The organism is Cupriavidus sp. GW823-FHT07A04 (assembly GCF_058794615.1).
In genome coordinates this window covers 389,585-435,457 of the sequence record NZ_JBXAHA010000004.1, presented here as the reverse complement: position 1 = coordinate 435,457, position 45,873 = coordinate 389,585, and the positions used below count along the sequence as shown (strand labels likewise).

The 45,873-nt window shown below is 66.8% G+C and carries 42 protein-coding genes, 1 rRNA gene and 1 pseudogene (1 of these 44 running past the window's edge); 14 read left to right on the top strand and 30 right to left on the bottom strand.

The window, feature by feature from the left end; genetic code table 11:
- Positions 1-65 (bottom strand): 16S ribosomal RNA (locus AC1Q7Q_RS09900); the annotation flags it as partial.
- A 586-nt stretch (positions 66-651) separates the two neighbouring features.
- Here AC1Q7Q_RS09900 and AC1Q7Q_RS09895 point away from each other — a divergent pair.
- On the top strand, positions 652-1,056 hold the full coding sequence (locus tag AC1Q7Q_RS09895) for a ProQ/FinO family protein (RefSeq protein ID WP_174426743.1): 405 nt from the start codon (positions 652-654) through the stop codon (positions 1,054-1,056).
- Between the two features lie 56 nt (positions 1,057-1,112).
- On the opposite strand, the gene AC1Q7Q_RS09890 is transcribed toward AC1Q7Q_RS09895, so the two are convergent.
- On the bottom strand, positions 1,113-2,039 hold the full coding sequence (locus AC1Q7Q_RS09890) for a LysR family transcriptional regulator (RefSeq protein ID WP_492374428.1): 927 nt from the start codon (positions 2,037-2,039) through the stop codon (positions 1,113-1,115).
- 143 nt (positions 2,040-2,182) lie between these two features.
- Here AC1Q7Q_RS09890 and AC1Q7Q_RS09885 point away from each other — a divergent pair, with 143 nt between their 5' ends.
- Entirely contained in the window at positions 2,183-2,875 is a 693-nt protein-coding gene (locus AC1Q7Q_RS09885) for a 3-oxoacid CoA-transferase subunit A (RefSeq protein WP_492374433.1), read from the top strand.
- Positions 2,872-3,507, top strand: coding sequence for a 3-oxoacid CoA-transferase subunit B (locus AC1Q7Q_RS09880; RefSeq protein WP_174426746.1), 636 nt, complete (start codon positions 2,872-2,874; stop codon positions 3,505-3,507). The genes AC1Q7Q_RS09885 and AC1Q7Q_RS09880 overlap by 4 nt, the downstream gene beginning before the upstream one ends.
- Before the next feature lie 29 nt (positions 3,508-3,536).
- On the opposite strand, the gene AC1Q7Q_RS09875 is transcribed toward AC1Q7Q_RS09880, so the two are convergent.
- The 3 genes from AC1Q7Q_RS09875 to msuE all read right to left on the bottom strand — a co-directional run bounded on the left by AC1Q7Q_RS09875 (position 3,537) and on the right by msuE (position 6,339).
- Positions 3,537-4,418: an alpha/beta fold hydrolase gene (locus AC1Q7Q_RS09875; protein ID WP_492374427.1), complete on the bottom strand. Its 882-nt coding sequence runs from the start codon at positions 4,416-4,418 to the stop codon at positions 3,537-3,539.
- Between the two features lie 168 nt (positions 4,419-4,586).
- Positions 4,587-5,618, bottom strand: a complete 1,032-nt coding sequence (locus AC1Q7Q_RS09870) for an isocitrate/isopropylmalate dehydrogenase family protein (protein ID WP_492374426.1) — start codon at positions 5,616-5,618, stop codon at positions 4,587-4,589.
- 157 nt (positions 5,619-5,775) lie between these two features.
- On the bottom strand, positions 5,776-6,339 hold the full coding sequence (gene msuE / locus AC1Q7Q_RS09865; RefSeq protein ID WP_492374425.1) for an FMN reductase: 564 nt from the start codon (positions 6,337-6,339) through the stop codon (positions 5,776-5,778).
- A 210-nt stretch (positions 6,340-6,549) separates the two neighbouring features.
- Here msuE and AC1Q7Q_RS09860 point away from each other — a divergent pair.
- Positions 6,550-6,678, top strand: a pseudogene (locus AC1Q7Q_RS09860) (ABC transporter permease); the annotation flags it as partial.
- Positions 6,679-6,685: 7 nt separating this feature from the next.
- Here the strand turns inward: AC1Q7Q_RS09860 and AC1Q7Q_RS09855 are convergent.
- Positions 6,686-7,543: a D-amino acid aminotransferase gene (locus AC1Q7Q_RS09855; protein WP_492374432.1), complete on the bottom strand. Its 858-nt coding sequence runs from the start codon at positions 7,541-7,543 to the stop codon at positions 6,686-6,688.
- 170 nt (positions 7,544-7,713) lie between these two features.
- The gene (locus AC1Q7Q_RS09850) at positions 7,714-8,742 is read right to left on the bottom strand and encodes an SDR family oxidoreductase (RefSeq protein ID WP_492374424.1); all 1,029 of its coding nucleotides are present in this window, start codon (positions 8,740-8,742) and stop codon (positions 7,714-7,716) included.
- A gap of 119 nt (positions 8,743-8,861) precedes the next feature.
- Here AC1Q7Q_RS09850 and AC1Q7Q_RS09845 point away from each other — a divergent pair, with 119 nt between their 5' ends.
- The gene (locus tag AC1Q7Q_RS09845; RefSeq protein WP_492374423.1) at positions 8,862-9,557 is read left to right on the top strand and encodes a TetR/AcrR family transcriptional regulator; all 696 of its coding nucleotides are present in this window, start codon (positions 8,862-8,864) and stop codon (positions 9,555-9,557) included.
- A gap of 35 nt (positions 9,558-9,592) precedes the next feature.
- On the opposite strand, the gene AC1Q7Q_RS09840 is transcribed toward AC1Q7Q_RS09845, so the two are convergent.
- From AC1Q7Q_RS09840 to AC1Q7Q_RS09800, 9 genes are all read right to left on the bottom strand, one after another.
- On the bottom strand, positions 9,593-10,855 hold the full coding sequence (locus AC1Q7Q_RS09840; protein WP_492374422.1) for a TolC family protein: 1,263 nt from the start codon (positions 10,853-10,855) through the stop codon (positions 9,593-9,595).
- A 20-nt stretch (positions 10,856-10,875) separates the two neighbouring features.
- Positions 10,876-14,013 carry an efflux RND transporter permease subunit gene (locus tag AC1Q7Q_RS09835; RefSeq protein ID WP_492374421.1) on the bottom strand — a complete coding sequence of 1,046 codons (3,138 nt, stop codon included), beginning with the start codon at positions 14,011-14,013 and terminating at the stop codon, positions 10,876-10,878.
- On the bottom strand, positions 14,013-15,086 hold the full coding sequence (locus tag AC1Q7Q_RS09830) for an efflux RND transporter periplasmic adaptor subunit (protein ID WP_492374420.1): 1,074 nt from the start codon (positions 15,084-15,086) through the stop codon (positions 14,013-14,015). The genes AC1Q7Q_RS09835 and AC1Q7Q_RS09830 overlap by 1 nt, the downstream gene beginning before the upstream one ends.
- A gap of 95 nt (positions 15,087-15,181) precedes the next feature.
- Complete coding sequence (locus tag AC1Q7Q_RS09825; RefSeq protein WP_492374419.1) at positions 15,182-15,580, bottom strand: hypothetical protein; 399 nt, start codon at positions 15,578-15,580, stop codon at positions 15,182-15,184.
- A gap of 108 nt (positions 15,581-15,688) precedes the next feature.
- On the bottom strand, positions 15,689-16,528 hold the full coding sequence (locus AC1Q7Q_RS09820; RefSeq protein WP_492374418.1) for an ABC transporter permease: 840 nt from the start codon (positions 16,526-16,528) through the stop codon (positions 15,689-15,691).
- Positions 16,529-16,532: 4 nt separating this feature from the next.
- A complete protein-coding gene (locus AC1Q7Q_RS09815; protein WP_174426758.1) occupies positions 16,533-17,306 on the bottom strand; it encodes an ABC transporter ATP-binding protein in 774 nt (257 codons plus the stop codon).
- Between the two features lie 14 nt (positions 17,307-17,320).
- Positions 17,321-18,325 carry an ABC transporter substrate-binding protein gene (locus AC1Q7Q_RS09810; protein ID WP_492374417.1) on the bottom strand — a complete coding sequence of 335 codons (1,005 nt, stop codon included), beginning with the start codon at positions 18,323-18,325 and terminating at the stop codon, positions 17,321-17,323.
- Positions 18,326-18,390: 65 nt separating this feature from the next.
- Positions 18,391-20,124 (bottom strand): hydantoinase B/oxoprolinase family protein, encoded by a 1,734-nt coding sequence (locus AC1Q7Q_RS09805; protein ID WP_492374416.1) that lies wholly within the window; start codon positions 20,122-20,124, stop codon positions 18,391-18,393.
- The gene (locus AC1Q7Q_RS09800; RefSeq protein WP_492374415.1) at positions 20,121-22,250 is read right to left on the bottom strand and encodes a hydantoinase/oxoprolinase family protein; all 2,130 of its coding nucleotides are present in this window, start codon (positions 22,248-22,250) and stop codon (positions 20,121-20,123) included. The genes AC1Q7Q_RS09805 and AC1Q7Q_RS09800 overlap by 4 nt, the downstream gene beginning before the upstream one ends.
- A 287-nt stretch (positions 22,251-22,537) precedes the next feature.
- Here AC1Q7Q_RS09800 and AC1Q7Q_RS09795 point away from each other — a divergent pair, with 287 nt between their 5' ends.
- Entirely contained in the window at positions 22,538-23,269 is a 732-nt protein-coding gene (locus AC1Q7Q_RS09795; protein ID WP_492374414.1) for a TetR/AcrR family transcriptional regulator, read from the top strand.
- Between the two features lie 129 nt (positions 23,270-23,398).
- On the opposite strand, the gene AC1Q7Q_RS09790 is transcribed toward AC1Q7Q_RS09795, so the two are convergent.
- The 4 genes from AC1Q7Q_RS09790 to AC1Q7Q_RS09775 are packed head-to-tail and all read right to left on the bottom strand — an operon-like array spanning position 23,399 to position 27,711.
- Positions 23,399-24,265, bottom strand: coding sequence for a carbohydrate ABC transporter permease (locus AC1Q7Q_RS09790; RefSeq protein ID WP_492374413.1), 867 nt, complete (start codon positions 24,263-24,265; stop codon positions 23,399-23,401).
- Position 24,266: 1 nt separating this feature from the next.
- On the bottom strand, positions 24,267-25,199 hold the full coding sequence (locus AC1Q7Q_RS09785) for a carbohydrate ABC transporter permease (RefSeq protein WP_492374412.1): 933 nt from the start codon (positions 25,197-25,199) through the stop codon (positions 24,267-24,269).
- Positions 25,196-26,251, bottom strand: a complete 1,056-nt coding sequence (locus tag AC1Q7Q_RS09780) for an ABC transporter ATP-binding protein (RefSeq protein WP_492374411.1) — start codon at positions 26,249-26,251, stop codon at positions 25,196-25,198. The genes AC1Q7Q_RS09785 and AC1Q7Q_RS09780 overlap by 4 nt, the downstream gene beginning before the upstream one ends.
- Before the next feature lie 50 nt (positions 26,252-26,301).
- On the bottom strand, positions 26,302-27,711 hold the full coding sequence (locus tag AC1Q7Q_RS09775; RefSeq protein WP_492374431.1) for an ABC transporter substrate-binding protein: 1,410 nt from the start codon (positions 27,709-27,711) through the stop codon (positions 26,302-26,304).
- A gap of 311 nt (positions 27,712-28,022) precedes the next feature.
- Here AC1Q7Q_RS09775 and AC1Q7Q_RS09770 point away from each other — a divergent pair, with 311 nt between their 5' ends.
- The gene (locus AC1Q7Q_RS09770; RefSeq protein ID WP_441640428.1) at positions 28,023-29,225 is read left to right on the top strand and encodes a glycine C-acetyltransferase; all 1,203 of its coding nucleotides are present in this window, start codon (positions 28,023-28,025) and stop codon (positions 29,223-29,225) included.
- A gap of 57 nt (positions 29,226-29,282) precedes the next feature.
- Complete coding sequence (gene tdh / locus AC1Q7Q_RS09765) at positions 29,283-30,338, top strand: L-threonine 3-dehydrogenase (protein ID WP_492374410.1); 1,056 nt, start codon at positions 29,283-29,285, stop codon at positions 30,336-30,338.
- Between the two features lie 107 nt (positions 30,339-30,445).
- Here tdh and AC1Q7Q_RS09760 read toward each other — a convergent pair whose 3' ends face one another.
- Positions 30,446-30,883: a universal stress protein gene (locus AC1Q7Q_RS09760; protein ID WP_492374409.1), complete on the bottom strand. Its 438-nt coding sequence runs from the start codon at positions 30,881-30,883 to the stop codon at positions 30,446-30,448.
- Between the two features lie 361 nt (positions 30,884-31,244).
- Between AC1Q7Q_RS09760 and AC1Q7Q_RS09755 the strand changes: the two genes are divergently transcribed.
- A complete protein-coding gene (locus AC1Q7Q_RS09755; RefSeq protein ID WP_492374408.1) occupies positions 31,245-32,324 on the top strand; it encodes a Leu/Phe/Val dehydrogenase in 1,080 nt (359 codons plus the stop codon).
- 117 nt (positions 32,325-32,441) lie between these two features.
- Here the strand turns inward: AC1Q7Q_RS09755 and yfiB are convergent, their stop codons facing one another.
- The 4 genes from yfiB to AC1Q7Q_RS09735 form a co-directional block, all read right to left on the bottom strand.
- Positions 32,442-32,963 carry an outer membrane lipoprotein YfiB gene (yfiB, locus tag AC1Q7Q_RS09750; protein WP_492374430.1) on the bottom strand — a complete coding sequence of 174 codons (522 nt, stop codon included), beginning with the start codon at positions 32,961-32,963 and terminating at the stop codon, positions 32,442-32,444.
- Positions 32,938-34,263 (bottom strand): diguanylate cyclase DgcN/YfiN, encoded by a 1,326-nt coding sequence (gene dgcN, locus AC1Q7Q_RS09745; protein WP_492374407.1) that lies wholly within the window; start codon positions 34,261-34,263, stop codon positions 32,938-32,940. The genes yfiB and dgcN overlap by 26 nt, the downstream gene beginning before the upstream one ends.
- Positions 34,260-34,889: a regulatory sequestration protein YfiR gene (gene yfiR / locus AC1Q7Q_RS09740; RefSeq protein WP_492374406.1), complete on the bottom strand. Its 630-nt coding sequence runs from the start codon at positions 34,887-34,889 to the stop codon at positions 34,260-34,262. Before yfiR ends, dgcN begins: the two co-directional genes overlap by 4 nt.
- Positions 34,890-35,017: 128 nt before the next feature.
- Complete coding sequence (locus tag AC1Q7Q_RS09735) at positions 35,018-35,974, bottom strand: ATP adenylyltransferase family protein (RefSeq protein WP_492374405.1); 957 nt, start codon at positions 35,972-35,974, stop codon at positions 35,018-35,020.
- Positions 35,975-36,130: 156 nt separating this feature from the next.
- Between AC1Q7Q_RS09735 and AC1Q7Q_RS09730 the strand changes: the two genes are divergently transcribed.
- Positions 36,131-36,496 carry a hypothetical protein gene (locus tag AC1Q7Q_RS09730; protein WP_492374404.1) on the top strand — a complete coding sequence of 122 codons (366 nt, stop codon included), beginning with the start codon at positions 36,131-36,133 and terminating at the stop codon, positions 36,494-36,496.
- Between the two features lie 45 nt (positions 36,497-36,541).
- Here the strand turns inward: AC1Q7Q_RS09730 and AC1Q7Q_RS09725 are convergent, their stop codons facing one another.
- On the bottom strand, positions 36,542-37,003 hold the full coding sequence (locus tag AC1Q7Q_RS09725; protein ID WP_492374403.1) for an Lrp/AsnC family transcriptional regulator: 462 nt from the start codon (positions 37,001-37,003) through the stop codon (positions 36,542-36,544).
- Positions 37,004-37,130: 127 nt separating this feature from the next.
- Between AC1Q7Q_RS09725 and AC1Q7Q_RS09720 the strand changes: the two genes are divergently transcribed.
- The 3 genes from AC1Q7Q_RS09720 (at position 37,131) to AC1Q7Q_RS09710 (ending at position 40,185) form a co-directional block, all read left to right on the top strand.
- Positions 37,131-37,766: a LysE family translocator gene (locus tag AC1Q7Q_RS09720; RefSeq protein ID WP_492374402.1), complete on the top strand. Its 636-nt coding sequence runs from the start codon at positions 37,131-37,133 to the stop codon at positions 37,764-37,766.
- 272 nt (positions 37,767-38,038) lie between these two features.
- A complete protein-coding gene (locus AC1Q7Q_RS09715) occupies positions 38,039-39,193 on the top strand; it encodes a patatin-like phospholipase family protein (RefSeq protein WP_492374401.1) in 1,155 nt (384 codons plus the stop codon).
- A 191-nt stretch (positions 39,194-39,384) separates the two neighbouring features.
- Positions 39,385-40,185, top strand: a complete 801-nt coding sequence (locus AC1Q7Q_RS09710; RefSeq protein WP_183035589.1) for an SDR family oxidoreductase — start codon at positions 39,385-39,387, stop codon at positions 40,183-40,185.
- Positions 40,186-40,297: 112 nt separating this feature from the next.
- Here the strand turns inward: AC1Q7Q_RS09710 and AC1Q7Q_RS09705 are convergent, their stop codons facing one another.
- The gene (locus AC1Q7Q_RS09705) at positions 40,298-41,206 is read right to left on the bottom strand and encodes a LysR family transcriptional regulator (RefSeq protein ID WP_492374400.1); all 909 of its coding nucleotides are present in this window, start codon (positions 41,204-41,206) and stop codon (positions 40,298-40,300) included.
- Between the two features lie 248 nt (positions 41,207-41,454).
- Between AC1Q7Q_RS09705 and AC1Q7Q_RS09700 the strand changes: the two genes are divergently transcribed.
- A complete protein-coding gene (locus AC1Q7Q_RS09700; RefSeq protein WP_492374399.1) occupies positions 41,455-43,011 on the top strand; it encodes an MFS transporter in 1,557 nt (518 codons plus the stop codon).
- A gap of 19 nt (positions 43,012-43,030) precedes the next feature.
- On the opposite strand, the gene AC1Q7Q_RS09695 is transcribed toward AC1Q7Q_RS09700, so the two are convergent.
- From AC1Q7Q_RS09695 to AC1Q7Q_RS09685, 3 genes are all read right to left on the bottom strand, one after another.
- A complete protein-coding gene (locus AC1Q7Q_RS09695) occupies positions 43,031-44,035 on the bottom strand; it encodes a Bug family tripartite tricarboxylate transporter substrate binding protein (protein WP_492374398.1) in 1,005 nt (334 codons plus the stop codon).
- Between the two features lie 36 nt (positions 44,036-44,071).
- Positions 44,072-45,520 (bottom strand): MmgE/PrpD family protein, encoded by a 1,449-nt coding sequence (locus AC1Q7Q_RS09690; protein WP_492374397.1) that lies wholly within the window; start codon positions 45,518-45,520, stop codon positions 44,072-44,074.
- 72 nt (positions 45,521-45,592) lie between these two features.
- Positions 45,593-45,873, bottom strand: partial view of a Bug family tripartite tricarboxylate transporter substrate binding protein gene (locus AC1Q7Q_RS09685; RefSeq protein WP_492374396.1) — the end only. It continues 727 nt past the right edge of the window; the window shows 281 of its 1,008 coding nt (coding positions 728-1,008); its start codon lies beyond the right edge, outside the window — the gene reads right to left on this strand; its stop codon occupies positions 45,593-45,595.

Sequence of the window (45,873 nt, the reverse complement as noted above, 5' to 3'; positions counted from 1 at the left end):
TCGACTTGCATGTGTAAGGCATGCCGCCAGCGTTCAATCTGAGCCAGGATCAAACTCTTCAGTTTAATACCTGTGTGATCCTTCGGTTTCCCTATGGATCTCGCTCTTTCGAGCGGTCGCTCACTCTCAGAAAACTGACTGGCTACGTCCGCGATTTGCACCCCGGACATAACCAACATGTTTTACTGTGCGAGCACTTTATAACTTGTAAGCTAAAAGACCGAAGTCTTCCGCATCCGCTATCAAGCGCCCACACTTATCGGTTGTTTGTTTGTTAAAGAACTCACCGCGGTTCGCTTTGCTTACCGCGTCGCTGCGTTTGCTGCAGCGAAGGAACGAGACTATAAAGAATTATCTGCGTTTCATCAATACTTTTTTAATCTTTTCTTGCTCAGGCTGGATTCGCTACGCGCTCTTCTCACCTTTCCTGCCATCCCCCGCAACCTTCGCCCGTCTGCCTTGCGGCTGAGTGTTGTACTGCGGAAGGGGGCGAATACTAAGCTGTCGGCACGGTGCTGGCAAGTCTTTTCTGGAAAATTTCGTCGACACGTAAAAAGCGCCTCACGACGCACAATTTAGCATCAAACCTCGGGGCTGACCGGCTTCCGCTAAAATTCGCGTTCACTCCTCACCTCTTCACAACAGAACACTATGGGATTCGAACAACTTGCTGCGCTGAAAGCGCAGCTGGCGCAACAGGCCAAACCCAAGCCGGCGGCCAAGCCCACACGCGCCCGCCCATCCGCGCAAGCGGCCCAGTCGAAACCGGTGGATCCTGTTGTACGGAACATCGGGCGGCTTCAAAAGCGCTTCCCCCTCGCCTTCCCTAAGAACCCCGCGCCGAAGAGAGCGTTGAAAGTCGGCATCTTTGACGATCTGCTTGGCTACGCTAGCGAGCTGGGCTTGCAAGAGGCGGAGTTGCGCGAAGCCATCAAGACCTGGTGCCGTGGGACCCGTTACAAGGCATGTCTTACGGAAGGCGCTGCGCGAGTAGACCTCAACGGCGCCGATGCGGGCTCTGTCACGCAAGCGGAAGCAACGCGCTTCAAGAAATAAGCGGCGGCGGTGGCGCGGCAGATACGGACAGGCATAAGGCTATAAGGCTATAAGGCTTACCGCACGATTGACTCTGGCGGCCGCTCTGCCCCCTTCGCTTCACGGCAGCGCTCGATCAGCCTAAGCACCGTGGGCGAGCGCTCGTTCTTGCGATGGACCACGGCCAGTTGCGACGCCACGTCGTTGCGGGCCAGCGGCTTGAAGACCACGTCGGGCGGGGCGAACGCGCGCATCGAGGCGGGGATCAGCGCCACGCCAAACCCGGCCGCCACCATGCTGATGATGGTGGCCATCTGGGTCGACAAAGCCTCCACGCGCGGCTGGAAGCCAGCATTGCCACAGATGGCGAGCGTGATGGCGTAGAAGCCGGTACCGTGCTCGGTATGCGTGCAGATAAAGATCTCGTCGCGCAGCATGGCTACGTCGACGCGAGCGCGGCCAGCCAGCGTATGGGTGGCGTGCAAGGCCGCCACAACGGCTTCGGACGCGATGTCGAACAAGGCCAGCCCTTCCGGCAAGGACCGCAACGGTGGCCGGATAAAACCGATATCGAGTTCGCCGCGTGCCACCGCTTCGAGCTGGGCCGGCATGTCCATCTCCCGCATGGCAAGCCGCACGGCCGGATGATCCTGGCGAAAACGATAGACGAGCCTTGGCAATAATCCTGACAACGCGGCTGACGCCACATACCCGATGGCAGCGCCGCCGACATCACCCCGGCTGGCGCTGGCCGTGACCAGCCCGGCATGCTGGACCTGGCGCAGCACACCCATCGCTTCCTCGTAAAAGACCGCACCCACATCGGTCAGCGCAATCCGGCGCTTGCTGCGCGAGAGCAGCGGCGCGCCCGCCTCTTGCTCGATCCACCGGAACTGCTGGCTCAGCGCCGGCTGCGATATGCCCAGGCGCTCAGCCGCGCGGCCAAAGTGCAGCTCCTCGGCCAGCGCGGCAAAGTATCGGTAGTGTCGGAGTTCGAGGTTCATCGCGATGGCCCGCTTTCAATATAAGCACAGCTTATCAACAATTAAGCTTTGCGCACTTGAACCTATCGAAGCCTGCGCCGCATGATGCACGACTTGGCGGCGACGACGCCGCGGCACGCATCGGGAGCAAGTCGGGCATGGGATTGGTCAACAAACGGGTAGCAAGCTGCGCAGAGGCCATCGCTGACCTGCGCGACGGCGCCACCGTGATGGTGGGCGGCTTCGGCAGCGCGGGCCTGCCCGACGGCCTGATCGCGGCGGTGCTGGCGCATGGCGCGCGGGATCTCACGGTGATCTCCAACAACGCCGGCTACGACGGCGAAGGCGTGGCGAGCCTGATCGAAGCCGGGCGCATGCGCAAGCTGGTCTGCTCCTACCCGCTGACAGCGGGCGCCACGGCGTTCCGCGACGCTTACCGGCGCGGCGAGGTCGAGCTGGAACTGGTGGCGCAGGGCACGCTGGTAGAGCGCATTCGTTGCGCCGGAGCCGGGCTGGGCGGGTTCTACTGCCCCATCACTGCCGGGACGATCCTTGCCCAAGGCAAGGACACGCGGGAGATCAACGGTGCGCTGCACGTGCTGGAGCTGCCGCTGCATGCGGACTTTGCGCTGATTCGCGGACGTCATGCGGATCGCCTTGGCAACCTGGACTATCACCTGGCGGGCCGCAACTTCAACCCCATCATGGCCACGGCCGCGCGCGTGGTGGTGGCGGAGGTGGAGGCGATGGTCGAGGCCGGCGCGATGAACCCCGAACATATCGTGACGCCCGGCATCTTTGTCCACCGCGTCGTCACCGCTAACGCCAACAAACAGCAAGCCGGGAGCCAGCCATGAAGCGATGGAACAGGGAACAGATCGCCCGGCGCGCGGCGCAGGACATCCGGCCGGGTGCCTACGTCAACCTGGGCATCGGCCTGCCGACGCTGGTCGGCGACATGATCCCGCGGGAGCGCGAGGTCTTCCTGCATAGCGAAAACGGCATCCTGCATCTCGGGCCACGCCCGCCACTGGGCCAGGAGAACCCGGACCTGATCAATGCCAGCAAGCAGCCGGTGACATTGCAGCCTGGCGCGGCCATCTTCGATTCCGCGCTGAGCTTCGCGATGATGCGCGGCGGCCACCTGGACCTCGCCATCCTTGGCGCCTACGAAGTGGCGGAGAACGGCGACCTGGCCAACTGGAGCCGCGGCGACCCGAATACGCCGCCCGCTGTGGGCGGCGCCATGGAACTGGCCTTCGGCGCGCGCGAGGTCTGGGTGCTGATGGAACACACCACGCGCGACGCTCGCCCGCGCCTGTTGCACCGCTGCACACTGCCGTTGACGGCAAGCGGTGTGGTCAGCCGCATCTATACCGACCTGGCGGTGATGCGCGTGACGCCCGACGGCTTGCTGGTGGAGGCCATGGCCGAGGGCATGACCCTCGGCGAGTTGCAGGCGCTGACCGAGGCGCGGCTGCTAGCCTAGCGCCATCGGCGAATCAGCGAATCGGCATTTCAGCGGCTTGACACCACCCGCTCGATCCACGCGACGAACACCGCGACCACTTCCTCGCGGTTGGTCTCGTTCAACGTCTCATGCCGCGCCCCGCCGAACACGTGGGACGACACATCGGCCTGCCCTGCCGCGCGGTAGCGGCTGACCAGCGGCTCGAACCATGCCAGATGATTGTTGACCGGATCGGAATCGCCGGTGAACAGGTACATCGGCAACGCCGGACGGATGCGGCGCAGCGTATCCGGCGCTGCCAGGCGCGCGCACTCGGTGAACATCGAGGCGCGCGAAGCCGGCGTCACGGTGAACCCGCACAACGGATCGGCGATATACGCATCCACCTGGGCGGGGTCACGGCTGAGCCAGTCGAATGGCGTGCGGCTATCCGGCACCCCGGCATTCATGTCTTCCAGCTTGAATCCCGCCTGCGCTGCTGCCAGCATCAGGTCCACCGCAGTGGTGCCCGACAGCGATACGCCGTCGAGCAGCGCGCTGTGCTCAACCAGGTAGCACTGCGCCGCGAACGAGCCCATGCTGTGGCCAAACAGGATCAGCGGCACCCCGGGATGCTGCGAGCGCGCGTGCCGGCTGAGCACGGCCATATCGTCCGCCAGCGCGGCGAAGCCACGCGGGCCGAAGTCGCCAAGCTTGTCCTGCGCGGCTGCATCGGCGCCGTGTCCGCGATGCTCGCTGGCGTAGACCACATAGCCCGCGCGCACCAGCGCGTCGGCCAAGGGCCGGTAACGCCGCGCATGCTCGCCCATGCCATGCGCGATCTGGACCACGGCACGCGGCGCGGCGCCGCCCTGCCAGCGGTGGACCTCGATCTTGTGATCGTCATTCGAATCGAGACGAAAGTGGACGTAGGGTTCCGATGTCTGCATGCCAAGCCCTCGGTTAACGCCGGCCGTGTCGGGAGTGACGGTTGCGGCGCAGACATGGTACGCAAGTGGGCGCGTTCAGGCTATCGGGGTTGCTCCGCCCTGCCGCTGTGGGGGATGGCAGGGGTAGCAGTACGCCGCCCGGCACAGGCCGGGAAGCCCGCCGCGCGGTTACCCCAGCCGCTTGATCACCGCCTCGGCGAACTGCAAGGTCGAGGCCGAGCCCTTGAGGTCGCCGGTTCTCACCTGATCCTGGTTGAGCGCCAGGTCGATCGCTTGGCGCAGCCGCACCGCCAGGTCCTGGCGGCCCACATGCTCGAGCATCAGGCCGGCGGCCAGCATCAGCGAGATCGGGTTGGCGATGCCCTTGCCGGCGATGTCCGGCGCGGAGCCGTGCACGGCTTCGAAGATGGCTGCCGTCTCGCCGATATTGGCGCCCGGCGCCATGCCCAGCCCGCCCACAAGGCCAGCGATCTGGTCGGACAGGATGTCGCCGAACAGGTTGGTACAGAGCAACATGTCGAACTGCCAGGGATTGAGCACGAGCTGCATGGCGCAGGCATCGACGATGCGATCATCCATCTCCACGCGGCCCACATAGTCCTGCGCCACCTCGCGCGCGGCCTCCAGGAAGATGCCGGTCAGTGCCTTCAGGATATTGGCCTTGTGCACCACGGTGATCTTCTTGCGCTGGTTCTTGACCGCATACTCGAACGCAAAACGGGCGATACGCCGGCAGGCGTCGCGCGTATTGGTGCCAGTGGACACAGCCACCGCGTGCGGGTCATCGCCCACGGCGATGTAGTAATCGTGCGCGACATAGAAGCCGCCCACGTTCTCGCGCACCAGCACCAGGTCGATATCCTCGAAGCGGCCCGGCACCAGCGTGCGCGCGGGCCGTACGTTGGCAAAGAGGTTGAAGGCTTCGCGCAGCCGCACATTGACAGAGCGAAAGCCCCCGCCCACCGGCGTGGTCAGCGGGCCCTTAAGCGCCAGGCCTGTGCGGCGGATGCTCTCGAGGGTGGCCTGCGGCAGCGGATCACCGCCCTGGTCGATGCCCGCCATGCCAGCCTGCTGCACATCCCAGGAAAACGGCGCGCCCAGCGCGTCCAGCACCTTGACGGTGGCTTGCACCACCTCCGGGCCGATGCCGTCGCCCGGGATCAGGGTGGCGGGGATCTGATTGCGTGCTGGCTGTTCCATATGCGATTCCTCTCGACAGGTTGAATGTCCGCGTTCGCAGAGCATGCAACGCGGGCGCATTTCTGTCTAGCGCGGATCATGTCAGCCCAGCGGGATCGCGCTGCCGGAAGGGAATCCTGTGGAACGAGCTATAGCTATAGCCTAGGGCCGCTTGTCGTCACGCCGCACGCTGCAGCGGTAGCCGGCTCGCGCCGAACAGCGGCGCCGCGCGGTCCGCCGCGAGCCGGATGCGCTCCGCCAGCGCCGCGCTGCTGACCTGGTAGTTCTGGAAGTCCCCCGGGCTGCCATACACGCCGATCGGCAGCGTCAGCGCCTGCAGGAAGCCGAACAGCGGCCGTAGCTGATGCTCCAGCACCAGCGCGTGCCGGTCGCTGCCGCCGGTGGCCGCCAGCAGCACCGGCTTGTCGATCAGCGCATCCTGCCCGACCAGGTCGAAGAGATGCTTGAAATGGCCGGGATAAGAGCCCCGATAGACCGGCGCGGCCACCACCAGCAGATCGGCGGACTCGATCGCGGCGATCTCGCTTTCAATCTCCGCGGGCAGTTCAGCGCGCGACAGCGCCGCGCCTAGCGGGCGGGCGATATCGCCGAGGTTGACGATCCGGGTCTGCAACAGCAGCCTGCCCGCCAGTTCATCAAGCAACGCCTGCACCAGCGCCAGCGTGCGCGAAGGCTGCTGCGCGCTGCCGTTGACGGCAACCACGTTCAGCGGTCTAGCCATGGGGGAGAACCTCCTTTGGATTGAAGGCCGCCCTCGCCATTGTTCACGGCGGCCGCTTGCAAGTTCTTCACCATAGCGCAGCCGCGCCACCCGCTGAACGACGAATTTCAACTATGCATAAACGGGCGGCCGCCATGGCATGCGTGGCGAAATTCTCAGTTGCATAGTCGGAATCATTCGTTCCCTGCGGCAAGGGCCCGTTTCTACACCGAGATGATCGCCAGCCAGTACGGCATCGGTTACTACACCTGGGAGGCGTACAACCTGCTGAACCATGCGGACATCGTGGTCGGCCTGCTGCTGATCGGCGCCTTCGGCACGGGCAGCAGCGCTGCTTAGGCGTTGATCACGCCGCCGCCGTGGCCGCCTTGGCGTCCTGGTACGCGGCGTACAGCTTCTTGAACACCGGGCCGGGCGCGCCATCGCCGATAGTCTTGCCATCGATGGTGACCACCGGCAGGATCTCCTTGCTGGCCGAGGTCAGCAACACCTCATCCGCGCCCATTACCTCGTCCTGCGAAATGCGGCGCGCTTCCAGCGAGATATCCAGCGCCGCGCACAGCTCCTCCATCCAGCCGTAGCGGATCCCTTCCAGGATCAGGTTGTCCTTCGGCGGCGCCGAGACCCGGCCCTTGCTGACCACCCAGACGTTGGACGCGGAGGCCTCGGTCAGCATCCCATCGCGGAACTGGATGGTCTCGGTGGCGTCGTTCTCCACCGCGTTCTGCGCCGCCAGCACATTGCCCAGCAGCGAGGTGGATTTCACCTGGCAGTGCAGCCAGCGCTTGTCCTGCGCTGTCACGCAGGCCACGCCCTTCTCGCGCATGGCCGCCGAGGGCAGCGACATCGGGTTGGTCATGATGAGCACCGTCGGCGTCACCGTCTTGGGGAAGGCATGGGTGCGCCGCGCCACGCCGCGCGTGACCTGGATGTACACCATCTGGTCGGCGAGGCCGTTGGCCTGCACCACGCGGTCGATCAGCGCCATCCACTGCGCATCGGTGTGCGGGTTGGGGATGCCGATGGTGTCCAGGCTGCGCGCCAGCCGCGCCAGGTGCTGCGGCAGGCGGAACGGCTTGCCGGCATAGATGGGGACCACTTCATACACGCCATCGCCAAAGATAAAGCCGCGATCCAGCACGGGGACGCGGGCTTCGGACAAGGGCGTGAGCTCGCCGTTGAGATAGACGATTTCTTCGTTCATGGTGGGTAGGGTAAGGCTGGCGGGGCCTGGGTTGCAGTACGGGTGCGCACTGGATGAATGCATGCATTCTTCCACAAGGCGCGGGGGCAGCCTATGCAAAATCGGCATGACCTTGGCCTGCTCCGCCACCCGGCCCCGCCGCCATGGCGTTCAGCTTGCGCCCCCGGCCCTCATGCCGAGGCCGGCAGCCATCCGTGCGCCCGATACCAGGCAATGACATCGCGAACCGTGTGATCCACGGGCCGGAAGCCCAAGCCTAGCTCGCCCTCGCTTTTGGCATGGCTAAAGCGGGTCCGGTCCGCTTCCTTCACCATCAGCCGCACGGTTGCAAGGCTGAGCAGGATCGGCTTGCCGGTGATCCGGGCGTAGATTTCCTGCACGCAGGCCAGCGCAAACAACAACGGCACAGGCAGCGCGCGCTTGGGCGTTGCCACCCCCGCGGTGCGTCCGATCAGCGGGATCAGCTCGCGCATGGTCATATGACGGCCCGCCGCGAGATAGCGCTCGCCGCGCCGCCCGCGCAGCGCCGCGGCGATATGCGCCTGTGCGACATCGCGGGCGTCGACCACGGAAAAGCTCCCTGGCACCAGGCCCGGCAATCGGCGCATCGCCGTATCGAGCGCGACTTGTCCGGCTGACGTCGGCCCGATATCGCCCGGCCCCCACATCCAGCCGGGCAGCACGAACGTGGCATGCATCTCGGGGGCATTCTCGAGGAAAGCCAGGACAGCGCGATCGCCCAGGATCTTGCTGCGATAGTAGTCATCGGCGTCGGCAGGTTCGCGCACATGCGTTTCATCGATCACCGAACCCGGCGCGCCGTTGAGCACGGCGATGGACGAGGTCTGCACGAAGCGGCGCACGCCTGCCGAGTAGGCCTGCGCGATCAGGGCGGCCGTGCCGTCGACATTGATGCGCCTGAGCGTTTCCCAGTGACTGCCACCCTTGTAGTTGTCGCGGAAGAACGCGGCGGTATGGAAAACCACATCACAGCCGTGCATGGCCGGGGCGAACGCCTTGACATCGGCCATGTCGCCAACCACGAACTCCACACCCGCGAGATCGCCGAATTGCTGCCTGGCCTTCTGCGCCGAGCGCACCAGCGCCTTGACCGCGACACCGCGGCCCTGCAGTTCGCGGACAAGATTGTTGCCGAGCAGACCGGTGGCACCGGTCACGAAAGCGGTTTGCAAGTTCATGGACAGGCCCTTATCTCGAAGATCATATGAAATTCAGATATCAATTGATATCCGTTATGATAGCAGCTGAAATCCCAAATGCAATCGATACGGCAATCCCTGTCGCCACGACCAATGCCATGCCCAATGCCACGCCAACAAAGCAACCCGTCCCGCGCAAGCGCCTGAGCCGCGAGCAAAGCCAGGCGCAAACCCGCGAGCGCCTGCTTGAGGCCGCGCGCAGTTTGTTTATGCAGCGCGGCTTCGGCGGCACGTCGATCCGGGATATCGCGGAGGAAGCTGGGTACTCGCAGGGGGCGTTCTATTCGAACTTCCCGGACAAGGAGGCGCTGCTGCTAGATCTGCTGCGCGGCCATATGGAGGCCGAGGCAAAGCAGCTGGCAGCGGTGTTCGACACGGCGGAGCACACCGGCGCAGAGGTGCTCGCGGGCCTGGATGCCTGGGCCGCGGCGCTCCATGCGGATGCCGACTGGGCCATGCTATCGATCGAGCTGCAGATGCACGCCAATCGCAGCCCGTCGTTTGCCAGCGTTTACCGTGCGGTCTGCGAGACGCATCGCGGCGAACTCGGCGGCCTGATCGAGCGCCTGTTCCGCCATCTGGGCCGCGTGCCGCCAGCCCAGCCGGAAGAGCTGGCCGCGGGTTTCATGGCGCTCGCCCATGGCCTCGCGCTGCAACGGGGCACGACGAGCGCCGACCCGACCGGCCGGATGCTGATGCTGTTCCTGCGCGGCCTGCTGGCGAGCGCGCAGGCGGCTGGCGAAGCAGCCGATGCCAGTCATCCGGCAAAGCGGGGCGGCCGCGCAAGCCGGTAGCCGGACGCCCGGGCGCACCGCACCCGGGCACTGGCTCAATCATCGAAATCCCACATCCGGTGCAGGTCCAGCCGCAACCGGCTGTCGGCCTCCAGCGCATCGACCAGGGCCACACGTTCGGCCAGCGTGGTATCGGCCAGGGCACGCCGGACCATCAGCAGTTCGCTCAGGCCGGTTTCCCCCGCCTTGTAGGCCCGGCCGGTGCGTGCCGCGGCACTGCGCTGTAGCGCGAGCGCTTCGGCCTGCGCCACGGCTGCGGCGCGCTTGCCTTCCAGGCCGCGGTACAGCACCTCGAACTCGGCGCCGATCCTGCGCTCCACCGCCACCCGGCTGCGGGCGGCAGCCTGCGCGTCGGCCGCTGCCGCCACCGCCGCCGAACGCCGGTGCGCGGAGCCAAGCGGCATGCTGATGCTCACGCCCGCAATCCGCTCCGCGCCGCCGCGCTCCACCGTGAAGAACACGCCCACGGTCGGGTCCGGTTTGCGCTCCAGGTCGGTGCGCCGGGCCTGCCGCTGAGCTTGCGTTTCCTGCGACTGGGCGAGGCGAAACTCGTGGCTGTCCTCCACATAGCGGCTGCGCAGCGCATCGGCGGGGTCGTCCGGCAACGCCTGCAGGCGCACATCCGCCGGCAGGCCGCCGGGCACGCCCAGGCCCGGGAAGCGCGCCCGCAGTTCGGCCGCCGCCGCCGCTTCCGCTGCGCGCGCGCTGGCCAGCGCGGCAGCGGTGCGAGCGCGCTCGGCCAGCAAGAGCTCATGGTCCATGGGCGCCGCATCGCCGGCCTGCACCCGGCGTGCGGTCACGGCCGCCAGCTCGCCCGCCAGGCTGTCGTTGCCCTGCGCCGCCAGCCGCGCCTGTTGCGCGCGCAGCGCCCCGAACCACAGCGACAGGATCTGCCGCGAGACTTCATGGCGCGCATCCATCACGGCGAGCTGGCCTGACTGCGCCGTGGCATCGGCCAGCTCGCCATCGGCGTCGGCCTTGCCCCAAAGCCGCAGCGGGCGCTCCAGTGCCAGTTGCCCTTCGGCAAACCGGTCGGACGGCTCGCGCACCTGGCGGCGCTGCCCGATGGCCCGCACCACGGCCTCGGCGGTGCCGGCACGGATGCCGTCCGCCCGGGCCAGCACCGCATCGCGGCGAGCCTCGGCCATCTGCACGTCCGGCGACTGGCCAACGGCGTCGCGCACGGCGGACTCAAGGGGCAGCACGCCGGCCTGCGCCGGCATGGCTGCTTGCGCCCACACGGCACCCGGCATCCCGGTGGCCGCGATCATGACAGCCGCGGCTGCCATCTTGCTCATTGCGCCTCTCATTGCGCCTCTCATTGCGCTTCTCCTTGTGCTTCTCCTTGTGCCATGCGGCCTTGCTTGTCCTCGCGCGACCGCGCCACGCCAAAGCGCTCGAACAACAGCGGCAACAGCAACAAGGTCAGTGCGGTGGAGCTGACCAGGCCACCCGAGACAACGATGGCCAGCGGGCGCTGGATCTCAGAGCCGGGCCCGGTGGCGAGCAGCAGAGGGATCATCCCCAGCGCCGTGATGCAGGCGGTCATCAGGACCGGCCGCAAGCGGTCGCGCACGCCGGTGCGCACCGCCTCGGCCATTGGCCGCCCTTCGTCCAGCAAGGTATTGAAATGCGAAACCAGCACCACGCCGTTCAGCACGGCAATGCCCAGCAGCGCGATGAACCCCACCGAGGCCGGCACCGACAGGTACTCGCCCGCCACCCGCAGCGCGGCGATGCCGCCCACCAGCGCGAACGGAATATTGGCGATGACGAGCGCCGCCTGGCGGATCGAGCGGAAGGTCAGCATCAGCAGCAGAAAGATGGCACCCAGCGCCAGCGGCACCACCAGCGCAAGGCGCGCGGCGGCGCGCTGCTGGTTTTCGAACTGGCCGCCCCAGGCCACGCGCAATCCCTTGGGCAGTCCTGACAGGCCCGCCACGGCCGTTTGTGCCTCCTGCACGAAACCGGTCAGGTCGCGTCCTTCCACGCTGACCTGGATCACCGCAAAGCGCCCACCGTCTTCGTGGTTGATGCGCACCGGCCCTTCCACGCGCCGCACCTGTGCCAGGGAGGTGAGCGGCCAGGACGTGCCGTCCGGCGCTGTCACCTGCAGGCTGGTGAAGGTCTCCGGGGTCTGCCGCAGGCTATCGCTGCCACGCAGGATCAGCGGCGTGCGCACGGTGCCCTCTGGCACGATGCCGATCCGCTCGCCCTCCACCTGCGCGCGCAGCAACGCTTGCAGCGCATCGCCGGAGAGCCCCGCGCGGCCGACGGCGGCGCGGTCCAGCGCAAGCGTGAGGTACTGCACGCCCTCGTTGCTGGGCGCGATCACTTCGGCCGCGCCAGGGATCTTGCGCACGCGCGCGGCGATGGCCTGCGCCGCCGTGTCGATGGCGCCCAGATCAGCGCCGAACACCTTGATGGCCACGTCGCCGCGCGTGCCGGTCAGCATCTCCGAGACGCGCATCTCGATAGGCTGCGTGAAGCCATACACCACGCCCGGGAAACGCTCCATGACGCGGCGAATGGCGATGGCGATGTCTTCCTTGCTGCCGCGCCACTGGTCCTTTGGCTGCAGCACGAGGAAGGTGTCGGTCTCGTTCAGCCCCATCGGATCGAGGCCGAGATCGTCCGAGCCGGAGCGCGCCACGATCGAGCGGATCTCCGGCACCTCGGCCAGCAGCGCCTGCTGCACCCGCAGGTCCAGGCCCACCGAGGTGGCCAGCGAGACCGACGGCGCCTTCTGCAGCTGCACGATCATGTCGCCCTCGTCCATGGTGGGCATGAAGGTCTTGCCCACCGACAGGTAGAGCGCCACCGCCACGGCCAGCGCCACGCCCGCCGAGGCAAAGACCGCGCGCGGATGCCGCCCGCTCCAGTCCTGCAGCCGGGCAAAGCCGCGTGCCACCTTGCGCATCAGGTACGGGGTCTCGTCCGCATGCGCGCGCAGCAGCAGCGACGCCAGCGCCGGCACCACGGTGAACGCGATCGCCACCGACGACGCCAGCGCCAGCACGATGGTCAGCGCCACCGGGCCAAACAGCTTGCCCTCCAGGCCTTGCAGCGACAGCAGCGGCAGGAACACGATCGCAATGATCGACACCCCGGCCAGCATCGGCACCGCCACGCTGGCGACGGCATGGCGGATCACCGCGCCGCGCAGCGATGGGTCGGACTTGCGTTCGTGCGCCTTCGCCAAGGCTGATTCGATGTTCTCCACCACCACCACCGCCGCGTCCACCAGCATGCCCAGCGCAATCGCCAGGCCGCCCAGGCTCATCAGGTTGGCGGTCAGCCCCACGTAGCGCATCAGCAGGAAGGTCGCCAGCATCGACAGCGGCAGGGTTGCCGCCACCACCAGCGCCGCGCGCAGGCCGCCAAGAAACAGGTACAGCGTCACCACCACCAGCAGGCTGGCCTCGATCAGGGCCCGCACCACGGTATTGGCGGCACGCGTGACCAGTTCACCCCGGTTGTAGAACACGTGCGTGGACATGCCCTTGGGCAGTTGCGGCGCCAGTGCATCCAGCCTGGCCTGCACGTCGGCGACCAGCTGGCGGGCATCGGCGCCGCGCAGGGCCAGCACCAGCCCCTGCACCGCTTCGCCACGCCCATCCTTGCTGACCGCGCCGTTGCGCGTGGCCACGCCGAGCCTGACGGTGGCCACGTCGCCCACCGTCACCAGCGGCATGCCGTTGCGCCCGCCCGGCGCGGCAACGGCCACCTGGCGCAAGTCTTCCACGCCGCGCACGCCGCCTTCCACGCGCACCACCCAGTTCTCGTCGCCCTGCTCCACCCGGCCCGCGCCGTCGTTGCGGTTGTTGGCGTCGAGCGCCTGGCGCAGTTGCTCCACCGTAACGGCGCGGGCGCGCAGCCGCGCCGGGTCGGGGATGACCTCGTAGCTGCGCACCTCGCCGCCCAGCGCGTTGACATCCGCCACGCCGGGCACCGTGCGCAAGGCCGGGCGCAGTACCCAGTCCAGCACGCGGCGCCGTTCGGCCAGCGAGAAGGCATCGCCCTCCACCGTGAACATGAACATCTCGCCCAGCGGCGTGGTGATCGGCGCCAGCCCGCCGATGGCGTTGGGCGGCAGGTCGCGCAGCAGGCCGGCAAGCCGCTCGGACACCTGCTGGCGGGCCCAGTAACTGTCCACGCCCTCCTCGAAATCGACCGTCACGTCGCTGATGCCGTACTTGGACACCGAGCGGACGATGGTCTTGTGCGGGATGCCCAGCAGTTCCTGCTCGATCGGCGTGGAGACGCGCTGCTCGACTTCCTCCGGCGTCATGCCGGGGATCTTCAGGATGACCTTGACCTGGGTGGGCGAGATGTCCGGAAAGGCATCGATGGGCAACTTCAAGTAAGCCCACGCTCCGGCCACAGCCAGCACGCAGGCGGCAATCAGCACCAGCGCCCTTTGGCGCAGGGAGAATTCAATCAGGCCGGCAAGCATCACTGGCCTCCCGCGAGCATGCCCTTGAGCGCGCCCACGCCGGCCACCGCCACGCGCGTGCCGGCGGGCAGCGGGCCGCGCACGGTCGCGGCGGCATCGTCCACGGCTTCGACCACCACGGTCTGGTAGCGCACGCCGGTCTTGGTCGCCACGAACACGCCCGGCGTGCCGCGCCAATACGTCAGCGCCATGGCCGGCACCCGCACGCGGCCCGCGCCAGTGGCGTCGGGCGTGCTACGCAAGTGCACGATCACATTCACGCTCTCGCCAGCCTGCAGGCTACCGCGCTTGTCCAGCACCGCGCGCACGCGCACGGCGGCGGTGCCGTCGCTTGCCGGCACCACGCCGGCCACCGTGCCGGTGGCGCCGCGCTGGCGCACCTCCACACGTTCGCCGACGGTGGGAGCCGGCGCATCGCGGCCGACCAGCAGATCAAGCTCCAGCGCGGTGGGGTCCACGATGCGGAACAACGGCGCGGCGCCTTCCACGCGCGTGCCGGGCACGGCGTTGACCTCGGCAATGAGCCCGGTACGGCCGGCCACCAGCTGCGGCTCACCCGAGCCGCCGGCGAACACGACGCCCGCGGCAGCCATCTCGGCCTCGCGGGCGCGCACCATCGCCGCGCCTTCCGCCGCGCGTGCCTGCGTAGCTTGCCAGCGGCTGCCCGGGATGATGCCGTCGTCGTGCAAGCCACGGTCCCGCGCCAGCGCCAGGCGGGCCAGGTTGGCCTGCGAGCGCGCTTCCGACAGCGCACGCCCAGCCTCGAACAGTTGCGGGCTGGCAAAGGTGGCCAGCGGCTGGCCGGCGCGCACCGCCTGGCCGATCGACACCAGCACGCGCGAGACCATGCCGGCGTAAGGCGCGGCAACCACGTACTGCGCATCGGGCTTGAGCACCACGCGAGCGCTGGCGCCGGTCTCCAGCTGCGCGGCACCGGCGACCGGATCAAACCGCACGCCGAGCGCGCGGGCCTGGGCATCGGACAGCGTCAGTACCTGCGCGCGGGCCATGCCGATGGGGAACAGCGTCGACGCGATCAGCGCGCCAACGAAAACAACTCGACGGGAAAACATGCCTGACTCCAAAGCAGGATGGAAGCGCCCGGCACGCCATGATCAGCCTCGATCAGGCGCGCGAGCGTGCACCGCCGGCGTGGCCGGCAGGGGAATCAGCAAGCGAGGGGAGGGGCGTGCGCAGGGGGTGGCCTGCTGTCGCTGCCACGCCATCGGGGCGGCGTGCGCTGGCGCCACGGCAGGCGCCGGAACACCGGCAGCGGCCGCGCGGCAAACAGCAGGAACGCGAAGACCAGGCCGATCAGCACATCGGCGGCCTGCACGTGGAGGGAAAAGGCAATGGGGCCGATGGCGGTCTGCACATCGACCTCAAGCGGCTCGACCGCGATCAGCGCGGCGGAACCCGCGGGCAAAGGGGATGAAGCGGAAGGAGAATAAGAATTAACCGCACCTTGGAGCGCCGTGTGCACATGCAGGCCATGGAGTTTCGGGGTTCCGAGATGGCCGTGCAGAAGCGGGGTGAGGAACTGCATTGCAAACAGCAACAGCAGCAAGGCTCCCCGCAAGAAGGAGGGGCGGTCTGCGCGAAACATGGCGCGATTGTAGCCGAGTTTGAGGCGGCGGCGCAGCTTGTGAACGGACCATCCGCGCCGCCCGCCCCCTCAGCGTTTGGCTTGCACCAGTTGCGTCAACCGCTCCGTACCCGGCGCGGCCACATGGCTTTGTCCCGGCCTGCCGCGCTGCGACGCGTGCCACGGCAGCATCCGCTCCTCGGCCCACTCCAGCGCCTTGAAGAGGATCACGCCCAGCGCGCACAGCAGCGCCAGCGCCACGAACACGGTCGGCGTGTCGAAGCTGCCTTGCGCCACCAGGATGACGTGGCCAAGCCCGGTCTCGCCCGCCACGAACTCGCCGACGATGGTGCCCACCAGCGCGAACGACACGCCCACCTTCATTCCCGCGAAGATGCTGGGCAGGGCGTTGGGAAAGCGGATCTTCCACAGCACCTTGCTGCGCGACGCCTGGTTGGCGCGCGCCATGTTAAGCATTTCCGGGTCGATGGATTTGAGGCCGAGCACCGTGTCGATCAAGATCGGGAAGATCGCGATCAGCATGGCAATGGCGATCTTGGGCGCGGAACCGGTACCCAGCCAGATCACGAACAGCGGCGCCAGCGCCACCTTGGGCACGGCGTTGAGCGCCACCATCAGGGAGTAAAGCGTGCGATCCAGGAAACGGGAATACACGATGCCGATGGCCGAGCCCACGCCCAGCACCACGGCGAGGACAAAGCCCGCCAGCGTGGTCTGCAGCGTGTCCAGGCTCTGCATCAGCAGGAAACCCGGCTGCGCCAGGAACTCGGTAAAGATCTTGCTGGGCGGCGGCAGCAGGAACTCGCGTACGCCAAAGGCCCGCACCGCGCCCTCCCAGATCAGCAACAGCACCACGATGGTCAGGATGGCCAGCCGGCTGTTCTCGGAACGCTTCCATAGCAACTTCATCACATCATCCCCTGTAGATACCAAGCTCACGGAAAATCTGGCGGATCTGCGACACGTAGCCGGCAAAGGCCTCCGTCTCCCGCACCGCCAGCCCGCGTGGCCGTTCCAGCTCGATCGGAATCACCGCCGCGATGCCGCCCGGGTTGCGCGACATCACCACCACGCGGTCGCTCAGGTACACGGCTTCGGAGATCGAATGCGTGATGAACAGCACGGTCTTGCCGGTGGCCAGCCAGGTGCGCTGCAGCTCCTCGTTGAGATCGTCCCGCGTGAAAGGATCGAGCGCGCCGAAGGGCTCGTCCATCAGCAGCAACTGCGGGTCCACCAGCAGCGCGCGGCAGATCGAGGCGCGCTGGCGCATGCCGCCGGACAGCTCCCACGGATAGCGGTGCGCGAACGCGCCAAGGCCGAACAGGTTGAGCACGGAACGCGCGCGCTCCTCGAAGTCCGCGCGATCCAGGTCGTGGAACTCGGCGGCAATCAGCACGTTGTCCAGGATGGTGCGCCAGTCCAGCAGCAGGTCGCGCTGGAACACCACGCCCATGTTGGCCGGCGGGCCCACGATGGGGTCGCCCTGCAGCGCCAGGTGGCCGCTGGAGATGGGTTCCAGCCCGGCCACGCACTTGAGCAGCGTGCTTTTGCCGCAGCCACTGGGGCCGACGATGCTGACGAATTCTCCTTGCTCGATATCGAGGCTGACGTCCTTCAACGCGTACAGCGGTTCGCGCTGGGAATGGTAGACCTTGTTGAGTTGCCCGATCTGCAGGAATGCCGACATGTGCGTCTCCCGGCCTAGTTCGCCAGCATGGCGTTGGTGTAGTAGTCGGCCGGCTTGCGCCCGGGCTTGATCATGCCGGCCTGCTCCATCGACTGGATGGCGGCCGCCCAGTCGGCGTCGCTCTGCTTGCCGATCGGCAGGCTCTTCTGCGTGGGACTGTCGAAGAACGTACGGTAAGCCTGGATCTGCGCCAGCAGGATCTGCGGGTCGAGCTTGGCGTTGGGGCGCTGCGCCAGGATGGCGGCCACGCCTTCATCGGCGTGGCCCGCATAGATGTACTCCCACGCGCGCACCTGCACCTGGGCAAACTTCTTCAGCGCGGCGCCCTTCTCGGCCAGCCGCTGCGGCGTGACCACCAGCCCGTAGCTGGGGAAATTGATGCCGCTGTCGGACAACAGCAGCGCCTTGGCGGGGCGTACCTTGGACACCATCGGCTGGCCGAACGGCGCTTGCGACAGGAAGCCGTCGCTGTTGCCCGAGGCGTAGGTGGAGATCATGGCCGCGGGCGACACCATCACGATGGTGGCCTTGCCCTTGGCGATCTTGTTGGCCTTGAAGTAGGGATCGATAAATGGTGCCCACGGACTGGTGGTGAAGCACACCAGCTTCTTGCCGGCCAGGTCCTGCACGGATTTGACGCCCAGCTTTTCATCGACCATCACCGCCAGGTCGCCCTTGCGGGCGAAGCCGGCGATGGACATCAGGTCCAGCCCGTTCTCCTTGGCCACGGCCATGGTGCCAAGCTGCACCTGGCCCACATCGGCCTGGCCCGCGGCGAGCAGTTGCAGGGTGTTGATGGTGCCGGTGCCGTCCTGCACTTCCACGTCGAGCCCGGCCTCCTGGAACCAGCCCTTCTGCTTGGCCAGGTGCATGGCGGCATGCATGCCCCATGGCGAGTAGTCCATCCGCACCAGCAGCTTCTGGGCGGGCGCCTGCGCTGAGGCCGCGCCGGCGAACAGCATCCACGTTGTCGCGGCGGCACAGGCGCGCCAGGCCAGTTTCATGACAGAAAAACGCATCTCGATTTCCTCTTGGGGTGTCTGTGGGTATGCGTAAGCGGACGGCTGCCAGCCGTCCGGAAATACTACGCCGCCTTGGCCAGCAGCTTCGCGCGCAATGCCGCGGTGGATGGCACATCGATCTCGCCGGTGGCGGGGTTCACCACCACCTTGTAATGCTCGAGCACATAGGCAGCGGTGAGCTTGTGGTTCCATACGTCCTGCCGGATGCGCTCGAAGTCACGCGCCAGCGGATCGCCGAAGCCGCCGCCGCCGGGCTGGATATGCGTCACCACATCGTTGCGCGCGATCGTCATGCCAACCTTGCTCGGCAGGTCCGTGACCTCATCGCCTTGCTGCAGCAGGTTGCGCGCCGGACTGGCGGGGCCGCCACCGGCCAGGCCATAGGGCGAGAACTTCATGCGGTCAGCACGCAATTGCAGCAGCGCGTTGGGCGCCAGCACGCGATAGCTGCGGCGAATGCCCAGACCGCCGCGAAACTCGCCCGCGCCGCAGGAATCCTCCACCAGCTCGTAGGCTTCCACGCGCACGGGGTGCTGCGCCTCCAGCGTTTCCACCGGCGTGTTCGACAGGTTCTGCGAGGCATTGGTGATGGCCTCGATGCCATCGCTGGCCGGGCGCGCGCCCCATGCGCCGCAGATCATGTCCACAATGATGTAAGGCTTGTTCTCATCGCTGATGCCGGACAGGCACACCACCGTGTTGCCGCCTTCGCCGGCTGCGGGAATACGGTCCGGCACCACTTGCGCCAGCGCGCCGAGCATCGCATCGAACACGCGGTAGCCCGTCAGCGCGCGCGCTGCCACCGCGCTCGGTGGCAGGGGATTGAGCACGGAGCCTTCCGGCACGCGCACCTCGATACAGCGGAACACGCCGGCATTGTTCGGCACATCGCCCTTCAACGCGCAGCGCACGCTCAGGTAGGTGCAGGACTTTGTGTATGACAGCGTGGAGTTGATGGCCGCGCGCACCTGGGGCGACGATCCCGTGTAGTCCGCGCTGACGTAATCGTCATGCACCGTCAGTGCCACCTGGATGGGGATCGGCTCCGGCGACAAGCCATCGTCGTCGATGTAGTCGGTGAAGCGGAAGGTGCCTTTGGGCCATTTGCGGATCTCTTCGCGCGTGAGGCGTTCGGCATAGTCCAGCAGTTCGTTCAGGTAGGCGCGCGTGTCGTCGCGGCCGTAGCGGTCGAACAGCGCGGTGAGTTCGCGCACGCCTACCTGGGTTGCGGCGTACTGCGCCTTCAGGTCGCCCAGCACGCGCTCGGGCAGGCGCACGTTCTGCGCGATGATGCGTTCCAGCGTGTCGTTGACCTTGCCGGCCTCATAGAGCTTGAGTACCGGGATGCGCAGCCCTTCCTGGTAGATCTCGGTGGAGTCGCTGGCGTTGGAGCCCGGCACGCGGCCGCCCACGTCGGTGTGGTGGCAGATCACCACGCAATAGCCTTCCAGCTCGCCTCCGTAGAAGAACGGCACGAACATGAAGATGTCCGGCAGGTGCATGCCGCCCTGGTAGGGATCGTTGACGATCACCGCGTCGCCCGGGTTCAGCGCGTTGCCATAGCGCGCCTGCACGGCTTCCATGGCCTCGGGGATCGCCCCCAGGTGCAGCGCGATGGTCTTGGCCTGCGCCACCATGCGGCCGTGCCGGTCGCAGATCGCGGCCGAGTAGTCCATCACGTCCTTGACGATCTCCGAGCGCGCCGTGCGAATGACCGTGTAGGCCACTTCGTCGACGATGGAGTCCATCGCGTTCTTGACGACCGCGAAGGTCACCGGGTCGAACTGCGTGCTCATGCTGCCTCCTGGGCGATATCGATGATGATGTTGCCGATCGTGTCCGCGCGCGCCGAGGCGCCCGGCGGCACGACGATGGTGGTGTCGTACGACTCAATGATGAGCGGGCCCTGGCGCGGCGCATCCGTCATGGCCGAGCGCGGGATCAGCAAGGTCTCGCGCGGCGCCTGGTCGCGCCCGAAACTCACCTGGCGCGTGCCGGCAACACCATGCAGCGCGCTGGCATCCACCTGGATCGCGTTGAAATCCAGCCGCTGGTCGCTGCGGCCATAGGCGCTCAGGCGCACGTTGACCAGCTCCAGCGGCTCGTCGTTGCGGTAGCCGAAGGTTTGCTGGTACTGGACGCCGAAGTCCTCGATAAGCTGCGCAAGCGCGGCAGCGTCCGGCGCCTTGCCGGTTTCACCGCCGGGCAGCGGGATGGTCAGCTCCGAGCTCTGGCCGAGGTAGCGCAGGTCGATGCCCACCGCCATCTCGACCGCAGCCTCCGGATAGCCTTCCAGCGCGAGGATGGCCAGGCCTTGCTGGCGCAGTTCGTCGATCACCACGCCAATGCCGGCGCCATCGCAATCCGCCAGCGGCCGCAGGATGGCCTTGACGAAGTTATGCTCGGCATCCGCGCACAGCATGCCGGCCGAGCAGAACACGCCCGCCATCACCGGTGCGATCACCCGCTTGATGCCCAGCAGCATGGCCACGTCCACCGCGTGCAGCGGCCCCCCGCCGCCGAAGGCGATCATGGTCATGTCGCGCGGGTCGCGCCCACGCTCCACCGTCACGGCACGCAGCGCGCGCGCCATGCTCACATTGGCCACATGGCGAATGCCGTGCGCGGCGGCCAGCGTATCGAGCTTGAGCGGCGCGCCGATATGCGCGTCGATGGCACGGCGCGATTGCTCCGGGTCCACCTTGAGGCTGCCGCCCGCCAGCGATTCGGGATTCAGGTAGCCAAGCACCATGTTGGCGTCGGTCACCGTGGGCCGATCGTTGCCGCGCCCGTAGCACGCGGGCCCCGGGTTGGCGCCGGCCGATTCAGGGCCCACGCACAGCAGGCCACCGGCATCCATCCATGCCAGCGAGCCGCCGCCCGCACCCACCTCCGCGATATCGATGGCCGGTACCTTCAGTACATAGCCCCCGCCTTTGACAAAGCGGCTCGGGGCGCTGATGCCGTCGCGGAACTCATACTCGGTGGTCAGCGACGGCGTGCCGTCGGTGATGATCGACGCCTTGGCCGTTGTGCCGCCCATGTCGAACACGATCAGGTCGCGCCCGCCACCCAGCGCGCCGATCTGCGCCGCGCCCGCCACGCCGCCGGCCGGCCCGGAAGCCACGGCAAACACCGGCTTCTCGCTCGCGCTGCCCACGCCCATCATGCCGCCGTTGGACGCCATCACCTGCAGCGACGCCGACACCCCCATGCGGGCCAAGTCATCCTTCAGGCGCCGCAGGTAGGTGCGCATGGCAGGCAGGATGTAGGCATTGACCACCGTGGTGCTGGTGCGCTCGTACTCCTTGATTTCCGGCAGCACATCGCACGATGCGGTCACCAGCAGGCGCGGAAACTCCCGCTCCAGTTGCGCCTTCGCCTCCAGCTCATGCACCGGGTTGATATAGCTGTTGATAAAGCAGATGGCCAGCGCTTCCACGCCCTCTTCCACCAGCCCGCGCGCCACGGTCAGTACCTCGTCCACGTTGAGCGGCACGATGATGTTGCCGCGCGCGTCGATGCGCTCGTTCAGCCCGCGGCGATAGCGACGCGCCGCCAGCGGCTGCGGCTTCTGCCAGCCCAGATCGAACATGGTGGGGGTGCGGATGCGGCCGATCTCCAGCACGTCGCGAAAGCCCGCCGTGGTCAGCACGCCGGTGCGTGCGCCCACCTTCTGCAAGATGGTGTTGGACGCCGTGGTGGTGCCGTGGACAATTTCCGTGATGTCGCCCGGGGCAATCCCGGCCTGCCCGATCAGCGACTTCAGGCCAGTGACGATGGCCTCGCCCAGGTCGTGCGGCGTGGTTGATGTCTTGTTGACGAACAGCCGCCCGTCCGGCATTGCCAGGACGATGTCCGTGAACGTGCCCCCGATATCGCACCCGACCCGGACGCCCGCATTGCTTCCCGCATGAACCATGTCAACTCCAAGGATGTGAGGCACGGGCGACTTGCGCGTGCCGCGCATTCCGTTGCCCCGGAACGCGCACCGACCAATCTGCTAACTAACTAGTCAGTACAATAGAAGACGGGATTTTGCTTGTCAACCGGGTTTTCACGGAGCACCAGAATGGCGCCAGCGCTTGGCTGGCAGCCTTCTTGCAGTGCGCTTCAGGGGGTGTACACTAACCATCTGGTTAGCGGGTGCACTGGCACGGTGCCGCCCGCCATGACAATGCCATGACAAATTTATCGAGGAACATTCGTATGCCAGTGACCGCCAAGACCGTGCGCAAGCCAAAGCCGCGCGACGCCCAGGCCACGCGCGAGAAGATCCTCCAGATGGCGTCGAAGGAGTTCGCCGCCAAGGGCTTTGACGGCGCCCGCGTGGACAGCATCGTGGCCCGCAGCAAGATCAGCAAGAACCTGGTCTACCACTACTTCAACAGCAAGGAAGCGCTGTTCATCGAAGTCATGGAGCGCGCCTACGCTGCCATGCGCGAGCGACAGAACGAACTCGGCCTGACGGGAAAGAGCCCCGTCGACGATATGCGCGCGCTGGTGATGCACACCATCCAGCATTTCATCGAGCAACCGGAATTCATCCTGCTGCTGGGCACGGAGAACCTGCACAAGGCAGCGCACATCCGCAAGTCCAAGGTGATTCCTGCCATGTTCAATCCGCTGAAGAGCGCGCTGGCGGAGATTCTGGAGCGCGGGAAGGAACAAGGCGTGTTCAGGCCGGATGCAGACTGGGTGGATCTATATGTTTCGATCTCGGGCCTGGGGTCTTACTTCATCTCGAACCGCTACACGCTGTCGTTCGTGCTTGGCGTGGACCTCGCAGCCCCGGATCGCGTGGCGTCGAGGCTGCAGCATGTGCCAGACATGGTGATGAGCTACCTGTGCAATTTTGGCGCCGCAGCGACGCGGGACAAGGAACAGCCGCGCGCGGAGCAGGCGACGGTGCGCACGCAAGGCGCGGCAGCGCTGCCGTAGCACGCATTGCCGGGCCGCCCCGTTGGCCGGCGGCTAGCTCTGATGGCATCTGCGCTGGCCGACGATCCGCGCTCGACGCTGCCCGGATCGCTTCGCTGTCGGCACGGATCCGGCCACCGCCAAACCCGATCACTTCACCGCACCCACGGTAAAACCCGCGACAAAGCGGTCGACGAACAGGTTGTAGAGCACTGCTACCGGCACGCTGACGACCAGGCATGCACCCATCAGGGAGCCCCAGAAATAGACATCCCCGCGCACCAGGAAGGTCGGCACGCCAACGCTGACGGTGTACTGCGACGAACTGGTGATAAAGGTGAGGGCATAGACGAATTCCTGCATCACCAGCGTCAGCGTGAATATGACTACGGTCAGGATGCCGGCCGACGACAGCGGCACCACCACCTTCAGGAAGGCGCCGAAGCGGCTCAGCCCGTCCATCATCGCCGCCTCTTCGATATCGCGCGGCACCGCCTTGAAGAAGCCCATCATCAGCCAGGTGCAGAACGGCACCGTGAAACTCGGGTACACCAGCACCAGCGACCACAGCGAATCCTGCAGGCCAAGCGCGCCGATGATGCGGGAGAAGGGGATGAACAGGATGGTGGGCGGGATCAGGTAGGTCAGGAAGATGGCGATCGCCAGCTGCCGCCCGCGGCTGCCTGCCAGCCGGGCCAGGCTGTAGCCGGCGGGCACCGCCAGCAACAGGGTGATGGCCACCACCATCGCCCCCACCAGCAGCGTATTGGCGATCCAGCGCAGGTACCGTGTCTCCAGGAACAGCACGCGCAGGTTGTCCAGGGTGGGCGGCTGGTTGAACAGGAAGGGGTTGTTGGCTGTGTTGATCAGGTCATGGACATCCTTGAAGGTGGTGATCAGCATCCAGTAGAAGGGAAAGGCGCAGAACCCCGCGAAGACGGCAAGGATGGCGACATGGCCGAAGCGTGCGCCCCAGCGCTCGCCACGGTGCTTCCAGTGATTTGCATCGGCATGCATGTCAGGCTACCTCCGCGCGGTTGGCGACGCTCAGCAGCAGGGCCACCACCGCTACCAGCAGCGGGAACAGGAACAGCGAAATCGCCGCGCCCTCGGCCAGGTCGCCGCCCTGGATGCCGGTGAAAAATGCCAGGCTGGCCAGCACCTGCGTGGTGTCGTAAGGCCCGCCACGGGTCAGCACGAAGATGATGATCATGTCGGTGAGCGTAAACACGATGCCGAACAACAACGCCACCAGCATGATCGGCATCACCAGCGGGATATTGATGCGCAACAGGTGGCGCCAGAAGCCGGCGCCGTCCATGGCGGCGGCGTCGTGGATATCCTGCGGGATGCCGTGCAGGCCGGCCAGGATAATGACCGTGGCCAGCGGCAGCAGGCGCCAGACATCCACCAGGATCACCGACGCCATGGCCAGGTCCGGCTGGCCCAGCCAGATCGGCCAGGTATGCGGGCCGAACAGGCCGAGCGCGCGCAGCGTCCAGTTGATGATGCTGTAGACCGGATCGAATATCCACAGCCAGCCGATCGAACCCAGCGAGATCGGCGCCACCCACGGCAGCAGGATCAGCAGCCGCACCAGCCATTTGCCGCGAAAATCACGCAACAGTGCCAGCGCCAGGATCTTGGCCAGGACCACCACCAGCGCCTGCGACACCAGCGTGAACACCAGCGCATTGCCAAGCGAGCGCCAGAAGGTGGGGTTCTGCACGATGCGCCGGAAATTCTCCAGGCCAACGAAATGCATGGCGCGGCTGCCCACGGTGATGTCGGACAGGCTGTAGTAGATCGACAGCAGGAAGGGAAAGCCGAGCAGCAACGCGATATAGATGAGTGCCGGCGCCAGCATCAAGGCGCCGAGCCAGCGCTCGCCCTCCAACGCATGCCAGGCACCGGCCTGTGGCGCTAGCGCGGCGGGAGCCCGGGTGCTCATGCCGGCCTCACGGACGGCGCCACGGACGACGGCGCACCGAGGCTGGCGCCGGAACGCGGATCAAAGCGCCTCAGGTCGGCACGCCGCACTGCGAACGGGTAGCGCACGCCTGTCTCCAGCGGGAAGGTGACGGTGCAGGGAATCCGCGAGATAACCTTGGCCGGCGGCAGCGGTGGCTCCAGCAGGCCATACACCAGCCGGTCGGACCCGAGATTCTCGATGCGGGTGATATGGAAGGAGAAGGGTTCCAGCACTTCATCGCCGCCGTAGACCCCGCGCGGCAGGAAGTGCTCCGGCCGGAAGCCCGTCACCATCGCCTCCGTCTGGACCAGGTTCATCGGCGGCGAGCCGATGAAGGTGGCCACGAAGGTATCTGCCGGCTGCTCGTACACTTGCTGCGGGGTGCCGAGCTGGTGCACGCGGCCGTGGTCGAGAATGGCGACCCGGTCACCGAGCGCCAGCGCCTCGACCTGGTCGTGCGTGACGTAGATCGTGGTGGTCGCCAGGCGCCGCTGAAGCTGCTGCAATTCCTCGCGCGCGGAGGTCCTGAGCTTGGCGTCGAGATTGGATAGCGGCTCGTCCAGCAGGAAGGTCACCGGATCGCGCACCACGGCGCGCGCCAGCGCCACCCGCTGGCGCTCGCCGCCGGAGAGCTGGCGCGGCTTGCGCGCCAGCAGGTGGCCGATGCCGAACAGCGCCGCGGCCCAGCTCACCTTGCGCGCGATCGCCTCGCGCGGCATGTGCTGCGCCTCCAGCGGGAAGGCGATGTTGCCGGCCACGCTCAGGTGCGGATAGAGCGCGTAGCTCTGGAACACCATCGCCATGTTGTGCGCGCGCGGCGGCAGCCCGGTGACGACACGGCCGCCCACCAGGATATCGCCGAAGGTGGGTGCTTCCAGCCCGGCAATCAGGCGCAGCAAGGTGGTCTTGCCCGAGCCGGACGGGCCCAGCAGCACCAGGAACTCAGCTTCGTGCACGGCCAGGTCGATGCCGTCGACCGCATTGGTGCCGTCGAAGCGCTTGGTGAGTGAGCGGGTTTCCACCGTGGCCATGACTTATCGGCCCACGCCCATCCCGATGCCTGCGGTCCGGCGGGGGCGGCTCATACGAGTCCTTTTTCCCGCCACTTGGCGAAGATCCGCCTGCACGTGGCTTGCGCAGCGCGGATGGCATTCTCCGGCGTTTCATCGCCGGTGGCGGCCTTGGCGAACATGGTGTTGAGCACCCAGGTATTGAAGATCTCGTCGATGGCCGCATTGGCATAGCCGGGGTAGCCGACGTTGGTGGCCTGGTTCATCAGGCTGCCCAGCACCTTGTACTTGTCGCGCGGGCGGGCCTTGGGATCATCGGCGATCAGCTTCTGCAGGTCCGGGACCGTGCTCGGGAAGCAGGGGAAGTTGTAGAACTCGCTGCCGAGAAAGGCTTGGTGGAAGTTGTCGATATAGTCCAGCAGGAACTTCTTGGCACCCGCTATGTTCTCGGCGAATTTCCAGATCACGTAGCAGTCCATCACGTGCTCCAAGCCGATGCGGCGCACCGGGCCACGCAGTGCCTGGGTCAGCCAGATATCGGGCGTGACTGGAATGTTCTTGTTCTCGCCTTCGCGCGTGATGGAAATAGCGTTCAGGCAAAGCGAGATCTTGCCCGCCAGCATGGCGCGGTTGTTGGAGGACGGATCCCACGCCAGCACCTCCGGCGTCATGGTTTCCTGGTACAGGGCCTTGACGAACTTGACCGCCTCCAGTGTGTTCTTCGAATTCAGCACGACGGTATGGCGCTCATCCTGGACCGAGCCGCCGAATGCGAAGAGGATGGTGCGCATCGCCATCGCGGTATCGAGTTCAGCCGACAAGCCAATGCCCACCGGCACGTTGCGTTTGCGCTTGATCTTGCTGCCCGCGCTCAGCACGTCGTCCCAGCTGTCCGGCGGTGCCATGCCGATCTCGTCCCACAGGTCCCTGCGGAAATTGATCGGGTCCGGCACGAAGCTGTCGGAGAAGCCGAAGTACTTCTTCGTCTTCGGGTTATACGTACTCTTGATCGCCAGTTCGACCGGCTTGCCATGCTTGCGCTGGCATTCCTCGTAAATCTCGCGGTGGTCGATGACCTGCTCCTCGTACACTGGCGCAGGCGACAGGAACATGAACAGGTCGTGCCCCTTCTGGGCGGATACCTCGGCGGCGGCCCGCGTGGCCAGCGCGGGGATCCCCACGTGATCGACGATGACCTCGGTATCGTTGCGCTGGCCCCATTCCTTCACGTAGGTGTTGTCGAACCACTTGTCATAGCCCGGCACGAAGTGGTTCCACTGGAGGATCTTCAAGGTGTGCTTGGCTGCCTGTGCCCGACGTGGCAGCACCAAGGGGCCGAGCCCCGCGGCAAGCGCGGTAGCCGCGGCGGCCTGGATCAGGCGGCGGCGCCGCGCGTTGTGGCGAACAAGGTTGCCGGTGGATCCGTGCCGGCGCGAATAGATGATTCGCTCGATAGGAGCAATCCGTACGTCTTCGTTCATGGCCGCCTCCGCCAGCAAGCCGGTAGCCGGCATGCGCGCCGATCGCGGCGACATGCGCAACCTCACTTAAGGATAGGAGTTGCCAACCCTAAGGCAAAGAGACAAAGGCTTGATTTCATTGCGTTTTCGATCCGATCCAGGGACCGGCGCGGCGGCTGCCGCATAGCAGCATCGGTCGCGCTGAGCCAGCCACCGCTTGCGCAGCGCAGCACAAAACACGCGCACGGCAAAAGCGGTATTTTCCCGGCTTTCGCCATACCATGGAGGCTGGCGCAAGCCACGCCGCCCAACAACCTAGCCGGGGACCTCCCATGCGCGACCGCTATCTCTCCCACCTTCGCGACACCTTGAGCACCATTCGCGCCGACGGCTTCCATAAATCCGAGCGCGTCATCGCCAGCCCGCAGGCTGCCGATATCCGGCTGGCGGGCGGCGAGCACGTACTGAACTTCTGCGCCAACAACTACCTGGGCCTGGCAGATGACCACCGCCTGATCGAAGCCGCCCGGCGCGGCCTGGAGCAAGACGGTTTCGGCATGGCCTCAGTCCGCTTCATTTGCGGCACCCAGTCCGTGCACAAGACCCTCGAAGCCGTACTCGCCAAGTTCCTCCACACCGGCGACAGCATCCTCTACTCCAGTTGCTTCGACGCCAACGGCGGCCTGTTCGAGACCTTGCTCGACGACCAGGACGCCGTCATCAGCGACGAGCTCAACCACGCCAGCATCATCGACGGCGTGCGCCTGTGCAAGGCCAGGCGCTACCGCTACCGCAACAACGACATGGCCGACCTGGAGACCCGGCTGCAGGAGGCGGATGCCGCCGGCGCGCGCTTCAAGCTGATCGCCACCGACGGCGTGTTCTCGATGGACGGCATCATCGCGGACCTCAAATCCATCTGCGACCTGGCGGACCGCTACGGGGCGCTGGTGATGGTCGACGATTCGCACGCGGTGGGCTTCGTGGGCGAGCACGGGCGTGGCACGCCGGAGCTGTGTGGCGTGGAGGGCCGCGTGGATATCATCACCGGCACGCTGGGCAAGGCGCTGGGCGGCGCCTCCGGTGGCTATGTGGCGGCGCACCGGGAAATCGTGGAGTTGCTGCGGCAGCGCTCGCGGCCTTATCTTTTTTCCAACTCGCTGGCGCCGAGCATCTGCGCCGCCACGCTGAAAGTGCTGGAGCTGCTGGCCAGCGAAGAAGGCGCGGCATTGCGCGCGCGCGTGCGGGAGAACGGCGAGCATTTCCGCCGCGAGATGACGGCGCTGGGCTTTACGCTGGTGCCGGGCCAGCATCCCATCATCCCGGTGATGCTGGGCGATGCCGCGCTGGCATCCGGCATGGCGGATGCGTTGCTGGCGGAGCATGTGTACGTGGTGGGCTTCTCCTTCCCGGTGGTGCCCAAGGGCCGGGCACGGATCCGCACGCAGATGAGCGCAGCGCATACGGCCGAGCAGATCGAGCGGGCCGTGGCCGCGTTTGCCAAGGTAGGCCGCAAGTTCGGCGCCATCGCCTGAGCGACACTAAAGCATCACCCAAGCGCTTCATCCACGCAGCAAGCAGGAGGCTCCCTCATGAAAGCCCTCGCCAAACTCGAACGCGCGCCCGGCCTGACGCTGACCGACGTCCCCGAGCCGGAAGTCGGCCACAACGATGTGATGATCCGCATCCGCCAGACGGCCATCTGCGGCACCGACATCCATATCTGGAAATGGGACGAGTGGGCGCAGAACACCATCCCCGTGCCGATGCAGGTGGGGCACGAGTATGTGGGCGAGATCGTCGCCATCGGGCAGGAAGTGCGCGGGCTGGCCATTGGCGACCGCGTTTCCGGCGAGGGGCATATCACCTGCGGCTTCTGCCGCAACTGCCGCGCCGGGCGCCGCCACCTGTGCCGCAACTCGGTAGGCGTGGGCGTGAACCGCGCCGGCGCCTTTGCCGAGTACCTGGTGATTCCGGCCTTCAACGCGTTCCGCATTCCCGACGATATCCCGGACGAGATCGCCGCCATCTTCGACCCCTTTGGCAACGCGACGCACACCGCGCTGTCTTTCAACCTGGTGGGCGAGGACGTGCTGATCACCGGCGCCGGCCCCATCGGCATCATGGCTGCCGCCATCGCTCGGCACGTAGGCGCGCGCAATGTGGTGATCACCGACGTCAACGAATACCGGCTCGCGCTGGCGCGCAAGATGGGCGCCACGCGCGCCGTCAACGTGCAGCACGAGAACCTGAAAGACGTGGCTGCCGAGTTGCACATGACGGAAGGCTTCGACGTGGGCATGGAAATGTCCGGTGTGCCAACCGCCTTTGCGACCATGCTCGAGCACATGAACCACGGCGGCAAGATTGCCATGCTCGGCATTCCGCCATCGAAGATGGCGATAGACTGGAACCAGGTGATTTTCAAGGGGCTGGAGATCAAGGGCATCTACGGCCGCGAGATGTTCGAGACCTGGTACAAGATGGTTGCCATGCTGCAAAGCGGGCTGGACCTGACGCCGATGATCACGCATCGCTTCAGCGTGAGCGACTTCGAGGCCGGCTTTGCGGCCATGCTGTCGGGCAACAGCGGCAAGGTGGTGCTGGAATGGACGCGCCCGGACAAGGCGGCGACTGCCGCGGGCTAGAAGCGCATGCTGGTAGCGCATGCTGGTAGCCCATGCATGTCTTGCCCGGGCGCCGCCTCGCCGCAGGTGGCTGGCGCCGCACAACGCAAGCCACTTGCGGTGAGCCGCTAGCGATACACCAGCACAGGGATATTGCTATGCGTCAGCACCTTGTTGGTCTCGCTGCCGATCAGCACGCCCTGCAAACCGCGCCGCCCGTGCGAGGCCATCACGATCAGGTCGCACTCCTTTTCCTGCGCGGCCTGGATGATGGCCTCATAGGGGTGGTCATGTATGACGCAAAGGGTCTCGCAAGACACGTCCGCCGCCTCGGCTTCGGCGGCCAGGGTTTTCAGGTAGTCCGCCGAACTGCGGGTGGCTTCCTGCACGAACCGCGTACGGGTGTCGGCCAGCAATTCCACCTGGTAGGTGTAGACATGGAAGTCCGGGATCACCCGGATCACCGTGACCCGGGCTCGCGCCTCGCGGGCGAACACCAGGGCCTTGCTGAAAGCGGCTTCGGACAGGGGTGAGCCGTCGACGGGCAGCAGCAGATGCTGGAACATGGTGCCCTCCTGGCACGCGAAGGGCGCAGGCCACCGCACAGGCGCCCTCTCACGCTTCGCTCGGGTTGAGGATTACCTTGCTCCAAGTATAGATGTGCCGGTACCGCTCATACACCGCACACACCGCGCGCGCCCTTCATCTCCCCGCGATTTGCCGGTAAGATCCAGCACCGGTTCCGCGCCACGACGCGGCACCAAGCGTTTACCCGAGGCCGGGCAGCCACACAATGGCAGTCCGGCCTTATCGAAACGGCAGCCCTCGACGGCTGCCGTTGCAACTGCACTGCCTTGCAACCCAATGCGGTGCACCCGGAAAGCGAAGGTATCCCTTTGCGCTCCCAATCTTCATGGAGAAGACGCTTTGACTGAACGCATCAACGCAGAGGCCGCCGGCCGCCTGTTCGGCACTGGCGAAGGCCCATCCCACGAGCGCGTCACGCTCGCCACCGATCCCGAGTCCGGCCTGCAGGCCATCATCGCCATCTACAGCACCAGCCTTGGCCCCGCGTTTGGCGGCTGCCGCTACTGGGCCTATCCCGCCGAGAGCGACGCCCTGACCGACGCCCTGCGCCTGTCGCAAGGCATGGCCTACAAGAACGCACTGGCCGACCTGCCCTTCGGCGGCGGCAAAGCCGTGATCCTGCGTACCCCGGCACAAACCGATCGCACCAAGCTGTTCCGCGCCTTCGGCCGCATGGTCGAATCGCTGGGTGGCCGCTACATCACCGCCGAAGACGTCGGCACCACGGTGGAAGACATGGTCGCCGCCCGCACGCAGACCCGCTACATCAGCGGCATGCCGCGCGAGGGCACCTTCGGTGGAAACCCGTCGCCCAAGACCGCTTATGGCGTGTTCGTCGGCATCGAGGCCGCCGTGCGCTACGTGCTGGACCACAACAGCCTGCAAGGCGTGTCCGTTGCCGTGCAGGGCCTTGGCTCGGTGGGCTGGGACCTGTGCCGCCAGCTGCATGCGGCCGGCGCGCGGCTGATCGTGGCCGATATCCACGGCGCCAAGGCCGAGCAGGCGCGCGAGCAATTCGGCGCGCAGGTGGTTTCCACCACGGCCATCACCGGCGTGGCCGCCGATGTGTTCGCGCCCTGCGCGCTCGGCGCGGTGATCACCCCGGCGGTGGCCGAGGGCTGCCAGTTCAAGATCGTCGCGGGCGGCGCCAATAACCAGCTCGCGTCGCTGGACGAGGGCGACACGCTGCAACGCCGCGGCATCTTCTACGCGCCGGATTTCCTGATCAACGCGGGCGGCATCATCAGTTGTGCCCGCGAGTATCTCGGCGGCGCGGAGGAAGCCGCGGTGCTGGCCGAAGTGGCGCATATCCGCGAGCGCGTGTTCGCACTGGCCCAGCGCGTGGAGAAGAGCGGGATTGCGCCCGCGCGCGAGGCAGTCAACTGGGCGCAGGAGAAGCTGGCGCAGGGCGTCCGCTAGCCTTGGCGGTGTTGAGGGTCCGCGCTGGCAACGGTGCGGACCCGGCCGGAAGCCGGGATCGCGCCGTCATCCTGGAGCCCGTGCTTGAGCTTGCCGCTTTGTGGAGGTCACCGGCAACTACTCGATCGTGATCACGATGGCCACGCGCCGGTTCTCCGAGCGCCCGGCAGCGGTGCGGTTGTCCGCCACCGGCTTGCTCTTGCCCAGTCCGCGCACCTGGATGTTCTCGGGCTGGAATCCCGACGTGGCGAGCACCTTCGCCACCGCCTCCGCGCGCCGGACCGATAGCTGCTGGTTATAGTCAGCCGAGCCGGAATCGTCAGTGTGCCCGTCCAGCCGCACCTGATCGATGCCCGCGCCTGACAGCGCCAGGCCGATACGCTGCACGGCCTCTTGCCGGTCTGTGCTGATCACATCCTCGTTCAGGCCGAAAAGCACCTTCTCGGACAAGCCGAGCTCCCAGCCGTTCTCGGTGAGCGTGAACCCCTGCGACTGCAACGCCTGGACTTGCGCAGGGGCGAGCTTGGAAGCGGGCGCCGTCTGGCAGGCGGCCAGGGCAACGGTGATGGCCACCGCGGCGGCAGCCAGGCCCCGGCTGCCAGTGATTCGCAAGTTAGATAGCACGATCCATGTCCCCATCATTTTTCTCGTTGTCCTGGCGCTCGGGCCCGAAGGCGAATTCGGGCCGCCCCAGCCGCGGCTGCGCGCTCTCCCAACCACCTCCCGACCTGCGCTTGGCCTCGTACATGGCCTCGTCCGCGGTCTGCATCAAGGTGGCGGCGGTCTGCGCATGAAGCGGAAACACGGACAACCCGATGCTAAGCGACGCTTCGATCCTGGTGCCGCTCGACAGTTGCACAGGGTCCTTCATGCGAAGCAGGATATGCTCCGCGACCTGGATGAGATCGGCAGGCTTGCGCAGCGAGGTGAGCAGTACTGCGAATTCATCGCCGCCGAGCCTGGCCACCAGGTCGCCCTCGCGCACGCAGGAGCGGATGCGCCGGGCAATGTCGGACAACACCTCGTCCCCGGCGGCATGGCCAAAGTTGTCGTTGATCTTCTTGAACGCGTCGCTGTCCAGGTAGAGCACGCCGGCGTAAGCCTTGGAGGTGCCGGCAAAGCGCACGGCCCGATGCAGCGCATCCTCGAACGCCGCCCGATTGAGCAGGCCGGTCAGGCTGTCGTGGCTGGCGCGGTGCGCCAGCGACCTGTTCTCGTGCTGGAGCTGGTTCTGCCAGGTCTCCAGTTCGTCGAGCAGGCCGTTGAAATCCTCCCCGAGCGCGTTGAGCTCGGCAATATGCGCCGGCGGCGTGCGCTGGTCGAAAGCGCGCTCCGAGCGCACGGCATGGGCCACGCGCATGAGGTTGCGCACCGGCTCGATGATATGGACCAGCATGCGGCTCGACATGTAGTGCGCGCTGACCGCGGTAAGCAGCAGGCAAGCCAGCAGCCCCAGCAGCCCGCTGAGCACAAAGCGCAAGAGGTTGCCGGTGTAGGCGGTCAGGCGGACTGTGCCCACCGCCTGCGTTTCATGCAGGATCTCCTGCTCCACCGGGCCCAGCGCCATCACGCGGCTGGCCAGGCGCTGCAGGCCGGGAAACCGCTCGTCGGCCGGGCGCTGCCACTCGGCCAGCAGGCGGTTGTCCTTGTCATAGACGCGGGCCTGGGCCACCTCCGTCGCGGCGATTGCCACCAGCGCCTCGTTGGCGGCCGCCTGGTCGCGGAACACCACCGGCGCTTCCAGCGTGTACGCCACGGAGCGGGCAACCAGGCGCAGGTTGTGGTCGGCATAGACGCGCAGCGCGGCCAGCCCGAGCGCGGTCAGCGAGATGCCCGCCGTGCACACGGCGATCAACGCCACGCTGAGATGAATACGGCGCAGCGCGTTGTACAGCGTCGGACGCGATCTCGTCGCGTCGGGCCGCAATGGCAGCTTCATGGCGATGGCCCCCGGCGGCGGCCAAGCTGCAATACGGCCGGATGGATATGGATGCCGCTGCGGGCAACGGCATCCAGGTTGACGCGGAACGAGACGTGGCCATCGACCACGTTGAGGCAGAACATGCTGCCGATCTCGCACTCGTAGTCTTCTTCCGTGATGACAAGGACCGGGCGCCCGATCAGCTCCGTCGACAGTTTCTTGCGCCGGGCATCCGTCATGGGCCCGAGGTAGACGGAATCGCAGCCCGCGGTGGACACGCCATCCTGCAGGTCGATGCGCCTGGATTGCACGGAGCGGCCGGTTGCCAGGACGCCGCCCTCCGCAAGCTTGGCGCCGTAGCGGGCCGAGCCGTCCACGCACAGGCGCAGGACTTCCCGCTCGGTTGGCCAGCGCGCATAGCCAAGCAGGCTGAACACCACCCGCGCCACCGCCTCGGAACGCGGGGGGGCCGTGTCTGCAGCGGTGTGCTGCGACTGCGCGCAGAGGATGGCGGCAAGCAGGGCCGGCAGCAAGCGCGGCAGGCGCGAATGCTTGCGGCCGCGGCTCGGACTGGCTGGGGCGGTAGCCGTTTGAAGAGGCAAGTGGTGAGGCCTACCAAGTAACGCATTTGGGGAACGCCGCATCGCGCAGCGAGCGATGTGGCCTGACCTGGCTAGCACGATCAAGCAGGGATTCCGGCCCGGCGCGAGCGCCACTGGAATCCTTGCTAGCCCAAACCCTTTAACGGCGCGCCCGCTTTTATATTTACCCCTTATTTCTGGCCCGGCGCCGCCGGTGACGCCGAAGCCAGGCCCGCGACTTGCCGCAGCATCGCCATGGGGCCGAGCCGCTCGATGGTGCGCATCTGTGCCTCGTTCCGCACAAAGAACGATCCTGCAAACCCGAGCGTATTGACCGAGATGCCCTCGACGGACTCCGCCGACCTTGGCACGATCAGCATCCCAAGCGGCGTGACGAGCAGGTTGTATGGCGCCAACGGCTGCGGTTCTCCATCCACATCGATCACCCGCACGCCAGCCGCTGCCAGCAGCGCGCGATAGCGCGCAAGTGCGGTGCGCGCCAGATCCGGCCCGCGGGCCGCCGGCAAAGCCAGCGGCGCGAACGCATGCGAAAACGCCAACCCCGGCACGATGCCGACGGCGCCATCGATGCGCGCGGCCGCAAGCAGCGGCGCGATGGGCAACGCCGGGCCTTCGCTGGCAAGCGGCAGCGGCACCAGTTGCAGGTGCTTGTGGCGCTGGCTTGCGCCGGCCGCCGCACCCCCGTTATAGAAGCCAAGGCCATCGAACTCGGCCATGCAGGCAAGCAGCGCCTCGAAATCCGCCAGGTTGAGCAGCGCGTCCTGCGGCTCGAAGCGGCGGGTAACGATCAGCAGGTGATGGTCCAGGACGTTGAACTTGTTCAGCAGCGCAAGATGGGTCTCGGAGATGTCGGCGACAAACAGGTCCGGGTCGTAGGGAAGGAACGGGTCGGTGCCCGCCTGGTTGCCGGGAACGGCGTTGTCCTTCTGCCGCGCCTGGCTCTGGTCCCTGTCGCGGTCCTTGCGCGCAAGGCTGGAAACCTGGCGCACCAGGAAACGCACGCCGCCATCGTCGATGCCCGCCTGGAAGGTCTCGATAGGACGCAGCGCGCCACATCGCAGGGCGTGCTCCGTCTGGCGCAGGATGGCCGGCCACAGCGTGCCGGGCTGGAGAGATCGATGTGGCATGGTCTGGCCCAAGGGGTGAGTGACTAAAGCCGGGGGGCTGATCGATCTTATCCCTCGGAGGCAGGGCAGGCAGGAAGTGACACTCCCTTTATTACAATGCGTGGAAGCCACCTGGGGAAACAGAGGAAACCACAGGGGCCACCACAGAGGACACCAATGAGCAACGCGGAACAACGGCATGCACCGGGCAAGCGCTGGTCCCTCCCCGCTCGCATTTACCTGCTGGGCGCCGTGATCCTCGCTGCAGGCTGGATCGCAGGCGTCCTGATCTATCTGTGCGCCGCGAGCGACGAGGCCGGCGACCTGGCCTACGGCCCCGGGTGGAAGCGGCAATATGATTTCCAGCTCGAACGTATCGGCGGCAAGGCTGCTGTACTGGCGGCCGAGTTCTCGCAGTGGTTTTCGGATCTGTGGCACGGCAAGCAACTGGCCTTCACCGTGGCGATCCTGTGCACGGCCATCGCGTTTTTATGCTTCTTTGTGGCGCGTGAGCTGTCCCTGGCCGCGAACCGCGACGACTGAAGCCGGATGCGGCGACAAGCCTTGCAACGCCATCACGTCGTCACGTCATAGCAACGGCAAGCCGGCATTGCGCTTGACCTCGCCCAGCGACAGCATGGATTCCACCGCCGTCACGCCGGGCAATGTGCGCAGTACATCGCGCATGAAGATGCCGTAATCCTCCAGGTCGCGCGCGACCACCAGGAGCAGGTAATCGGCGCTGCCCGACACGTTATGGCACGAGACGATGCGCGGGATGGCCTGGATCTCCCGCTCGAAGCGGTCGGAGAGCTCACGGCTGTGCACGCCAAAGCGGACCTGCGTGAACGCCATCAGGCCAAGCCCCAGGGCCTGGCGGGACAGCACCGCGCGATAGGCCTCGATATAGCCGTCGGCCTCCAGCCGCTTGAGCCGGCGCGCGCACGGTGTCTCGCTCAGCCCCACGGATTCCGCCACGCTGGCGTTGGTGGCGCGTCCGTCCGCCTGCAGCGCCATCAGGATGGCGCGATCGATTTTGTCGAGATCCAAAAGCAAGCCCTCAATAAACCAGAAAAAATTAGCGGATTCCCCCAAATTATATGGGTTTGACCCATAAAATCGCCAGAATTCCCTCATACCCCTGGGTCATGATGTTGCCCTCGTCACCGCATGCATCATGGTCTCCCTACATTTGCTCGTTACCTTCATCGGCGCCCTGGCCGTGGTCTATGCCTTACCCGGGCCTGACATGGCACTGGTGCTGCAAACCAGCACCGGCCGGGGCGTGCGCCATGGCCTGGCCACCGTCGCCGGACTCGCCATGGCACGCGCCGCGCATGTCACGCTCTCGGCATGCGGCGTGGCCGCGCTGCTGCGCGCGGCGCCCTGGCTTTACCAGGGCATCCGCGTCGCGGGCGGCCTATACCTGGCCTATGTGGCCGTCCAGATCTTCCGCAGCCCGGCCTTCGGGATGCACGCCGGCACCGGCGCGGCAGCACCGCCGGTGCGGCTGCGCGCCTCCGTTGCCAAGGGCGCGCTCAGCAGCATCCTGAATCCCAAGGCCCTGCTCTTTTGTTCCGTGCTGTTGCCACAGTTCGTGGATCCGCATGGCGCGCCGGTGTGGTCGCAAGTGCTTGAGCTCGGCGTGGTGCTGGTGCTAACCGGCGTGGCCTTCGACCTGGCGTGCGTGTTCGGCGCGCTGCGCCTGACCGGCTGGCTACGCCGGAGCCCGCGCGCGCAGACGGTCCAGCGCTGGTCCTTCTCGGCCGCGCTGCTGGCCTTTGCCGCGCGGATCTCCTTCGAGCAAAGCTAAGCACAGGACGACAGCATCTCCACGCGTGTGACGCCTTTTGCCCACCGGCAACACGGCTCTGGCAAGAACAGCGCGAGGTGCTAGCCTTACTAGGCGGCCAGGCACCTTGAGTCTGCTTGAAGGGCCGCCGATGCACACCAAGCGGCAAGGGGGCCATGGACAAGCCCGTCATCATTGCGGTCGACGACGATCCCGTCCAGGTCCGGCGGCCGCTCATGCCGCGAACACCGGCAAACGCGGCCGCCCCCTGACAACCCGGGAGCCGGAACACCATGGATAGCAAGACGCAACCCGCCGCAGCCCCGACCGACGCGCCTGGCGCGGCCAGTCGGCCCATCGATCAGCAAGTGGTCTTCGTCCTGCAGGGCGGGGGCGCGCTGGGCGCCTTCCAGGCCGGGGTCTACCAGGCGCTGCACGAGGCAGGGGTCGAGCCCGACTGGGCCATCGGCACCTCCATCGGCGCCATCAACGGCTCGATCGTGGCAGGCAACCGGCCTGCGGATCGCTTGCCGCGCCTGCGGCAGTTCTGGGAGCAGGTGGGCCGCCACGGGCCGCTCGAACTAGCCCGCCTGCTCTCGGGCGGTGACGGCACGATGTCGAACCTTGCAACCCTCACCCAGGGCATCCCTGGCTTCTTCACGCCAAACCCGGCGGCCTGGTTCGGCACGCGCGTGCCGCTCGGGGTGGAGCGGGCCGGCTTCTATTCGGTCTCGCCACTGCGCGACACCCTGCTCTCGCTAGTGGATTTCGCTTACCTCAGCGAGAAGCACACGCGGCTCACCGTCGGCATGGTCAATGTCCGCAGCGGCAGGATGTGCTACTACACCAACCGGGACACCGCGCTGAGCGTGGAGCATCTGCTGGCATCCGCGGCGCTGCCGCCGGGCTTCCCGGCGATCCGGATCGACGGCGAAGCGTTTTGGGACGGCGGCATCTGCTCCAACACGCCGATCGAAGCCGTGCTCGACGACCACCCTCGCCGCAGCTCGGTGATCTTCGCCGTGCAGCTGTGGCCCCTGCAAGGCCCGGAGCCCGACACCATCTGGCAAGCCATGGGACGGCAGCGGGATATCCAGTACTCAAGCCGCGCCGAAACCCAGCTGGAGCACCAGAGGCAATTGCACCGGCTGCGGCATGTGATCCGCGAACTGGCCAAGCACATTCCCCAGGCGGAGCGCAGCACGCCCGCGGTCGAGGCGTTGCTGGGCTGGGGCTGCCATACCACCATGCACGTGGTCGAACTCAATGCGCCGTCGTTCGACGGCGAAGACCTGACCAAGGATATCGACTTCAGCGCCGCCGGCATCGACGCGCGCTGGAACGCTGGCTATGTCCACGGCAAGCAAGCCATCGCAGCCGCGCCCTGGCGCGGCGTGCTCGACCCGATCGAGGGCATCGCGGTGCATGTGGCGCTGACACCGGCGTAGGTGCGTTGACGCCGCGCTGGCACGACGTCCCGGGATTGAGCGCTCGCCAGCAAGGCTGGCGCGGGCGCGCTAAGATGGCACCCCTGTTGTCTCACCGGCCTGACAGCCGCCCCGCCACGCACGCGGATCCGCCGTTGATTGATTGATCAATCGACGCCCGCGCGCTCCCTGACCAGCCAGGACACATCACCATGGATCTCGAACTTCGCAATCAACGCGTGCTCATCACCGGCGGCAGCCGCGGCATTGGCCTGGCCTGCGCGGCCGGCTTCCTGCGCGAGGGTGCGCGCGTAGCCATCGTTTCGCGCAGCGCCGAGAACCTGGCCAAGGCCTGCGCCAGCCTGGCCGAAGGCGAAGGCGAATACGCCAAGGACGTGGTCGCGGTGTCCGCCGACCTGACCGATATCGCCGCGGCCGCGCGCGCGGTAGAGGAGGCAGTGGCCGCGCTTGGTGCCATCGACATCCTGGTGACCTCCGCCGGTGCCGCCAAGCGCCGCCCGCCGGACGAGCTGACCCCGCAGCTGTGGCAGGACGCCATGGCCGCCAAGTACTTCAGCTACATCAACGTGATCGACCCCGTGGTCAAGCGCATGGCGCAGCAGGGGCGCGGCGCCATCGTCAATATCGTGGGCATGGGCGGCAAGCTGGCCAACCCCGCCCACCTGGCGGGCGGCGCGGCCAACGCGGCGCTGATGCTGGCCAGCGCCGGCCTGGCCAATGCCTACGGCAAGCAAGGTGTGCGCGTGAACGCCGTCAACCCGTCGGCCACGCATACCGAACGCCTGCAGCAAGGCATGGAAGTGGATGCGCGCATCGGCGGCACGACCGTGGAGCAGGCATTGGCACGCGCCAACGCGCGCACTGGCCTGGGCCGCCTGGCCACGCCGGAGGAGGTAGCGGACGCCGTGCTGTTCCTCGCCTCGCCCCGCGCCAGCTATATCTCGGGCGCCATCCTGTCGGTCGATGGCGCCACCACGCCCATGGTGGTCTGACGCCGCTGAACGCTACCGTACAGACGCGCCCCGCCACGTGTGCGATTGTCAGGCTACAGTCTGCACAAGGAGCGTGTCATGAACAGCATCGTCTGGTTGGTAGGCGCGGTGGTCATTGTCCTGTTTGTACTCGGCTTTTTCGGCCTGAGGTAACCGCGGGCCGCGACACCAGTTCGATGTAGCGTCGAATGGTCGCGGCCTTCTCGTACTGGCGCGACATCAGCGACAGATACGACGTCACCTCCAGGCCCGCGATATCCCGGTAGGCAAGGCTGGGCAGGCTGATGTGGCCGGCCACGGCGTTCGGGACAATCGCCACGCCTTCGCCCAGCGACACCAGCGCCAGCACGGCCACCAGCCCGCCCGGCTGCGGGCCCAGCCTGGGCACGAAGCCACCCTGCTCGGCGGTGGACAGCGTGCCCGAAACCTGTTCGGGAAGAATGAATGTCTCCGCCTTGAGATGCGCGGGCTGGATCTCGGCCAGGCCGCACAGCCATGAATCGCTGTGCAGCGCGAGGATAAAGCCTTCGGGCGCCAGCGGCAGCGCGTCCACGCCCTCGGGCAGGTTCATCGGGGAGCGGATATAGGCGATGTCGACCTGCCCATCCCTGACCTGCTCGGGCAGCGTGCCCATGGGCGCCTCGCGCACCAGCAGCTGCACATCGGGGCAGGCCTTGCGGAATGCCGCGACTTGCCGCTGGAGCACGCCCGAGTAGGCCGCCGAGGCGACATAACCCACATGGATCTTGCCCGTCTCGCCACGCGCCTCGCGCTGCGCGCGCAGTTGTGCGGCCTCGAACTGCGCCACCACGGCTTGCGCTTCCGCCAGCAGCACCTCGCCGGCCGGTGTCAACGCCACCGAGCGCTGGTTGCGCTCGAACAGGCGAATGCCAAGGCTGGCTTCCATCTCCTGGATCTGGCGGGTGAGCGTCGGCGTGGAAATGCCGAGCCGCGCAGCGGCCCGGGTGAAGTGCAAGTCCTGGGCTACCGCGATGAAGTAGCGAAAGTGGCGCAGTTCCATCGTTTTGCTGTTTTCCTTCGGAGTACTTTCTGATTGTTAGCTAACAGGCAACAAAATAGCACGGCCGGCGCAACAACGCACGGCCCTGCCCGCCGTATCCTAGCCCGCACCCCATCAAGGAATGCGACAGGAAGCGACGACATGCGGCACAAGACAAAGCGGCACCCACGGCCCGCCGGGCACGGCACATCCGGATTTATTTCATTTCAGGCAATATCGCCGGCAGGGCAGTTTGAGCAGGAGCCGGCATGAGCGGCATGAACTCGCGCGCCGCGCTGCTGACCGCCTCGGGCGCCTGCGCGCTGATCGTCCTGGACACCAACATCGTGGCTGTCACGCTGCCGCGCATCGCGAGCGACCTGCATGCCACGTTCTCCGATATCGAGTGGGTGGTCAGCGCCTACATGCTGACCTTTGCCGGCGGCCTGCTGCCCGCGGGCAGCCTGGCCGACAAGTTCGGCCGCAAGCGCATGCTGCTGACCGGCCTGGCGGTCTTCATGCTGGCCTCGCTAGGCTGCGGCCTGGCGGGGAGCAGCCTGGCGCTGAACCTGGCGCGCGCCGTCAAGGGCGTGGGCGCGGCCATGCTGCTGACCTCCGCGCTGGCGACCATCGCGCACGCCTTTCACGATGAGCGCGAGCGCGCCCGGGCGTGGGCGTTCTGGGGCGCGTGCATGGGTGTGGCCATGCTGGTAGCCCCCGGCCTTGGCGGCCTCATCAGCCAGGCGCTGGGATGGCGCTGGGTGTTCCTGCTGAACCTGCCGGTCGGCATCGTGCTGGGCGCCATGGTGCTGCGGCATATCGCGGAGTCGCGCGACACGAGAGCGGCGCGCATCGACCTGTGGGGCGGGCTATGCTTTTGCGGCAGCCTGTGCCTGATGATCTGGGCCCTGATCGAGGCCAACCGCATTGGCTGGGGCGATACGCACACCCAGATGCGGCTGGCCGGCGGGGCCGTGCTCTTCGCGCTGTTTATCGGCGTGGAGCGCATCCAGCGCCGGCCCATGGTGGATCTCACGCTGTTGCGCAATCCGCGCCTGATCGGCGCATTGCTCGGCATGGCCGCCTATGCCGCCTGCGCCCAAGTGATGATGACCTTGATCCCGCTATATCTGCAAACGGGCCTGGGGTTCTCGGCGATCGCCTCAGGTGCCGCCATGCTGCCGTTTGCGCTGACCATGCTGATCTTTCCGCGCATCGGCGTGCAGCTGTCGGGACGGCTGGACGCGCCGTCGATGCTGGTGTTCGGGCTCGTGCTGGTCGGCCTCGGCAACCTGCTGAGCGCGTGGGCGGCCGTCACCATGTCCTACCTGCCTTTCGCGCTGGCCATTGCCGTCACCGGCAGCGGCGCGGGCCTGCTCAACGGCGATACGCAGAAGAACATCATGGCCTGCATTCCGCACGAGCGCTCCGGCATGGCGTCCGGCATCAGCACCACCACGCGGTTCAGCGCGATCGTGCTGTCCTTCGGCTTGCTCGGGGGCCTGCTCGCCTACCGTACCCAAGCCACATTCGACACGGCGCTGCATGCGCATGAGGAAAGCTCGGGGATAGTGCCCGGCCTGGCCGCACACATCATCCCGCGCGTGGTTGCCGGCGACCTGCACGGCGCGATGGCCGATGTGCAAGCCCCGCTGCGCAGCGTGCTGGAACCGCTTGCGCGCACCGCCTTCGCGGATGGCTTCGCCTGGATTCTTTGCGTGGCCGCCGGGGTTGCACTGCTCAGCGCCGTCCTGGTGCGCCTGCTGATGAAGGACGAATCGCCGGCGCACCAGGCGGTGCGTGTGGAAGTGCCGGCGCGCCGCTAAAGCGCGCCGTGCCAACCACTCAATCGATCGTCATGTGCGCGTCGTGCACGATCTTGCCAAGGCGCTGCTTCTCGTCCTGCACAAAACGTGTGAACTCCATCCGCGTGCCCGACACGGGGCGGTAGCCATAGGTCTCGAACTGCGCGCGCAGGCCGGCATCGCTCTGGAACGCGGCCTGCGTGGCTTGCGCGATGCGGTCCAGGATCGGCGCCGGCGTGCCATTGGGCGCATAGATGCCGCCCCAGTGCTCCATGCGGATGCCTGCAAAGCCTTGCTCCGCCGTGGTGGGCACGTCCGGCAACGCCTGCGCGCGCTTGTCGTCGGTCACCGCCAGCGCGCGCAGCTTGCCGCCGCGCAGGAAGCCGAGCACGCCAACCGGGGCTTCGGACGCCAGGTCGATCTGCCCGCCAATAACCGCGTTAAGCGTTTCCGAGCCGCTCTTGTAGTGCACCAGTGTCACTGGCACGCCGAGCGCGGTCTCCACCATCTCCGCCACGAAATGCCCGGTGCTGCCGGCGCCGGCGGTGCCGAACGTGATGCCACCCTTGGCCTTGCCGTAGGCCTGCAGCGCCTTCAGGTCCTTGATGTCCTTGATGTCCTTGCGCGAGGCACCGGCGCCCACCACCATCACCGACGGCGCCGCATTGGTGCTGACCACAGGAACGAGGTCGCCGTCGGCGTAGGGCATCTTCGCGCGCAACAACGCGTTGGCGACCGCGCCATTGCCGGCGATCAGCAGCGTATAGCCATCGGGCGGGCTCTTGGCGACAAACTCCGCGCCGATGATGCCGCCGGCGCCCGGCTTGTTGTCCACAATCACGGTCTGGCCCAGCTGCCGGCCAAGCGCCTGCGCGATCAGCCGCGTCGTGATGTCGCCCGGGCCGCCGGCCGAGAATGGCAGCACCAGGCGGATCGGCTTGTCCGGCCAGTGCGCCTGCGCAACGGCCGAAAGGCTGGATAGGGCCAGCATCGCGCATGCTGCCATCCGGGCCAGCACGGCACGCCGGGGGATTCGTTGGGTCATGTCTCACTCCTGGTGTTCTTTGTTGACGGCAGGCACTCAGTCGAACGCGCAGCCCACCGGCGGCGCAAGCAGGGCGAGCAAGTCGCGCACATCGTCGAGCTGCTCAAGATCCCGCACCATGCGCTCGATGGCTTGCTGCCGCTGCGGCGCAATCAACCCGTCCGTCAGGGCCCTGTACTTCGCGGCCACTTCGTCGCTCGATTGCGGCGCTTCGATGGCGCGCGATGCCGTACGATTGACCTCGATGCGCTGAGCGTCGGTGAAGGTCACGGCCAGACGCACGCGCCCGCGTGCCCGTTGCCCGCCTGCGTCGAAGGCGGGATCGTGGCGCACGGCGATACGCGGCAGCAGCGCCCAGACATCGTCGGCATCGATGCGCGCCGGCGTGAACTGCGGCACCAGCGCCGCGCCGTCCAGCACCGCTACCGCAAGCGCGTAGCCGATGTTCATCTGCGCGCCGATTGGCGTCAGCGGCCGCTGCGGCACCCACCAGCCATGGTGATAGACGGCATGCGACACATCCACCTCGATAGCGGCGATCTCCCGCGCCTTGAGCGCGCGCTGCGCGCCCACGTCGAACAGCGCATCGAGCGGCGCGTGGATGCCACCCATGGCCGCGTACGGCTTGATGACGATGCGCTCGACTTCCCAACGCTCGCCCAGGCCATCGGTGATCTGCGCGGCGTCCGGCGCATGCCCTTCGCCGAACGTCGAGAGAAAGCCGCCGTACTCGCGCTCGAACACGCGCTTGATGCCGGTGTAGCCGCCCGCCGCCAGCACCGCCGCGTAGAGCCCATTGCGCGCGGCGAAGCCGTGGTGCATGCGCTTGCACATGGCCTCGTACTGCGCCGCCATCAACCCGGCCGACTGCGTGCCGGCCAACCCCAGCGCATCCTCAAAACGCGCGGCGTCGAGCCCCAGCAGCTTGCCCACCGCGGCGGCGGCTGCATGCGTGCCGAACACCGATCCGGAATGCCAGCCGCGCGACAACATCTGCGCGCCGTGCAGGGCCATGCCCACGCGCGGGCCCACCTCATAGCCGGCCATGGCCGCCTCCAGGAAGCGCCGCCCGCACACGCGGCTCTCGCCTTCGGATGCGGCCCACAGCGCGGGCAGCACGAGCGAGGCGCTGTGCAGCGGCCCGAGCGGATGGTAGTCGTCAAGCTCAAACCCCTGGATAAAGGTGCCATTGAGCAGCGCGGCGCCCGGCGCGCTGGTGCGCGCCCCCCAGCCGACGATGGTGCGGTCCCCCTGCCCCTCCATCTGGCGGACGATGTTGGCGGCGGTGCGCGACCACGGCAATTGCGCGCCGACGATGGCACAGCCGATGCCGTCCAGCGTGAGCGCCTTGGCGCGCTCGCGCGCGGTGGCGCTGGCTTGCTCCAGCCGGAAGGCGGCCAGCCATTGGGCGAGCCTGCCGGTGGGCCCGTCGGGATCGGTTGGCGGCATGGGTGCGGCGTTCTGATTCTGATCCTGGTTTTGCATGGTGTGTCTGTCTATGTGGCGTTACGTGAGGCTACGTGGAGACTGGCGCAGTCGGCTGGCAGTCAGGTCCCCCTACTCGAATGGATACTGCTTGACCAGCACCCCCAGGCGCTCGCTTTCCTGGCGTACCTGCGCGGCAAACTCGGCAGGCGGATTCACCACCAGCTCGGCGCCCGCGGCGGCGACGGTCCGTTGCACCTCCGGATCCTTCACGGCCTCGCGCAGCGCGGCGACAATGCCCTGCGTGATCGCCGCCGGGGTGCCCTTGGGCGCGAACAGGCCATACCAGGTGACCGACTGGAACTGCGGGTAACCGGCCTCGGCCGTGGTAGGCACATCAGGCAGCGCGGCGG

Excerpts from the sequence above, each read along its gene's own strand:
- AC1Q7Q_RS09895 (WP_174426743.1), top strand. The coding sequence starts at position 652 with ATGGGATTCGAACAACTTGCTGCGCTGAAAGCGCAGCTGGCGCAACAG.
- AC1Q7Q_RS09890 (WP_492374428.1), bottom strand. The coding sequence starts at position 2,039 with ATGAACCTCGAACTCCGACACTACCGATACTTTGCCGCGCTGGCCGAG.
- AC1Q7Q_RS09880 (WP_174426746.1), top strand. The coding sequence starts at position 2,872 with ATGAAGCGATGGAACAGGGAACAGATCGCCCGGCGCGCGGCGCAGGAC.
- AC1Q7Q_RS09875 (WP_492374427.1), bottom strand. The coding sequence starts at position 4,418 with ATGCAGACATCGGAACCCTACGTCCACTTTCGTCTCGATTCGAATGAC.
- AC1Q7Q_RS09870 (WP_492374426.1), bottom strand. The coding sequence starts at position 5,618 with ATGGAACAGCCAGCACGCAATCAGATCCCCGCCACCCTGATCCCGGGC.
- msuE (WP_492374425.1), bottom strand. The coding sequence starts at position 6,339 with ATGGCTAGACCGCTGAACGTGGTTGCCGTCAACGGCAGCGCGCAGCAG.
- AC1Q7Q_RS09855 (WP_492374432.1), bottom strand. The coding sequence starts at position 7,543 with ATGAACGAAGAAATCGTCTATCTCAACGGCGAGCTCACGCCCTTGTCC.
- AC1Q7Q_RS09850 (WP_492374424.1), bottom strand. The coding sequence starts at position 8,742 with ATGAACTTGCAAACCGCTTTCGTGACCGGTGCCACCGGTCTGCTCGGC.
- AC1Q7Q_RS09845 (WP_492374423.1), top strand. The coding sequence starts at position 8,862 with ATGCCCAATGCCACGCCAACAAAGCAACCCGTCCCGCGCAAGCGCCTG.
- AC1Q7Q_RS09840 (WP_492374422.1), bottom strand. The coding sequence starts at position 10,855 with ATGAGCAAGATGGCAGCCGCGGCTGTCATGATCGCGGCCACCGGGATG.
- AC1Q7Q_RS09835 (WP_492374421.1), bottom strand. The coding sequence starts at position 14,013 with ATGCTTGCCGGCCTGATTGAATTCTCCCTGCGCCAAAGGGCGCTGGTG.
- AC1Q7Q_RS09830 (WP_492374420.1), bottom strand. The coding sequence starts at position 15,086 with ATGTTTTCCCGTCGAGTTGTTTTCGTTGGCGCGCTGATCGCGTCGACG.
- AC1Q7Q_RS09820 (WP_492374418.1), bottom strand. The coding sequence starts at position 16,528 with ATGAAGTTGCTATGGAAGCGTTCCGAGAACAGCCGGCTGGCCATCCTG.
- AC1Q7Q_RS09815 (WP_174426758.1), bottom strand. The coding sequence starts at position 17,306 with ATGTCGGCATTCCTGCAGATCGGGCAACTCAACAAGGTCTACCATTCC.
- AC1Q7Q_RS09810 (WP_492374417.1), bottom strand. The coding sequence starts at position 18,325 with ATGCGTTTTTCTGTCATGAAACTGGCCTGGCGCGCCTGTGCCGCCGCG.
- AC1Q7Q_RS09805 (WP_492374416.1), bottom strand. The coding sequence starts at position 20,124 with ATGAGCACGCAGTTCGACCCGGTGACCTTCGCGGTCGTCAAGAACGCG.
- AC1Q7Q_RS09800 (WP_492374415.1), bottom strand. The coding sequence starts at position 22,250 with ATGGTTCATGCGGGAAGCAATGCGGGCGTCCGGGTCGGGTGCGATATC.
- AC1Q7Q_RS09795 (WP_492374414.1), top strand. The coding sequence starts at position 22,538 with ATGCCAGTGACCGCCAAGACCGTGCGCAAGCCAAAGCCGCGCGACGCC.
- AC1Q7Q_RS09790 (WP_492374413.1), bottom strand. The coding sequence starts at position 24,265 with ATGCATGCCGATGCAAATCACTGGAAGCACCGTGGCGAGCGCTGGGGC.
- AC1Q7Q_RS09785 (WP_492374412.1), bottom strand. The coding sequence starts at position 25,199 with ATGAGCACCCGGGCTCCCGCCGCGCTAGCGCCACAGGCCGGTGCCTGG.
- AC1Q7Q_RS09780 (WP_492374411.1), bottom strand. The coding sequence starts at position 26,251 with ATGGCCACGGTGGAAACCCGCTCACTCACCAAGCGCTTCGACGGCACC.
- AC1Q7Q_RS09775 (WP_492374431.1), bottom strand. The coding sequence starts at position 27,711 with ATGAACGAAGACGTACGGATTGCTCCTATCGAGCGAATCATCTATTCG.
- AC1Q7Q_RS09770 (WP_441640428.1), top strand. The coding sequence starts at position 28,023 with ATGCGCGACCGCTATCTCTCCCACCTTCGCGACACCTTGAGCACCATT.
- tdh (WP_492374410.1), top strand. The coding sequence starts at position 29,283 with ATGAAAGCCCTCGCCAAACTCGAACGCGCGCCCGGCCTGACGCTGACC.
- AC1Q7Q_RS09760 (WP_492374409.1), bottom strand. The coding sequence starts at position 30,883 with ATGTTCCAGCATCTGCTGCTGCCCGTCGACGGCTCACCCCTGTCCGAA.
- yfiB (WP_492374430.1), bottom strand. The coding sequence starts at position 32,963 with ATGGGGACATGGATCGTGCTATCTAACTTGCGAATCACTGGCAGCCGG.
- dgcN (WP_492374407.1), bottom strand. The coding sequence starts at position 34,263 with ATGAAGCTGCCATTGCGGCCCGACGCGACGAGATCGCGTCCGACGCTG.
- yfiR (WP_492374406.1), bottom strand. The coding sequence starts at position 34,889 with ATGCGGCGTTCCCCAAATGCGTTACTTGGTAGGCCTCACCACTTGCCT.
- AC1Q7Q_RS09735 (WP_492374405.1), bottom strand. The coding sequence starts at position 35,974 with ATGCCACATCGATCTCTCCAGCCCGGCACGCTGTGGCCGGCCATCCTG.
- AC1Q7Q_RS09730 (WP_492374404.1), top strand. The coding sequence starts at position 36,131 with ATGAGCAACGCGGAACAACGGCATGCACCGGGCAAGCGCTGGTCCCTC.
- AC1Q7Q_RS09720 (WP_492374402.1), top strand. The coding sequence starts at position 37,131 with ATGGTCTCCCTACATTTGCTCGTTACCTTCATCGGCGCCCTGGCCGTG.
- AC1Q7Q_RS09715 (WP_492374401.1), top strand. The coding sequence starts at position 38,039 with ATGGATAGCAAGACGCAACCCGCCGCAGCCCCGACCGACGCGCCTGGC.
- AC1Q7Q_RS09710 (WP_183035589.1), top strand. The coding sequence starts at position 39,385 with ATGGATCTCGAACTTCGCAATCAACGCGTGCTCATCACCGGCGGCAGC.
- AC1Q7Q_RS09705 (WP_492374400.1), bottom strand. The coding sequence starts at position 41,206 with ATGGAACTGCGCCACTTTCGCTACTTCATCGCGGTAGCCCAGGACTTG.
- AC1Q7Q_RS09700 (WP_492374399.1), top strand. The coding sequence starts at position 41,455 with ATGAGCGGCATGAACTCGCGCGCCGCGCTGCTGACCGCCTCGGGCGCC.
- AC1Q7Q_RS09695 (WP_492374398.1), bottom strand. The coding sequence starts at position 44,035 with ATGACCCAACGAATCCCCCGGCGTGCCGTGCTGGCCCGGATGGCAGCA.
- AC1Q7Q_RS09690 (WP_492374397.1), bottom strand. The coding sequence starts at position 45,520 with ATGCAAAACCAGGATCAGAATCAGAACGCCGCACCCATGCCGCCAACC.